Here is a 57,671-nt window from a genome sequence, read left to right as displayed (position 1 = left end):
TATATCTTTCCAAGAATTTGGCATAGTAAATATACAAGTGATTGCGGGGGTCATCTTTTGTATTTCCACGCGCTCGACCAATAATTGAATAGGCTTGGCATGGTGGCCCACCAACCACTAGATCTAGCTTACTTCCATTGAGATATTGATCGACTTTATCAAATATCGTACCCAATCTTTCAGGGCCGATAAATTCATTAATTACAGCATCAAGCACATCTTTGGGTACAGATGCCCAAAACTCTTCTCGACTAATTTTTCCTTTTAAATATTCAATATAAATTTGAAGCTTATTATTTTTCTTTAACCAATGAAAAGCTTGGCGTGTTTTTAGTGTAGCACATGCTGCCGTATCAGCTTCTACATGTGCAATTGGATCAAAACCTGCCTGTATAAACCCTTCAGAAAGCCCACCAGCCCCCGCAAACAAATCCAAGAAATTATAATTGGCCATACCACAAAACTGCTAATTTCTAACGATGGTAAAGAGTGCCAGGATAATTGTTCTTTATCAAGTAAATTCAATTAGTAAAAGCTTGAGTAGTAATCTATAGTTTAAATTCAAATGTCCATTTATATTTAGCTAAACAAACTCTTAATAAATAGCCAACCATTTACAAAATACCTTCTGATTCGATTGTAATAAATCTCAAAATATTCTTAGAGGGAATTAGCATTGGATTGTAGCAAAAAAATAAGGGAGCTTTCGCTCCCATACTTATCTACTTTGAATCTTAGCTTCAATCCATTGATGAACTTCCAAAGCGACCCAGCCGATACGAGATTCACTTAGCCGAACTGGTTTTGGAAAACTTGGATCATGGTACTTTGAATCTACATTGATCATTTCATAGATTTTTGCACGGCTAATACTTGTGAATTGAATCACTTCTTTAATATTAATAATTTGATTCATCTGAAAAGTTTGACCTGTGAACGCATTCATGATGTTGACTCCTGATCATTGATGCGAGCGGTGATTCGCTCAGATAATAGGGCAGTCCAATAAAATTTTACTGAGTCCCATCTCGTCCACCCTTGTCTAATTCATAGCCCATACATTCTGCTGTAAGCCCTGCTGAATCTCCTGTACAAAGTTTTTTGCCTGATGGAGCTTAGGCTTTACCTTGGTTTTCGACTCAGGCTGTATTTGCTCAAACTCAACAGCCTCATCTGTATAAAACTCCTCGACTAAATCCAATCCCTCTTCCGAATCAACCTCAAATCGTGCATTGCTATAGCCCTGCCGTGCTGCTTGATCAAGTGAGTTTTGATTAAATCCTGCAGCCTTGCTTTGCTGATCAATGTCTTCTGCCATTTGAATGGCTTGTTGAAGGTTGACACCATCACGTAGTGTTAAATCCACGTAATACACAGGCTGGCGGTAACTTTGGGTCGTGGATTTACCCCGAAGAGTAAGTTGCAATGGCAAGCATGAAAGTAATCCATTGGATGCAGCATGGTAGTAATTCAGCCGAGCAGCCAATGTCCTTATGCTGTTAAAACCCGTCGTTCTAAAGATGAACGTACCCAGTTCATCAGACTCATCTAAATTGACATGCAGTCGACCATAAGGCTTGCAATGTCCACCTTGCCCCATTGAACATAAATCAGGTGATGGGCATGGATGCTGTTCTACACCTTGACTAGTCAACCGCTGGCAGGTTTCACCATTGCCGACACAAACGGGGCGTCCAGTTTGACGATCAAATAAGCTGTACTCTGCTCGTAGATTAAGTTCAGGATCATTAAAGATCATACGGACTGGTATGGTTCTGAGTTTTTGATTTTGCGCTTTAGCTCGAAGTTGTTCATCTAACGGATGCTTCACCCAACCACTGTCTTTACTTTGGATTTGACTGGTAATGGTGAATTGGTCATCCTTTTCAGGCAGACGCTTTCCATTCTTTTCGACCATTCGGCCAATGCTGATTCGCCCTAAAATAGGCGGTGTGATTGCTAAACCTTTAATCATGATATTTCTCTTTTTAACAATGAAATCGGCATAAAAAATCCCATGCTGTTTGGCATGGGATCGTTATGGCCTGAAATTGATTTGCTTGTGAAGAGCGAAGATTGATTTCATCTCATTCATCATCTGGGTAAATATTGAAGCGTCTTGAACCAGATTTACTTTGTGGGAATCGATTCAAATATTCAGGGTATTGTTTAAGTAGGGCTTTGCTATCTAAGCTGATCGAGTCTTTAGCCTTTTTCCACGTGACTGAACCGGCTTTAAAGGTGGCACGCTCAGCCTCCTGCATCTTGGCCTGCAGCTGGTGCTTCAGCAGATCAAATTGCTCTTGGTGCTTTTCGATGTGATTACGTGCCTGAATCAGCTGCTCGAACTGCTGATTGGCCTGCTCATCCCCAGATAAATCTGCGGTGCTCAGCGGCAAATGTTCGGGATACAGCTGTTGCAAGGCCTTGGCTGCCGATGCGCTGGCATCTGCATCAGGCGGCGTATCTTTCTCTACGCACTCCCAGAAGTAACGTTCTGCATTCACAATATGCTCAATGACAGATTCACTGCGGGTCACTTTAAAGATGCGGGTTTCATGTCCGCAAATCAACACGCAGATATGCGCCGCCTTCTTACCAGTCACTGCCAATTGATGCTGGACTTGGCACAAGACATACAGCGGCACACCATCCCTCCACAGTTTGGCGCCATGCTCCCCTGCAGTTTTGCATTCAAGCACCTGAACGTCTTCACTGCCTACAACTGAATAATCCAAATTTGCCAGCATGAAAGACTTGTCTGGATCAGGATGCTGCAGCACAGCATTCACTCGACGGACTTTTCTGTTGGTATGCATGCTGTAGTATTCCGCCACTAAGGGTTCGAGCTGTTTGCCCCAATACAGCGGCGCATGACCTTCACTTTCATCTTCGATGGATTGTTTAATCCGTCCTGTTTTAATCATCCACAGTTCCAGCATCGACATATAAGGGTTGAGCCCACAGGCTGCAGCACAGTCACTGCTGCCAATACCTTGTCTGCGCACTTCCAGCCATTCGGCCTGACTGAGTTTTCGGGTATCGACAAAGCGTTTTGCCATAAATAGCTTCGGTATACGCTGTTGCGGCTGCGTTTTGGTTTGAGAAATGGTCATTGCTGAGTTCATGTTTATTTTCCTACTCTGATTTTGTTAAATTTCGGGCATAAAAAAAGCCGCATCTGGAGATGCGGCAAAGAGGTGTCTGAATCAAAGAGGAAGGATGGAATCATCTTGATCCCATGCTGTCATCTTAAATCTCTAATCTGAAAATAAGCTTAAGCAATCATACGCAAGGCCTGCTCCAGCCCCCGCTGCTTAAGCCCTGCTCCAGCCCCAAACCATGCAGAATCCAGACGGTGATCCTGACTCATGGCGCGGCGCTCATGGTCGCAGAACTCGGTAATTGAGCACAGCAAGCCATAAGCCGTGTCTTTAGCTGAACTCAATTCTGCCCCACGGCCATGCCCATTAAACATGGTCATGACTTTAGACATCGCGCGTCCATTCGGTTCAGTTTTGTTTTCAGCTTTGGCTGTGTGGTGGTTGGCTTGTGTAGCGACATTGCGGTAGAACTGAATAATGCCTTCATCCTGCTCGATTGGACTTAAGCTGGTGTTATTAAATACTGCATCAAAATACGCTGCTGCTTCAGTCTGTGTGACTTTACGTTGACTGAGCTGTTTCATTTCATACATATGTTCATCCCATGCACGTACTGAAATACCGAGTTGCTGTTTAATCTTTTGTGCATCGAATTTGGTACTGTGCGGCACTTTGACCACACCTGCACTGCTGTTCTGTCCTTTCAAGGCAATGGCTAAGGTGTTGTTGCACACCACGCGGATACTGGTGAATTGCGCTGTGGTCGCCAGTGTACCGTCACAAGCGGTTGCCAGCAGCATATAGCCATTGCTGACATCTTTGCCTTTGAGTGCTGCACTTTGCCCTGTTCTGGCTAAAGCCCAGAACTTTTTGCCGCCTTTCAATACCCCAGCGGTTTCCAGCTCAAAACCTGACTGCTCCGTTAAATCCCGGTAGAACTCTAAGATTTGTTTAGGTTGCACTTCCTGATAACGCTGACTGACTACCGATAAAGGTGCATGGGTATCAGAACGGTACAGTACACGCTGCTCTTCATAGGGCATGATGATGCTTTGCCCGCGTTCATTTTGTGCCATGTAGCTGACATTGGATGATTCGATACGCCAGTCCATCCCTGCCTGCTGCGCCCAGACTTCAATCGGCTGGTTTTGGGTTAGCTGGTTGCCTAAGCCATGCCAAGGGGTTTCGCCGACATAAGCCATTTGTTCAAGTTGATGCGCCATAATGTTTTCCTATTTAACAATGAATATGTTCAAGATTCGCCAATCTAAATATCCGGCATAAAAAAGGCCTGCAGGGGGCGCAGGCCAAACGGGTAACTCATGCAGCGGCAAAGCAGCATGAAGATTCATGTAAATGTTATATATCTGAAATTTATTTAAATCTTGTTCAATTCATCCCCCTGATTTTTTATTCAAATCAATCCTCAGCAATTGACCCGATCCATCTCTGCGATTATGATTTGGGTGCTGGCCTACATCGCCAGTCGGTTTTAGCAGACCGTTTACCCAAAGCACACTAAAAAGTCGATCTTTTTGGTGGGCGACCCTGCGTGTCCCCTCTGCGGCGGAACGGGAGGGGGACACCTTCGGGTGTGCTGATCTTTTTGGGTATCAGTCTGCTAACCCCTTTTCGTTTCGCCACCATTATTTAGCAGTAATGTGGTGAAGCTTCTTTATACCCAAAGGAGTCATACCCATGACTAAACATTATCTCGCCTTATTATTTTCCCTGAAGCCTTTTCGGGCCATTCCCTCGCCCTTGGCATAATTCATAGATTGTATATCCGCTTAAATTGACCTAAAGACTTCCGCCTTCATTGGAGGGCCTGCGTTCGTCTGTTCATTCAATCACGCGTATAAATCCATCTATTTAAAAATAGCCAAAACAATAAATTCAGGGGAATTAATGAAAACCTCTTTATCAATTGCTTTCATCACGCTGACTGTACTCCTGCTCACAGGCTGTGCCGGAAAATCTGAACGTCAATTTGTCAGCGGGTGCAAGGCCGGTGGCGGTGACACTGCTGCATGCACATGCATCTACAGCAAGCTTGAGAAAAAATTCGGAGCGGATGCACTGGAACACAGCCTCCATACCATTCAGCAAACCGAAGAATTTCACAGGGAAATGATCGCAAGCACCTATCAGTGTCTGAAGGAATAAGCCATGAGGGTTATTGCCGGCATTATCTGCATCATCGCAGTGATCTGCTTTTTAGGTCTGCCCTTCATTGGAATGATGATCCTGTTCGGGCTTTTCTTCTTGCTCGCTCAATACGCTTTTGGGGGAAATAAATGAATCCATCGATTAAAACCTGGATCATTCGCGGCTATTTGACCATTGGCCTGCTTTTCACGCTGTATCAATCCTTCTGGGGACAATACAGCTATAAATCATTTGCCTATCATCTCGGACAAGGCGTGATCTGGCCTGCTGTCATGTTCCCTTCAGTGGGCAAGTTCATCGGCGGCCTATTGCTGCTAGTGATTATTGGCAGCCTCGCCTTACGTTCCAAATAATGAAATGACTTTAAAATAAGGAAACATCATGAATAAACATATCATCGCTATATTACTGGCAACTTTTACAACTTCTGTTTTTGCTGCTGATCACATGATCATTAATGGAAAAACCGTCACCATGAATGACAGCCGCTCGACGCTGATTCAGAAATTTGGCAAGCCTGAATCAGGAACGGCTCAGTTCAGCAATTGGACCGTGGGCAACTTGAGCATCTATGCCAATTACAGTCCAAAGGGCTTAACGCAATTCAGCGTCAATCAGCTCAATAATGCGCCGAGTAAGCACGTGATAAATATTGAAGGAAAAACCGTTACTCTAGGCAAAGACACCATCAGAACTGCAACGGGAAAATTTAAGCACGCCTGCTTTAACTTTGATGAAGGCCGGCAAGGCTCAACCTATACAATGGCTCCGAAGACCGCTGTGAAAAATAAACTGAACATCGTTCTTGAAACCACTGCTGATGCATATGATGTCAAAACGATTTCCAGCATGCCGATCAATGGCTTTTCATTTACCCAAGATGCTGCAGCATCCAATCAAGGCTGCAAATAAAGCATCAAAAAAATAAATCGGGTGTCCTTCTTATTTCAATAAGCATTGCGCGCTTAAATTATTTAAGCGCGCAATGCCGAATCCCTATGAAACACTCCTCTTATAATAAACCTCTATATCGAGATCTACGCCATGCGCCCTTCAGTTCTGCTGACTGCCTTATTGACGCTTTCTTGCTGTGCGTTGAATATTCAAGCCAAACCGATCACACAGAAAATGTATTCCTGCAAAAGTAATAGCGATAGCATCCGCACCATTTCAACCAATTGCAAAAAACCCGCTGCCGGCTTCAGCCTAGGCTACAGTGTCGAAAAGTATGGTGATCACGGCTCATTGCTGAGAATCGAAAATCCAACGAGGCATAATATTGAGATTGATCGAATAGAATTGTTCGATGCTTTGAATCAGCCCTGTGAACTTGACAGCTGGGGACCGGAAGGTGAAACGATTTCTGCTAAAAGCCACTTCAATGTCATGATCAGTGAATGCAAGCCTGAGCACATTTTTAAATATGTGCTTATCCAAGGAAATAAACGGTATGTGTTCTAATGCGGACAAAAATTAAGCCATCATTCAAATACCGTAAAAAACCGGTCACCATGGATCGGTTTTTATCCCTATTCAACAGCGCATTCAACCCAGATGGCTAAAGCTTAAAATACTGCTGGCACTGTTCACAGTAAAACGCTATCGCGATCCCTGAATCAAAATGGCTTTGCCGAGTTTCAATCCAATACAGATAAACACTTTTGAGCAGCGCCTCAGCCAGCCCCGTGATCCAAGGTGATAAAGGCCAGCCCTTGAACAGCTGTTTTATGACCATTCCACCGAATCCCACATGAGAACTCAATAAGGATACCCTGTGCGGGCTAGATTCAGACGGTTTAGAATGTGAAACAAAGACACGATGAATGTGAGTAGACTGACAATATGGGCAATGCGTTAACATAGTTGACACCTCCAATGAAAAATAAAAAAAAGGGCCTATTTGCATAAGCCCTTCAATCTGACCACTCGACAGTGATTTTCATGTGGATGATGTATGCCTGTATTATTTTCTATTAGCCGAAAGTCCGCATGCGTTTTTTAGTTTTCACTCTCAGATGCTGCGCATCCTTCTCAGGGCGTACCAGATAAGCCACAGTATCCAGCATATTCTTCACCTCATCTGGATTGTTACGGCGAATCATCCCAATGCCTAGACGGTCTCGATCTAAGAACTGTTTAAGGTACTCTGATGTATGACAGTTAAAATGACAACCTAAGCCATCTGTAATATCAATCCAAAGCTTTCCAACTTGATCAGCAATCCAGTATGCATTGCGACGTTCACTGCCCTTATAAACCAACAGCAAATGACAGTGATAGCCCTTCTTTTCCCCCTGCTCTAATGCCCATGCATATTCAATCAAACCTTTGAAAATTGTATCTTGATCACGCAACCGAGTACGAAGTACATCCATATCATCGCTGAATTCCTGAATACCGATTTGATCTTGGTATTTAAGCGGATAAGCCAAATCAACACGCACCACCAGAATCCTTGAATATCTATCGTTGATTTTTTTCATACGCTGAACCAGTATCTTTGTATTTCTGGATTCACTTGAACGATGATCACGTAATTCTCGGTTATGTCTTCGATAATGTTTTTTAAAACTTTGCTGTATCTCAATAAAAGACAGGTCAGTTAATCGATATAACAACTGCTCTCGATCATCTAAATACTCATCCATATCTAATAGCAATTCAATGAATGCACCGATAGAATCTGAATAATAAAAATCAAATTCATAAATTTCATCAAACTGGATTAGCAGATCTATCAGATTATTGTAGAAGTTACGAGGCTGATGCATTCTCTCAGCTACATTCTCAACAAATCGTTCAATTGAGATTAATAATTTAGATTCATTTACAACAATGCTCATTTGACTTCCTTTCGATGGTTTAAATCATAAAAGGAAGATCTCTGTAATTATTTACCATTTAAACTAATAAAATAATAATATTAAAAACCTAGGAGAATTACATTTAAAAATAAAACTATACAGTAGAAAAACAAAGGATTCTTAACAAAAAAACTCAAGCAATATTTATCCAACAAATTAACTTAAAGCCAAGGTAGTTAAAATATATTAAAATCTCATCTTTGCTTGTCCAATTAAGCAATTTATCATCTAAAATCCACCACTATCAGAGCAATGAATCGACCATTCCGCCCAGATTAAAAGATACTTTTTCAGCATTAGAAAAATCAGACAACCTAATATTTAAGAACACCCACTTCATGAACTAAATCACCAACCATAAAAAACATGAAAAAAATCACCAAAAATTAGTTAAAAGCATGATTACAAATCATTTATATTTATAAAAATACTACTTAAAAAACCATTAAAATTCATATAAAATTACCACTCAAATTCTACGATAAACACTACGGATATATCTACAAATGCCTGGATTCAATACACTAGAAGATAGAATAAAAAAAAGACTGAAAAAATATCATGATGAGGATATGTTATGGATATACAAAATTATTTTAGAAACTAATTCAGGAGTTAGAAATCAAATCAAATGGTATGATATAAAAAGATTAAAAAATTTTAATCAATTAAAAGATTTGATTATCAAAGAACTACTTAAAAGTGAAAGCGAAGATAAAGTTGAGTTCGCTTTCCAAGCAATTGAAAATGCAAAAACTACTTTCATTAGAAATGAAATTTTTAACGAATTTGAAAAAGATTCAAGATTATGCTTATTTACATTATCATTTTTAAAAAAATATTCTTTAGATAAAAAAGAATCACAAATAGATCTCGATTATTTATTTAAAGACAAATCGACAAAAATTTCAACTGAAGCACTCGTTACAACAAATAAAGACTTTAAATTTATTTCTAAAAGCTACGTCTATATAAATTTTATTTTTAATATATTCTACGATAGAGTCTCTGAGAGAGAATTAATTAAAATCAAGCAAAAATATGAAAATAAAATTAAAAAAGAAATAAATAGTTCTTCTAAATTTAACGACCAAAATTTCATCAATTGGTCTTATGATTACTTAATGTCAAGAAATTCTGATTTTGAAAGGGCATCAAAATCCTGCTTCGACGATAATGATAAAAAGTTGCTTATCATTTCATATCTTGATTTTCTGAATCTTAGTAATCCTCAGGGGCATGAGAATTTAACAACAAAAATGAGTAAAGCGTGGAGTCAAAAAAAATTTAGAGACGCAGATAAAGTCAAGAAAAATTACCATATCCCCTTAACCCAAAAAGCTAAAGAGGAGCTTAGTGAACTATCCGCTTTTAAAAATACATCTGAAGCCAAAATTCTTGAAGAATTAATCCATCAAATGTTTTTAGATCAAATGTGTGATGAGAATGGAAAGTCAAAGTACTGAAACATGTGCTTAGAAGCTTTAGATTATTGGGGGTATAACTAGGGGTAAAATAAAAATTCAATTATTAAATAACATTTAATTTCTTTATCTTAAATTAAAAATATGAATCCCTCTCTCGCCATATTTTACTCTCATGATGATTCATGAGGTCTTAAAAAGCTTAAATCTAAAGGGTTTAGGCTTTTTTTGTGTCTGATAGTATCAACTTTATCTGTTGCAATCCCGATCTAGCCGCAAGTATCACTGAGGCTCTAATCCATTCCCCTCAATTACGCCCCAAAAAGAAAACCCAATCTGCTGATGAAAAAGGCATGTACTTGGAAGTCACGCCTTCTGGCGGTATGCATTGGCGGATGAAGTTTCGCTTCAATGCTAAAAAAAATATCTGCATCATGGATTCATATCCAGAAACCATACTGGTTCAAACGCCCAGCGCTGTTCTCTAAGTGATTTCAAGATGAAAAGGCTGTTCAATTTAAGGCATAAAAAAAGCCGCATCGTAGGATGCGGCTGACAAAGGTGCTCAACTTCTGCTTCTGAGGATGTCCATTAAACTGGTTCAGCTTAATGAACATCTCTAATATCAACCACCAAGATGAGGCAAATCTTAAGAAGCCTGCGCATCGCCTATTTTCAGCCGCTTTGTTTCAATGCTGCACTGTCGCTGCACACTGATCGGGCCTGGCCCTACATTTAAAAAGCACAGCACATGAAAAACAACCATAATCGTCAAAAATACAGCAGGAAAACAGTCAGTTAACTATCAATCATGTCCTTCTATAGACCGGCTTTACTGATACGTTTTCTTACAAATAGAAAATTTACCGCCTAAAGACAATTGGCAAAGTCTGTGATAAAAAGAATTAATGCAATTTTTTCAGGGTATTGCACAATAAAAAACAGTCTATTGATCTTCATTTGATGTATTTGAAAAAATTAAAACTCACATTCCACTTGATCCACACCGTATTTGAAAGCGCCATTAACCAATCAGCATAAATAACTGCTATTCGGGAGAGCTCATGAATAACAGCCTAAACTATGTCAAACAGATCAAGAATGCGAAACGCGGCGGCTACACGCCAACCATAGCCAAGGACATTAATAAGCATAAGATTCAAAAAGCCCTTAAACTCATCGAACAATGGCGGATTTTAGCCAATGAACTGAAACCCCAGCTGCAGCTGGACACCGCATTTACCCTTGAAGAGTGCGCTCAAGACTTAGACAGGATCCTTCGCAGCAAATAAAAAACATTTCCTTTCTGCAGGGCATAACAGGAATCTCCCGCTATGCCCTCATCAATTGAAACTGCCTGCTCAATCGCTCACTTTTTGGCTTGCACCTTAAAAAAAAATCTGTAGAATGCATTTAAAACGCCGGCATAGCTCAGTTGGTAGAGCAACTGACTTGTAATCAGTAGGTCCACAGTTCGAATCCGTGTGCCGGCACCATTTCTTAGCCTCGCTTCTCAGTGAGGCTTTGATGTTTCTGGATCGTGTGTTTTTAGCCTTTCTGTGCCGCAACCTGCACGTATCGGACTATCCCGTCCTCAAACAGTCTCCGGCACAGCTTGGCAGTCATTTTAATTTTAAAAGAATCCACACCTTTTGATGCTTCTGCAGCGTTTAAAACCGTTTCTGCATAATGCGCAAAGCCGGCAAAGACCTGCTCACTGATATCCTCGATTTGAATATTTTTAAATTCAGCCTGTCCCAAAGCCTGCTGCAATCCTTGCTGATTCATTAAATCATGCAGATTGACATCTGCTGCTTTCAGCAAAGCCTGATATTTCAATCTCTGCAGCGCATTTAAATTCACATATTTGTCAGACAGCATTAAATAATGAAAGCCCACACGGCCTTTTGAATTTAAAACGGATGATGCAGAGAACAGGAATGAATTTAAAGCGCTGTGATAGGCCGCATCAATGCACAGCACCACATCAAACCGCAGATCCGGAAAAACAGTGTTTAAATTTAAAAAGGATGCGCAGCGAATGTCTGCTTTTGAATTTAATTTTTTTTGAATTTTTTCGATGCATGCCGGCTGCAATTCCACAGCAGACAGCCTTTGAATTTGATAATCATGCAGCCAGTGCTGCAGGCTGGCGCCCTGGCCGCAGCCAATATCCAGCAGCTGATCATGTGAAGCCAATTTCAGCGCTTCTGCCAAATGATCGGCAAGGGCTTGGCAAGCCTGCGGATACGAGCGCGTATCCGCCTGCCAAAAGCCTAAATTGCTCCAAGCCAGTTCTGCATCATCTCCCAGCAGTTGCGCATTGATTGCGTACTTATGCGGAAACTGTTTGCGGAATGCTTGAAGCCATTTCATGTATTAATAACCGAGCTGCGGGGCAACCTCCACTTTAGGTTTTAATCCCACAAACGGCAATGGCGCGCCAAAAATTTCTGCAATATGCATCGCGGAAGTCACGGCAGATTCTAAAATCGGCAGGCCGTCACACGACCATGAACCGCAATAAAACACTTTGCGGTCTTGCGCTTTATGGCGCTGCTGCAGTTCTTTATTCAGCGCAACGGTATCAGAATCCACCACTGCCCGGGTTAATGTGACCTTAGAAATGATTTTTTTCGGGTCAATTGGCGTCACAGGGCGCCATGTTTGGAAAATAGGCGTTTTACCGACCAAGCTTGGCTCAATCGAGTTCAGCCACACGGTAAATTGCTGCTTGGTGAATTTACGGTCCATCATATAGCTGAGCACTGCCCAGTCTTTGCGTTTTGGCGGCATTACCGTCTGATCGGTATGAATCACCAAATCGCCCTGCTCAAATTTGAATTTTTTCAGCAGCGCGATATCATCCGCAAACTGCGCCTTATCTAAAAATTCTTCTATTTTTGTCGTTGGCGTCGCCACCACGGCACGGTCAAATTCAGTCACTTGACCTTGATTGTTTTCTACCAGCACTTTTTCACCCTGCTCTTTGACAGACGTGATCGCTGAACCGCTGACAATCTCAATGCCTTCGATCAGCTTATTCACCAGTGCAGGCGTGCCGCCCTGAATGCGCAGCAGCGCATCGCCATCCGTCAATTGACGCAAGAATACCAGCAGCGGTTTTGCCGGCCATTCCCCAATAGTTTTCGGGTTGCAGGTGCAGATGGTATACAGCACTGGCATGACCGCACCATGCCAGAACACTTCTTCAATTTCATTGCGGTTGATGAATTCCGCCAAAGTGATGTCTTGATCTTTGGATTTGAAAAATTTCGCAATGGCCGTTTTCAGCTGCAGCATGCCCTTCACCAAGCGCCAGCCATACTGCTGAATGCCTTTGCGGTTATTGATAATCGGGAAATTGCCGATGCGGCTGCGTGTCGTCGTCAGCCAGGTTTCGGTCTTATCTTCAAACAGCCAGCTGCAGGCCATATAGGTGCGGACAGGGAAGGTTTTAATGCCTAAGTACGCGGCTAAGCTTAGCGTATTGCTCCAAAGATGCGGATTCATCACCCGCAGCGGTGCATCAATCAGGCCGCCTTCAAATTCGGTGCTGTGACTGTCCATGCCGCGTCCAGGCAACGCTTCAAAAATTGTAATCTTATGCCCTGCGTCTTTTAGAATTCTTGCGGCAGCAAGCCCAGCCATGCCGCTGCCGATGACTGCAATATCCAATCTGCTATTCCATGTGTCAAACTTTTATAAAATTATGACCCATGCCAGTAAAAAACAGGTTATTAAAAACTACCAGAATACGGTTTTTTCAGCAGCGGATACAAAAACCCACAAAAAGCGGATTTTCCATTTTTCAGCATCTGAAAAGGCACCGCTGCATGCATCATCAAGCTAATTTCATTTATAAAATCCCAGTCAAGCGGTTGAGAAACAAAATGATTCAGTTGACCTTTTTTTCAATGGGCGTTTGACTTGAAGGCGGATAGGCGCTGCTAAAAAGCATCTCATCCTGAAATTTATGCACATCACGCTTTTGAATAAGGCGAAGCAAGAGCAGCGGCAGCGAAAAAAAAAGCCCCCGAATTACTTCAGGGGCTTTTTCATTCACTGCAGCCGATCTAAACAGCATTAAGCCGGTACTGGAATTTCGCCAAACTTACCATTATTGAAATCATTAAATGCCTGAATAATTTCATCTTTGGTGTTCATTACAAAAGGGCCATAGCCTTGAATAGGCTCATTCAGTGCTTTACCGGTCAGCAGCAGAAATTTCGCATCCTGTGCCGCTTCCAGCTGAAGGGCTGGATCGCCGTCTTGGGCAAACATCACAATCGAGCTGTCTGCAACTTTTTGCACGCCATTCAGCAGCAATTCACCTTCCAGCAGCACCAGCAGAACATTGTGGTCTACAGGTACATGCATCAGCTCTGCATGGCCTGCTTTTAAAACGCCGTCCCAAACATTCACTGGGCTGAACGTGCTGGCTGGCCCGTGCTGCCCTGCATATTTACCTGCAATCACCCGCAGATGCCCGGCTTGATCCGCAAACTCCAGCACTGGAATATCCTGTTTTAAAATCGCCTGATATTTCGGCGCGGTCATTTTGTCCTTTGCCGGCAGATTCACCCAAAGCTGAACCATTTCAAACACGCCGCCATTTTTGGCAAAGTCCGGAGAATGAAATTCTTCATGCACCACGCCAGCGCCCGCAGTCATCCACTGCACATCTCCAGACTGAATCGTGCCGCCGCCGCCCGCCGAATCTTTATGTGAAACTTCACCTTGATAGGCCAGAGTCACTGTTTCAAAACCGCGGTGCGGGTGCGAGCCGACACCATGCTGTTCAGCCGTTGGCGCAAAAGGATACGGCGCGGCATAATCGAGCAGCAGGAACGGGCTGATGGCCTGACCTAAACGGTCATAAGAAAACAGATTTTTCACTGGGAAGCCGTCACCGACCCAATGCATTTGATGATTGCGGTAGACACCGATAACTTTTTTCATCTTTTGACTCCTATCTGCAATAGGATGAATATGGGATCTATCGTAGCCTTTTACCATGCTGGCGGGTAGCCTCAAATCAGCACACACAATCCTATAAATAAAACAATCTATTTAAAAATAAGCATCCAATTGGACAGCGCTATGCTTCATCTTCAGATCATCCCGTAATTAGGATTGTTTTTCTCATTTCTACGCTGGGATTATCCTATCTTTAGCCCTATGCTTTTAAACAGCGCAAGGCTTTACATCTGCGCTTTAGACGCTGGGCTTAGAGCATTTTACATGCCGGGCATAATGCCCCGCTCTGGAATTGCATCACGCGCAATTCATATCATGCATCGAATTTCTGAGGAAAAGAAAATGGGCAAACCTTACGTACGTTTAGATAAAGATAATGCAGCCGTACTTTTAGTCGACCATCAAACTGGACTGCTTTCACTGGTTCGCGATATCGATCCGGATAAATTTAAAAACAACGTGCTGGCGCTGGCTGCAGCAGCCAAGTATTTCAACCTCCCAACCATCTTAACCACCAGTTTTGAACAGGGCCCGAATGGCCCGCTCGTACCTGAACTGAAAGCACTTTTTCCAGATGCGCCCTATATTGCCCGTCCCGGCCAAATTAATGCGTGGGACAACGAAGACTTTGTCAAAGCAGTCAAAGCGACAGGCAAAAAGCAGCTGATCATTGCCGGTGTGGTTACTGAAGTCTGTGTGGCCTTTCCAACACTGTCAGCCCTTGCAGAAGACTTTGATGTTTTTGTGATTACGGATGCTTCAGGCACGTTTAATCATTTAACCCGTGATTCTGCATGGGAGCGCATGTCGCAAGCCGGCGCACAGCTGATGACCTGGTTCGGCGCAGCCTGTGAACTGCACCGCGACTGGCGCAACGACATTGAAGGTCTGGGCGCGCTGTTCGGCAGCCATATCCCCGACTACCGCAACCTGATCAACAGCTACACGCAAAATACCGCACAGAAATAAAACCTGAAGCGGCCATTAGGCCGCTTCCCGCATATTAAGCCCCTGAAATTTCACGTATGATGCTCAAGCCCATCACGCTTGTTCAGCCCTACTGGTGACTTATGCATTCCTTTGATGATTATTATTATTTCTATCTTGTGGTGAAGCATGGCGGATTCAGCGCCGCCAGCGATGCATCCAATATCACCAAGTCCAAGCTCAGCCGGCGCATACTGGATCTGGAAGCGCAATTCAATGTGACCCTTATTCAGCGCTCCACCCGCCACTTCAAAGTGACGCCGCTGGGTCAGGAGTTTTTCCAAGAATGCGAGAAAGTTATTGATCAGGTGGAATGCGCGCACAATGTCTTGCTGAAGCAAACCAGCGAACCGCAGGGCCTGATCAAAATCAGCTGCCCCTCGGTCATGATGCGCTACCAGATCCGCAGCCTGCTGAATCAATTCTTAAAAGCCTATCCAAAAGTTCAAATTGAAATGGAACTGACCAGCCGCCGTGTGGATGTGCTGCATGATGATATTGATTTAGCGATTCGCACCAACTTTCAAGCCAATGAGGACTCCAGCATTGTGGTGCGGGATGTGATTAAAACCACGCATTGCCTGGTTGCTAGCCCCGAACTGCTGAATGGCCATACCCTACAGTTTCCAACTGAAATCAATGATTATCCCGCCATTGTTTTAGGGACACAGAAGCCGCATTATCAGTGGCTGCTCCATCATACAGGCAGTCAGGAACAGATAGAAATTCCTTTAGAGCCCCGGATCAAAAGCAATGACCTTGCAGGGGTATATTATTCCGTCATCGACGGGCTTGGCATTGCCGACTTGCCGTATTTAACTGTCAAAGAGGATATTGAGGCCGGCCGCCTGATTCACCTGCTGCCAGACTGGTGCTCCAATGTCGGCACAGTGCAGCTGGTGTATGCGTCACGCAAAGGCCAGCGGCTGGTCATGGAAAAACTGGTCGAGCATCTGGTGGAAGGGCTACGCGCCAATGCGGAAAATCATCAAGGCTATACGCTATGACAAGCAAAGGCCGTGTGAAGCGCTGAAATTGCGCCAGATGCCAGTACCGGCTTCTTGCCAGAGTATATGCAATAAAAAAACCAGCCTTTCCGGCTGGTTTTTTATGACTGAATGCTGTGCCGCTTCAGATTAGATTTTGCCGACCAAGTCGATTGATGGCGCCAGTGTTGCTTCGCCTTCTTTCCATTTTGCCGGGCATACTTCACCCGGGTGCGCATGGACATATTGCGCCGCTTTCACTTTGCGGAGCAATTCAGCAGCGTCACGGCCAATGCCGCCGGCGTTGATTTCTACAATTTGGATTTTACCTTCGGGGTCAATCACAAATGTGCCGCGGTCCGCCAAGCCATCAGCTTCGATCAGCACTTCAAAGTTTTTCGCCAAAACCCATGTTGGATCACCCACCATTGGATATTCAATTTTCTTAATTTCTTCAGAAGAATCATGCCATGCTTTATGCGTAAAGTGGGTATCGGTCGAAACTGAGTAAATTTCCACGCCCATTTTCTGGAACTCGGCATAATGGTCTGCCAAATCACCTAATTCGGTCGGGCAAACAAAAGTAAAATCAGCTGGATAGAAGAACACCACAGACCATTTGCCAATCATGTCTTTTTCAGACACTTCAATAAATTGACCGTCTTTATAGGCTGTTGCGTTAAATGGTTTTACTTCAGTATTGATCAAGCTCATTTCATATTCCTCTTCAACATTTTTGGGGGAGTGCTTATCTGTTGAAGCTAGAATACGCAAGATTTTAAAATTGGTAAAACAGTTGTTTTTTATAATAACAATCGAATTATTAGATTAATATTTTCAATTGATTTGTCGATTTTAATCGAAAGCAGTTATGTTTCGCGCCGTTTGGGCTTTAGCGGGCAAAATAGATCATTCCGCTGCGGCATTTTGCGCCTGCAGCTGTTCAAAGCCGCTCCAAGCCGCCAGAGCAAAAGCCGCTTTATAGCTTTTCGGCGCAGTTTTTACCCGCCCGGATAGCCATGCACAGCAGTAGCTTTCTGTTGAACCCACCATCAATGATAAAAACAGTTCATGCGGAACCTGCTGAATTACCGCATAATCTTGCTGCTGTTTCATCCACGCCAGCAGATGCTGATTGCGCGCTGCATTTTTCTGCTTAAGCTCTTCTTGCTGCGCGCTTTTCGAAATACTGAAATGGGCTGCATATAAAAAACGGGCAAAATCAGGATAGTCCATGACCCAATCAATATAGCTTGCAATAATGATTTGAATGCCCTGCTGCAGATTCTGTGCAGACCGCAAAGCCTGATCGCGGCGTTCGGCCTGATCTTCAATTGCGCAAACATACAGTGCGGCCACTAAACCTTCCTTATGCTTAAAATGATGGTAAATCGCCCCGACACTGGCGCCGGAACGCTCACGGATCATTTCAATGGAGGCGGTTTCAATGCCCTGTTCTAAAAAGCACTGCAGCGCTTCCGCCAAGATCTGGCGCTTTAGCGCAAATCTTTTGCCGCGGTACACCCGTTCCAGCAATTGCTGATTCTGCATAATGGCATCCGCCTGTTGTTCTGCACCCATGATAATTCATTGATGGCATTTTAAAAGCACGCATCCGTCTGCGCAGCCATATTTACAGAATATTATTCTGTTTTACACTCTGTTCAAACATCTAAGGAATAAACCAATGAGCCAAGCTCTTACAGTATGGAAAAAACTGGCGGGCGCGCCAGGCGGAAAATGGGCGTTCTCAAAATTACTTTGCCTGAAAGCGCCTTATTTCAGCAGCATCGCCCCGCTCTTTGTACAGCTGGAACCGAATTACTGTGAAATTAAAATCAAGAAGCAGCGCGCTGTGCTGAATCATATCGGCACTGTCCATGCCATAGCCATGTGCAACATGGCAGAGCTGGCAGGCGGCTCTATGACAGATGTCACTGTACCCTCTACGCACCGCTGGATTCCAAAGGGCATGACGGTCGAATATTTGAAAAAAGCCGAAACTGATTTAACAGCAGCCGCGGCACCGGCCATAGCCGATTTCACATGGGCAGACGGCAGTGATTATCCGGTAAATGTCGAAGTCAGAAACAGCCAAAATGAAGTCGTATTTAAAGCCGTCATTATGATGTGGGTATCATTAAAAACGTAAAATCAGCGCATATTTGCAATGTGAATGCCGTTTAATGATGATCTGCCGTTCTCAATAAGCATGCTTATCTCATCAAATGACCAAGGGAGGAAGCGCTATCCCTTGCCATAAAGCGTATCCGGCGGATCTTTTGAAACGCGCATAAAAAAGTATTTACAGCAGGAGGCCTTATTTTTCAATCATGGACTCATACCTTTACAGCAACCGGCCTTAAAAACGCCCATATTGCTCGATAAAATTCACCCCCAAGGCATGCGGGCTGAAATTCTTCCCAGCCCTCCATTTGGCATAAGCCCATAGATTCACTCTATGGCAGCGGCTTAAGGCGCTGCCTTGCAAATATACTGATACAGTGCATTCACTTCTGCTGAGCTTAAATCCATCGGTTCAAAATATCCCGGCATTTCAACCGCTTTTTCCATAGCTGTTCCATTGGCCTTAAAGCGCTGGCTAAGAAGGTATGCGCGCGTTTGTGCTGCGCAATTCACCACATGCACTGCCTGTACATAGCCTTTGGGTTCAATCTTTAGAGATGGCACGCCATAGGTATACACATATTTATAGCCAAATTTTTTTAATCCTGCCTGTTCCGGCAACGCCGCTGCTGCCGCAGAATGAATATCTGCCAGCGCAGTTCCATACTCATCCTGATAGACGCTGACCCAATGGCCTGTTTTTGACGCAGCATGCGCATTCACCGCTGCGCAAATCAAAAAAGCGGCGCCCCAGTATGTTTTTTTCATTTGATTTCCTTGGTTTCTTATTGATTCTCCAACTTAGGTTATCGCTTTTTGGGGCTAGAGATCAAACAAAAAACCCTTTGCAGAAGCAAAGGGTTTTTAATTTTTTCAGCAAGTTAGCAGATTAAAACGGAAGGTCATCATCCAAATCTGCTGGAGCAGCCGCTGGCGCTGCTGGAGCTTTAGGCGCAAAACCGCTCGGGTTGTTGTTGGCATAGCCGTTGCCCTGATTATTGCCGCCTTGATTGCCGTAACCGCCTTGGCTATTGCCGCCCTGATTGCCGTAACCGCCAGACTGGTTATTGTTATAACCGCCTTGCTGGCCATTGTTATTGTTAAAACGCGGCTGCTCAAAGCCTTGACCTTGCTCACCTTGCGGACGGCTGCTGTCCAGCATCTGCATCTGTTCACCGCGGATTTCTGTGGTGTAGCGCTCTTGACCGTTTTGGTCGGTCCATTGGCGGGTGCGCAAAGAACCTTCAATGTACACTTTAGAGCCTTTGCGCAGGTATTGCTGCGCAATTTCACCTAAGCGGTTGTGCAGCACAATACGGTGCCATTCGGTCTGCTCTTTACGTTCGCCTGTACTTTTATCTGTCCAAGAATCGCTGGTTGCGATCGAGAACTGAGTCAGCGAACCGCCGTTCGGGAAAGTTTTTGTTTCTGGATCTCGGCCTAATGTACCGACTAAAATAACTTTATTTACACCGCGCATCTGATGTTTACATCCTATCTATTTCTATTATTTACTTTATAAGAGTTATGCTTAAATGGCTACCTCTTTCCCGAACAAGTGCGTTAAATGTTGTCGCGCAGCATCATCTATTTGCTGCTTATCAACCTTGACATAGGCCACTTGCTGGTCAGACATCACCACGACCTCTTCAATACCACGAATCGCTAAAAGCTGAGAAGTCCATTCATCTGTTTGTTTCGCCTCAGGCAAGCGCAAAACCAGTGAAGACAAATAGCGCGGCTGCGCCAAGCCGAAACTGATCAGCAGCCAAATGACCGCAATCGCGGTTAAAATGCTCCAGCCCATTGCCGTATTGTTCAGCAGCAGCAGCTGTCCGCCGATCATACCGCCAAAAAATGCGCCCAAAAATTGCGCGCTGGCGTTTACGCCCATCGCGGTGGCTTTCGACTGGATCGGCGCAGCTTTCGACAGCCACGACGGCAGCAGCGCCTCCATGACATTAAAGGCGATAAAGAACAGGCCTAAACCCGCCAGCAGCACATATTTCGACTCATAGCCGAAAATCAGCACCGCCAGCCCCAAAATAATGCCGCCAATCGCAGTGAGGAAAATGCCGCGCATTTGGCGGTATTTTTCCGCCAGAATAATGCTCGGAAAGGCAAAAAACAGGCTGATTACCAATAAGGGCAGATACACCAGGCCATGGCTGGATAAAGGAATTTTGGCGAAATCAATCAGTTGAGACGGCACATAGATAAACATTGCCGTCAGCAGCAGATGCAGTGAAAATACCGACACATGCAGGCGGTTGAGATTGCCCATTTTCAGCACTTGCTTCAGCTGGGTCAGGTAGCCTTGCTGATAATTCCGATGATGGCGGGTGACTTTTGGCACCAGCAGCAGCATCGAAATCGCGGCCAAACCCATAATGGTTGTCACCCAGAATAAACCAGAAATCCCCACCAGACCTGTCAGCCAAGGCCCTAAGCTGAATGCCACGACAAAAGAAAGGCCAATGCTCATGCCCATAACGGCCATGGCTTTGGTGCGCTGTTCTTCACGGGTTACATCGGCCAAAAGCGCCATCACCACCGCAGAAACGGCGCCGCCGCCCGCAATGGCGCGGCCAATAATCACCCCGTAAATCGTCTCAGACATGGCCGCAATCGCGCCGCCCAATGCAAACAGCAACAGGCCGATCACCACCAAAGGCTTCCGGCTGTAGCGGTCAGCAATCAGGCTGAAAGGAATTTGTAAAATTGCCTGAGTTAAGCCGTACACGCCTACCGCCAAACCAATCAGCGCAGGTGTCGCGTATTGATAAGACTGTCCTGCCACGGAAAATACAGGAATAATCATGAACAGGCCCAACATGCGCAATGCAAAAATACTGCTTAGGGCAAAAGTTGAGCGGCGTTCTAAAGCATTCATCATATCAATAAGCGTAAATTAAAGGGTCAACAGATGAGGATATCCTACATCATTCCGGCTGCCGGTGCTGATGTATTCATGCACTCACCCTGCAATAAAAAAGGGTGCAATTTATGCACCCTTAGATTGTAGCCCGTCTTTATGAAGTGAAAATTAACGATGCTGTTCCTGGCGCTTCTTGTATTGAATAGATGCAATCACTGCCCACACAATAAATGCCACACCAATTAAGCCTGTCACCACTTCCGGCACGTGCACGCCTGTACCGCTGGCCAGCATGATGAATGCTAAAGCGCCAATCGCATAATGCGCGCCATGCTCAAGGAAAATGTATGCATCCAATGTGCCTTTTTCGACCAGATAAATGGTCATTGAGCGCACAAACATGGCGCCAATGGCAAGGCCCAGCATAATGATGACCACATCCGAAGTAATCGCAAATGCGCCAATCACGCCGTCAAAACTGAATGAAGCGTCCAGCACTTCTAAATACAGGAAACCGCCGATGCCGGCCTTGACAATGCCCGTTGTCGCACCGCTGGCATCATGCGCGACCGCATTGCCTTCTTCATCAATTTCCGGTTCACCGCCCAGCAAATGGCTCAGCACCTGTACGCCAATATAAATCACAATGCCCCATATGCCCGCCAGCGTCACCACTAAACGCTTCGCTTCTTCGACATTCGCCGCCATGATCAACAGCGCAATCAGCGCCAAGAAAGCAGACATCGCCGGCACATTGGCCAGATTGGCCAAACGCGCTTCCAGCCACTTAAACCAATGGGTATCCTTGCCTTCATCCAGGAAAAAGTTCAGGAATACCAGCATCAGGAACGCGCCGCCAAAGGCGGCAATTTCCGCATGATGCGCCATCAGCTTTTCTGAATAGTGAATCGGGTCATTCAAGGCCATTTTCACCACTTCCAGCATGCCCATATCCGCAGTGACTGCAACAATCACAATCGGGAAAATCAGGCGCATGCCGAAAACCGCAATCACAATGCCGACAGTTAAAAAGATCATTTTCCAGAAATGATCCCAGCCGCGGAGCACCGAAGCATTGACGACTGCATTATCAAACGACAGCGATACTTCCATCACCGCCAAAATTGCGGTAATGGTCAGCGCGGTAATCATGGCCTGTATGCCCGCGTTTGGCCCATGGGTGAACCCCCAATACGCGGCGATGCCCAGACACACGACCGTAAAGATGATAGAGAAACCAAAATGTTTCATCATGACAAATCGACCTATGAATTTATTGAAAGATGGGAAATTGGGTAAAACTTAAAGAAAATGTGTTTAAGATTTAATGTGCGCAATTATGACTGCTTTTATCAGCGAAGCCAAAATACTTCGTGTGATTTTCTTGCATGGATGAAGGCTCTCCCGCTTAATTGCGGAACAGCCTGATTTTTTCAAATGTTTTTTATTGCAGAAAAAAATAACAAGGCGCTTGTTGATCAGCCCTTTACGGCAAACACAAGAGATAAAGCCCAAGCGCGCCTTTCATGGCTCAGGCGCGATGCGCATGATTTATGTTCTGCGGTACCAGCCTAAATAAATCCCCATAGCCAGCACCACCAGCAGAATCATCCAGCGGGCTTCGCGAAATGAAGACCGCGCTTCCGCTTTGGCTTCTGCGGTATCAGCATGATATTGCGATTTAAACATCGGATCCAGACTGGCAAGCGCGGTCAAATCCTTGGGCTTTTCCCCCTCTCCCACCATGATATAAAGCCCCTTGACATCCATATCCTGCAAAGGCCCCAATTCAATAGAAAGGCCAGCGGCCTGGGTGTTATATTCAGGCACCCAGTCTTCCACCCTTGCATAAACATGCGCCTGATCAGCATTAAAGACGGGCGCTTCTTCAATTTTTTTACCCGTCTGGTCCTGAATTATTTCAGCCAGATCTTGAAACTGGGTCAGTGAATATTGCTTTTTTTTGGCCAGATTGATCCCTTCAAACGCATACTCATCCAGCTTTTTCGTAGGCGCGGCCTTAAATAAAATGCCCTGAGGAATAACTTTAAAGCCAAGCGCCGTATTGTCAGGCGCTTGATTGGCTTGAACCACCATATATACCGCAGACCAAACTTGCGCATTCGGCGCGACTGCAGGCGCTGCAGCTGTATACGCCTGCTTTTCAGACGGATTGATAAACTGCTCAAAGGCCAGGATTTTAGTATCTGCCGCACAGGCCGCAGCGCTCATGATTGTTCCCGCAAAAAACGGCAATATTTTATTGAACATATTCGTATGCTTATAATCTTTATAACATTTAATTTTTAAGCATTATATGCAAAAACTGCCCTCTGAAGTCTAGCTTTTATTCAATCAAATCATTGGAAAAAATATACTTTCCCTCATTCTCATCCAGTTTTTTTGATCATATGCAGAGGCGGCAGAACTCAAAATTGCTGCCAAGCGTAAATCAGCACCGCAGCGGCGGCCGCCCAGCCTAAGCCAGCCGCGCCAAGGCAGCCCCATAAAGACAGGCGCTCAGCCAGCAGATAAACCAGCAGCAGATAGATAAAGTAAGGAATTAAAGACCAGATGCCAAACAGCGCTGTTTGCCGCAGCGCCTCCGCCCCTTTCTCTTGCGCGACAATCACATGGGCAATTAAGGCAAAAGTGGGGAACAGCGGCACTAATCCAGCAATATAAAATACCCTGCTCTTTGAAAAGAAGGCTATCACCAAAACTGCAGCAGCGCCCAGCAGGCTTTTTAAAAATAAGGACAGCATTTACCCGTTCTCCAGCCGATGCAGAGCGTCCGCCTGCAGGCTGACTGTTGATTTTGACTCAGGATTTCATCGCGCAGAGCTTTGAATCCGCTTATGACTTGCATAGCCGGTTGCTTTCGAATTGCCGCTTTTGCTCAAGCGCCAGCGTTTTAAAATCCTGCTGGATTTTTTGATCCGAAGCTGTCATCAGGTGCTGATTGGCTTCAATGATGGCCAGCATGCGCGCATAGTGTTCAGGAATCTGTACGCAGCTCAGCTTTTTTTCATCCGCCTCAGAGGACGCTTGCCCCAGCCGAACAATCAAGTGGTCAATGGTTTCACTTTCCGCATTCAGCGCTTTCGTGGCCTCTGCCACAGTAGGGTATTTTTCCGCCTGTGCTTTCTGCGCATCTGGCGCTTTGCTGCATGCCGTTAATGCCAGCAGCGTTGCCGCTGCTAAAAGCGCGGTACAATTCATTCTTAAATTCATGTGCTGTCCTTAATGCAGGGCTCAACAATTCATGCTTTTTCTGCCCCGCCTGCCGAAGGCGCTTAGTTTAGCAGGCTTCTCCGCCGCTGGGCCAATACCCAGGCCAATGCATATTGAAGCAATCCTGCCTTTTTCTCATAATATGAACATGAAATTCGAGGTTTTTTACACTTGAACATTTTTCATGCGCTATCATATATAACCTTCAATTTGCAGCAAACTGAGATGTTTTTATGAGCCAAAGCCACATCCGTATTCGAGGCGCACGCACCCATAACTTAAAAAATGTGTCCCTTGATATTCCACGCGACAGGTTTGTGGTGATTACGGGGCTTTCCGGTTCAGGAAAATCATCTTTAGCCTTTGACACGCTGTACGCCGAAGGGCAGCGCCGTTATGTCGAATCCCTGTCTGCCTATGCGCGCCAGTTCTTATCGCAAATGGAAAAGCCTGAAGTTGACTCGATTGAAGGCCTCAGCCCCGCCATCGCCATCGAGCAAAAATCCACCAGCCATAACCCGCGTTCTACCGTCGGCACCATCACTGAAATTTACGATTATCTGCGCCTGCTGTACGCCCGCGTCGGTACGCCGTACTGTCCGGAACATGACCTGCCGATGGTAGCGCAAACGGTTTCAGAAATGGTGGATGCGGTAAAAAGGCTGGAAGAAGGCACGGCCCTGATGCTGCTGGCGCCCGTGGTGCGGGAACGCAAAGGCGAATACAGCGCGCTGTTTGAACAGCTGCAGAGCCAGGGTTTTGTCCGGGCGCGCGTGGATGGCGAAATTATGGAAATTGATCCACCGCCGGAACTGGACAAAAAGAAAAAACACAGCATTGAAGTTGTGGTGGACCGCTTTAAAGTCCGTGAAGATTTAGGCAACCGGATTGCCGAAAGTTTTGAAACGGCGCTGCGCCTTGGCGGCGACATTGCTATTTTGTCGTGGATGAAGGGCGAACAGGCTGACCGCGTATTTTCCGCCAAGCACTCCTGCCCTGAATGTGACCGCGCAGTGGCTGAACTGGAACCGCGCCTGTTTTCTTTCAACAATCCCTTTGGCGCCTGCCCGGTCTGTGACGGCTTGGGAACACGCAGCCATTTCAGTGCAGACAAGCTGATTCCGAATAATGCGCTGAGCATCAGTGAAGGCGCCATCCGCGGCTGGGACAGACAGCGTCCGTATTATTACAGCATGATCCAAAAAGTGGCGGATCATTACGGCTTTACCTTGGAAACGCCGTGGAATGAACTGGATGCCGAGACCAAAAAGAAATTCCTATACGGCACCGGCAAAGAAAAAATTGACCTGAGCTATATTGATGAACGCGGCCGCCGCCACAGCCGTGTGCAGCCGTTTGAAGGCATTTTGCCGCATTTGGAACGCCGCTACCGCGAGACCGAGTCCAATTATGTGCGGGAAGATTTGGCGCAATATTTATCCAATGCCGCCTGTGATGCCTGCGATGGTTCGCGCCTGAATGAAATTTCGCGCAATGTCAAAATTTTAGACAAGACCATCGCGCAAATTACCAAAATGTCGATTGGCGATGCCGAAGAATATTATCAGCATGTGCAGCTGGAAGGCGCGAAGGGCGAAATTGGCGATAAGATTTTTAAGGAAATCCGTGAACGCCTGCATTTTTTAGTATCCGTTGGCCTGAATTATTTAAGCCTGTCGCGTTCTGCTGAGACCCTGTCTGGCGGTGAAGCGCAGCGGATCCGTCTCGCTTCGCAAATTGGCGCTGGCCTGATGGGCGTAATGTATGTACTGGATGAACCGTCAATTGGCCTGCATCAGCGCGACAACGACCGCCTGCTGGAAACTTTGGTGCGCCTGCGTGACCTGGGCAATACGGTTTTGGTGGTTGAGCATGATGAAGATGCTATCCGTGCCGCCGATCATATTATTGATATTGGCCCTGGCGCAGGCATTCATGGCGGTTATGTGATTGCGGAAGGCACCTATGAAGAAATTCTAGCCAATCCGGACTCTCTGACAGGCCAATATTTATCGGGCAAATTAAAGATTGAAGTGCCGAAAAAACGTGTGCAGCCGCCAAAACCAGATGAACAAATCAAACTGATGGGCGCAGCGGGCCATAACCTGAAAAATGTTGATTTGACCATTCCTTTGGGCATTATGACTTGCGTCACTGGGGTTTCGGGTTCAGGCAAATCGACACTGATTAACCGCACGTTGCTGCCGCTGGCGGCAACCCAATTGAATGGCGCGACTACGCTAACCGCAGAAAAATTTGATTCGATTGATGGCCTGCAATTCCTTGATAAAGTCGTCGATATTGACCAAAGCCCGATTGGCCGCACCCCGCGCTCCAACCCTGCCACATATACAGGTTTATTTACTCCCATCCGTGAATTATTTGCACAGACACAGGAAGCCAAAGCCCGCGGCTACGCGGCTGGCCGTTTCTCATTTAACGTGAAAGGCGGACGCTGTGAAGCCTGTGAAGGCGACGGCATGATTAAAGTGGCCATGCATTTCCTGCCGGATATGTATGTGCCTTGCGATTCATGCCACGGCAAGCGCTATAACCGCGAAACGCTGGAAGTGAATTACAAGGGCAGAAACATTTCGGATGTGTTGGAAATGACCGTTGAAGATGCCATGCATTTCTTTGATGCCATTCCAGTGATTCACCGCCGTTTAGAAACTTTGAATCAGGTCGGCCTAGGCTATATCCGTTTGGGCCAGTCTGCCACAACCCTTTCTGGCGGTGAAGCTCAGCGCGTGAAACTGGCGCGTGAATTGGCAAAACGCGATACTGGCAAAACGCTGTATGTATTGGATGAGCCGACCACCGGCCTGCATTTCCATGATATCGCCAAACTTTTGGATATCCTGCATGAGCTGCGCAACAAGGGCAATACCATTGTGGTGATTGAGCATAATCTGGATGTGATTAAAACTGCCGATTGGGTCATTGACCTAGGCCCTGAAGGCGGCGCTGGCGGCGGGATGATTATTGCCGAAGGCACACCTGAAGAAGTGGTGAAATCGAAAGTTTCACATACAGCGAAGTTCTTGAAGCCGATGTTGAAATAGAATCTCCTCCCTTGCGGAGCAGTGCTCCTCATTTTTACCAAAGAGGGAGAAACTCCCTCCTTTAAAAAGGAGGGCTGGGGAGGATTTTAAATACTTAAATTTCATGCTAAAACGGTGATTCATTCACCGTTTTTTTTTAAATAAATATGTCCCAAAAAATTCAAGATAATGAATCAATTCAATCAATGCTAGAGCTGACTAAATTAGTAAAATTTGGATATAAGGTGCTTGATAAACTCCCTTTGATATACAAAATTAACCCTGAAATAAAAACACAAAGAGATCAGGCGGTAGAAATCCTTAATCATGCAAATATCCTCCTTTTACCTGACGAATTTAATAATCTTTTTTCTAAAGATGGATGGGTTTGCTATGGAGGGTTAAGTCAAAGAATTTTAGAAGAAGTAATATACTTAGGATCAAATAAACAATATCAAGAAGCAAAACAACTACTGATCAACTATATTGATGAAGACAAAATAGACTTTATTTTGAAAAAATGTGCTTCTCGAGAACACTTTAAAGAACGCTTAGATTTATTCAATTTATTAAAAATAGACTATTTAGAAGAACGCTATCATGCTTGTATTCCTCTTTTGCTAGCTCTTATAGATGGCCTAGCCAACGACATTTCAAAACACCTAGGGTTCTTTGCTGAAAACTCTGATCTAGAACTTTATGACAGCATAACTTCTCATGGAACAGGTTTACCTTTTCTCAAGACAATCATGAATACATCTAGAACAAAAACTATCACTGAAATAATCCATATGCCTTATAGAAATGGCATTCTGCATGGGCGTGATTTAAATTTTGCCAATAAAGAAGTAGCATCTAAGTGTTGGTGGGTTTTAGATTGCCTCATCGATTGGGCTGACGAAAAACAATTAAACAAACAACCCAAACCACCAGCGAGCTTGAGAGAAGCACTCAAACAACATCAATCAATACAAGAGCTTTCTAAAAGAATAGACTTATGGAAAAGAAGACCGACTCAAACTGAAAGTTACTGGAAAGAACAGAATATTGAAACGCTTAACCCAATATTACCTGAATACGCTTTATTTATTTTTTTGGGGGCTTGGAAAGAAAAACAATGGGGGAAAATGACGCCTATTCTTCTACATAATATTAGTAAACATTTAGGAAAGGCTGCCAGTGAAGTAAAAAATGACTACAAAAAAATTACTTTGTTAGATTTTCATATTATCAACTCAGAAGATCAGACACCTTCAAATACGCAAATTTATACATATTTAGAATTTATTAAAAATCACGTAAAACAAACATTATATCTAAATATAAGTGTCAATTATGCAAACTCACAGACTGGTGATCCCGAACTAAGAAATGAGCCCAATTGCGGATGGTACATTTTACAAGCATCTATAAGTGCCCTCTTATTTCATTAATTATTCAAATCTCATGACCCGCGACATGGATGTCGCAATGTCTTACTGGGGTACACGGCAATGTCCTCAATCAAATTAAAGAATTCTGCAGATTTTTTTCTTTCAAAAGTAAAAAGCTTCATAAACAACTCTATGACGTACCATGGGAACGTGCATATCAAAGTAGAAATCTAAGCACACAGTAAAACGAGAACATGCCAAATCAAAAAACTAATTAGAAACAGAATTCTTCCCTTTCGCCTTTGCCCGAAACAAAGCCTCATCCGCACGCGCCAGCAACGCCATCCAGCTGGCCGCCCCTACAGCAACTCCGGCACTGATAGAGACACTAACCTGCCCAAATTCTTCACTTTGAAAGAGCTCTGAAGCCAAAACGGTTCTGCGGATTTTTTCCGCAATCCTTAACGCCGTGTCTAAGCCAATATCTTCAATCAATACCAAAAACTCATCGCCGCCATAGCGCACCAGCAAATCAGAGGCCCGCATGCAGCTTTTCAAGCTTTCCGCCACAGACTGAATCACCAAATCACCAGCAATATGGCCTAGGCTATCATTTACCTGCTTAAAGTTATCAATATCAATCAGCATCAAACAGGTTTTTTTTAACTGGCTTGGCTGCTTTTCCAGCAGCTTAATATACTCATCCAATGCAAAACGGTTCGCGACGCCTGTCAGCGAATCCGAATGCGCAATATGCTTCAATTGAAATTCAAAGGCTTCTCGCTGCTGCAGCCGAGCCTGCAACCGGCTGATCGCATCAAAAATACTGGCATCTGCTTTGGCTTTTTTCTCAGAAGTACGCGCCTTATTTTCTGCATGCGCAAGATTGAACAATTGCTCCCGTGCCAGAATTAACGGCCCAAACACCCATTTTTTGGCATAAATCATGGTCAATAATACTGTCAGCAAAGAGACCAAAACCATTAAAATGGCATAAATGAATTCTTTTTGAGCATCCTGCTGCTTTGCATACGCCATACTGATGCTGGTTTCTAAAATATAATTCTGCAAATCCACAACAGTGGTATATTTGCCGACCATCGCCCGAGTCAATTCTGGACCGCTCTTGCTGAAAGGCCTGCCTTTTAAACTGTCTTCCATTAAGCTGCTGACAATCGGCAGGCCCTGATTCAAAAATTGATCTTTAACCTGCTGATAAAGCTGTTTAAATTGATCATTTTTCGCATAATCCGGCTGAATTACGCCCACCAGCTGCCACAAATATTGGGTCTGGCGCTGGGTCTGCATGGATCGCCCAAGATTTTCATCCGGTATGCGCTCATTAAACGTCACTGCAGCCATGATATTGGATGCGGAGCGCCCCGCCTGATCACGCAAGTCGGCCAGCAATAAAATTAAAATATAATAGTTGGATAAGGCATCATCTTTCGATTTTGCATTGCGGACAATATCCTGCAGCGCTTCATAACAGGGGTCCCATGCATGGAACATGGCCACAATAGCATCATCCATCTGGCGCATTTCACGCTGCGCATAAGGAATTGCAATATAGCCGTCAACGGCCTTTCGCCCCTTCATTAATGCCGGCAAAAAATTCTGCCGCAACCCTTGCGCTATGTCGTGCTGGCCGGTTTTTTCCAGCATTTGAATGGTGGATTGAATTTGGCCATCAACGTCAGCACGATATTTTCTTAATGCCTCATAATGCCGCTGCGCATCTTTTGACGAACTGGACATGACATTATTGGCGGGCGCGCGTTCTTTGGAAATTTTATTGGCAAGTTCCGCCACCATTTTTAAGCTTTGAATTTCCTGCAGCGCTTCGGCACTTTTTTGATAGCTGCGGTAGCTGCTCACAATCAGCGGCAAACCGATTAAAGACACAGACAGGACAATGACAAGCATCGCTATCCATAAACGGCTGCTGATATGTTCTGAACGCAAAGCATTTATAGCGATGTCTTAGATCTCTCACGCAATGATTTAGTGCCCTGATTGATTCAAAGCAAAGAAAATCCACTGTTAGGCGCTGCGTGCTATTTGGCTGTATTACAGTTCAAATAAAAGCAAGCCTGTCCCCCAAGTGCCCGTTACTCAGTATATTCAATTACTTTAGAAAAAGACATTTTGTACAAAATATTTTTTATTTTTAATTTCATAAAGATACAAAAAAATAGGTTATTTTTAAATCAAGGATTAATTCAATTATTTACATATGCAACAATTTGGTGCATAATGCACAGCATTAGGGCATTTTAAAATCATCCTCAGCAGTAATTTTAAATTTCCCGCACATTTTGGCGAGAAAACCCCAGTTTTGAATAGAAACTGGGGGTTTTTTTGCCCATTTCATTTTCAAGCATTCACTTTTTCTGAAATTATTGCACCATATTAGTGCGTAAACTCATAACTAAGCTTCCTATCCTGCTTTTTTAAAAATTTCTCACCAAACTAATTAGTTTTACTTAATTATCTTAAATTTCAGGCAAAAAAAAGCCCAACCTTGGGGAAAGCTGGGCGGATAAAACAAAAAATTGTGGAGAATCAGTCAGGGATCACAAAAAAAGCAATCAAGCTGATCTAATGAGCACATTATGTGACATTTCGCCAAATAAGTAAAGCCTAGGATGAACGTCGGGATTAATTCCTGCTGAAAAATTATTGAGAGATGAACGCAAGTTCATCCTATTTTCAAAATCTGCCGATTATTGATAATTTTCAAACCCTCTATTTTGTTAAATTAAATTAATAAAATTATATATTTAGAAAAACCTATTCAACTTTTTATTTTTTTCTAACATCATTGCTGCATCGACTTTTTTTAAGCTGCAAAAACACCATCAACACGCTCCATTTTGATGCTGATGCAATAACAGGCGCATTTACCCTTTCTAAAAACTCAAAAACTTGGAATTCCTTCAATCCAGCTGCTCTTGTGTATGGCAAAGCATAGACCGCTGGCTAAAAGGCTTTCCCCTATCCGGAAGCTCTGGCTTTATTGATAAGCATGGCTGCAGATTTGAATGCGGCAAGCATGTGAACAGCGCAATGCTCTGATTCTAGGCAAAGCCTTTCTGCCACAAAAAGAAGCATTTTGCGCCTGCATTGCTTTATTTCAGCTTACAAACAGCTGTGAACAGGCCTGCATTTTTCAGTAATTTTACCGATCATTAAATCAAGTTGATCGAATATAACAATTGAATTATTTTTTTAATCCGCAAAAGCACAGAAAATATTTAACATATTTCACTGTTATGACAGAATTTTTTGGGTTGACAACAGAAAGTGCAAACGTACATTTTTAATACATTATAGGTTTTAGAGCAATCAATCAAATTCATAATGTTCTTTTAGTTCATTGACTTAATGTTTTGTTACAATACAATGCTCAATGTTTAATCCATTTGCAACATAACTGGTAATTATCATGAAAAAACTCGGTTTAGCCACTGCTTTATTATTAGCCATGACCGGTGCTCAAGCGTATCAAGTAGAAGTACAAGGTCAATCTGAGTACATCGACAATACAGTAAACGATAAAAACTTTACTGGCGCTGTTCAAGGCACTTACTACTTCAAAAATGTTGACTCTTCTAAAGGTCCATTGGCTGAAGCCGCGTTTTTAAACCAAGCGTCTAACGCTTCTATCGCTTACAACTACGGCGAATATGACGTTGACGGCATCGCTGACAAAACTGTTCACACTATTGGCGCTAAAGCTGAAGCTTATGTTCCAACTAAAGTAGTTCCTGTATATGCTAGCGCGTCTTACAGCAATACAATTACTGACAATAAAGCTGCTGGCGTTGCAGACGACCATGGTGACCGCTATGCTCTAGAAGTTGGTGCGCTTGCTGCTCCTAATTTCTTGGTTGCTGTTGGTTATACCAGCGCTGCTAATCAGTTCGCTTTAGATGCTTTCAACATCATGTCTAACGGTATTGTTAAAGCTGCTGGCGAAACTCAAACTTTGGGCGAAGATCAAGACGCAATCACTGCACGCGCTAAATATGTTGGCGCGATTGACGGCACTAACATGGCTGTAGGTTTCGAATCTGGCATCGTTTACGGTGATGCAACTGCATACCAATTCAAAACTGACCTGTATTTAAACCCTAAACTAAGCACTGGCGTTTCATATGCTGCATCTAGCTTTGCAGGCACTCCAGATTCAGCTTGGGGCGCGAACGTAAACTACTTCATCACTCCAGCAGTCGCTGTTGGCGCGAACTATGTTTATGCAAATGCTGAAGGCGCTAAAAACGACACTCAAACTGTTGGCGTAAACGCTAAATTCCGTTTCTAATTCATTTTAGAATCTGAATGTAAAAAAGGGCGCTTCAAGCGTCCTTTTTTATGGCTTGAATTTTGGTTGCCAGTCCTATTCATCTTTATGCTTATTCGGCAAATGCGCTACATACTGCAGCGCAATCAGCCGTGAAACGATCATCGCCAAATACATCACGCCACAGAACATCTGAAGCATCGCCAAAACCCGTGCAGGCGCACTGACAGGCATCAAATCTGACAGCCCTGTTGCAGACTGCAGGCTAAAGCTTAAAAATAATAAATCCAGCCAAGACTGCATGCCCGGAATATCAGGATTAGAAAAACTGCCTGGATAAATCTGCTGACAAATGCTGTAAAGAAAAGCGAAGCCCCAAGCAATTAAAGTAAATACAGCCGCGGCAGCAAACATCTCGTCTTTGGTTAAATACCGGTCGGCAAACATATAGCGCAGCAACCCATAGGCAGCACTGAAATATGCCAGCGCTTCAAAACTGTGGGCAATGATTTGAATATTGGGATTTTTCACCCCCAAAATGATCAGGGTTGAAAAAATCACGGCGCCGCCGACAAAACTTAGACCTAAAATGGTAAACATGGGAGTCTGGCGGATGACTTTGGCAATCAGCAGCAGCACCAATACACCCAGCACCCACAGCACAGCGCGGTACGTCAGGCTAAAATTCGGCATTGCGGTCAAAATTAAAATCAGCAGCTGCAGCAGAAGCAGCCATGCTGACGGCAGCAAGCGGAAACCTTTCCAAAAATCAATAAATCCTTGCATGGTTCATTCCACGAAACGTTCTGATTATCGTAAATTGTTATGGATATCTGATGCTGTCCGGACAGCCGGCATCTCCATCACACTATGAAATAGTCAAGACTGAAAATACGCTTGATTCTGTTATCCTCTATTAACTTAGCATGAAGCTTTTTGCTTTCAGACAATTAATTTGCATCATCATCAGCCTAAAGCGGCTTATTGAGTATGGTATCAAGCCTTAAGACTCAAGCCTGAATCGTGTCTTGATCATTCAGCCACTGCCAGCTGAACCATGGGCATATTCATCAAGCAGGCTGCATTGCAGATTCCAGCCATAAAAAAAGCCCCTAGAGGGGCTTTTTTTATTGACGTTCAGATTAGTGATCTGATGCGCCAGAGATACCAATACCTGTTTGTGAACGTACATACTGTGCATCAAATGCTCTGCGTTCTGCTTCAGCACGCGCTGAGCTGTCAGTTACAGAGAATAACCAGCAGCAGATGAACGCTAACGGCATTGCAAAGATTGCAGGACCATTGAATGGGTTAATTGGCGTTTCAGAGATGCCTAGAGTATCTACCCAAACTGCTTTAGATAAGATAATTAGGGTTACCGCTGTAAGCAAGCCAACCAAGCCGCCAATTACCGCGCCGCGAGTAGTCAAGCCTTTCCAGAACATAGACAATACAAGCACTGGGAAGTTTGCACATGCTGCTACAGAGAATGCCAAGCCAACCATGAATGCAACGTTTTGTTTCTCGAATAGAATACCCAAGATCATTGCAAAGATTGCCAAGCCCAAAGTTGCAATTTTAGACATGCGAAGTTCAGATTCAGGCGTCGTTTGGCCCTTCTTGAATACGTTTGCATACAAGTCGTGAGAGATTGCTGAAGCGCCAGACAGTGTCAGACCCGCTACAACTGCAAGAATTGTTGCGAATGCGACCGCTGAAATGAAGCCCATGAACAAGTCACCGCCCAATGCATCAGACAAGTGAACTGCAGCCATGTTGTTACCGCCAACAAGCTCTAGCTTGCCAGTTACTGCCATTTTCGCTACATCAAGGAATTGCGGGTTGTTCGATACATAAAGGATCGCACCGAAACCAATGATGAAAGTTAATAGATAGAAGTAACCGATAAAGCCAGTTGCAACAACCACTGATTTACGCGCTTCTTTGGCATCTTTTACTGTGAAGAAACGCATCAAGATATGCGGCAGGCCCGCTGTACCAAACATCAATGCAAGGCCTAAAGAAATGGCGTCAATCGGGTTGGCCGCCAGTTTGCCTGGACCCATGATATTGCTCGCCTCTGCCAAAGTAATATCATGTACTTTTGCATAAACATCAATAGATTGAGAGAACATTTCAGCGAAGCTGAAGCCCACGCCTTTCATTACCATGAAAGCCATGAACGTTGCGCCAGACAAAAGCATAACCGCTTTAATGATCTGCACCCAAGTAGTTGCAAGCATGCCGCCGAAGATTACATAAGCCATCATGAGAAGACCCACGATCACCACTGCAATGTTGTAGTTCAAGCCGAACAGCAGTTTGATCAGCTGGCCGGCGCCTACCATCTGAGCAATCAGATAGAATGCCACTACCACCAATGAGCTCATTGCTGCCAAGGTACGCACTGGTTTTTCAGCCAAACGGAACGATACCACGTCAGATAAGTTGAACTTACCCAAGTTACGCAAACGCTCTGCCACCAAGAACAGTACAATTGGCCAGCCCACCATGAAGCCTAATGAATACAGCAAGCCGTCAAAGCCTGAACTGAATACCAGTGCAGAAATACCCAGGAACGATGCTGCTGACATATAGTCGCCGGCAATCGCCAAACCGTTTTGGAAACCTGAAATCCCACCGCCAGCTGTATAGAAGTCAGCAGTATTCGTGGTTTGTTTTGCCGCCCATTTGGTAATCAGCAGTGTAAAGCCGACAAAAATGGCGAACATGATAATCGCGTGCCAGTTTGTCGCCTGCTGCTGAGCTTCACCCAAATCTGGTCCTGCCATTGCCATGCTTGACATCAGCAGTGCTGGCGCAGCCAGCGCCTGTGCTTTCAATGAATTCCATTTCATCTTAGTGCAGTCCTTTTTCATGAGTGATTGCTTCAACTTCACGCATTGCTTCTTCGTTTAATGAGTCCAGCGTATTGTTCGCAATGTAGGAATATACACCGCATAAAACAAAAGACAGTACAATGATGCTTAAGCCCAGCGGCATACCAATCGTGGTGACGCCGCCGCTTACTGAAGACATTAAAAATTCTTTGTTGTAGCCAACCAGCAGCATGAAGCCAACATACACGACCAGCATAATAATAGTCAGTGTCCAGCTCAGTCTGCTCTTGCGGGCAACCATTTCCTTAAATTTTGGATTCTGTAGAATTTGCTCTACTTGTCTCTCATCCATAACCTTACTCCTGTAGGCACCCAGCCATGGGCGCAATTTTTTTAATTCGAATTATTTCGCCCCTAACATTAACAATCTTGCAGGGTTTTTGTAATTTAGACTTTGGTCGTTAAATTTTGATCAACTTTCAACGGGTTTGCCCAGATAAGGTATGATGAGCCTAAGATTTTAATGCTGCAGGCAGTATGAACAGCTGGCTTATTATTGGGGTTTTGGCCCTCTACATTGCACTCCTCTTTATTTGCGCATTTTTTGGCGAAAAGCACGCCAGCAGGCTCAGCACCCGGGGACGCATGCTGCTGTTCAGCCTGACGCTCGGCGTTTACTGTTCATCATGGACGTTTTACGGCGCAACTGGCGCCGCGGTGCGCGAAGGCATCATCTTTCTGCCCATTTATTTAGGGCCGCTGCTGTTTGTGGCGCTCGGTTATGATATTTGGCGCCGGCTGGGCCGTGTCCGCCAGCACCATGCCATTTCCTCCATTGCGGACTTCGTGGCCGCCCGTTACGGTAAAAGCGGCCCGCTGGCGTCACTGGTCACAATTTTAGCCGTGATTGCCATTATCCCTTATTTGGCTTTACAGCTGCGCGCCATCGCGCTCAGCGCTTCAGTCATTTTAGATTCACCGACAGGCATCAGCAGCACGACTAACGGCGTGCTGTTTCTGACCGGCATTCTTGCCATTCTCGCCATGATGTTCGGCACCCGGCAAATTGCCAACACAGAGCAGCACGGCGGCTTAATGCTGGCTGTCGCATTTGAATCCTTTGTGAAGCTGTTTGCTTTACTGGCGGTGGCTTTTTTCTTTGTTTTTGAAGCTCCGGAAAATATTCATCAAATCAGCGCAGACATCAGCTCCACCTTTCATGATGTGCAGCTGTTTGGCGTCCCTGAAAGTTTCTGGATTCAAACTTTGCTGGCCGCGCTGGCGATCATTTGCCTGCCGCGCCAGTTCCACGTGGCGGTGGTTGAGCTGCGCGATGAAAAACACATCCGCGGCGCGCGGCGCTGGTTTGCTGTCTATCTGATTTTAACCATTGTCGCCATCATCCCGATTGCCAGCTGGGCCTTGCATGCTGCGCCGGCTTATTTGGCGATTCCGGACGTTGCCGTGCTGTCTCTGCCGCTTAGCTATAATCAGGACTGGCTGACTCTGCTGGCCTTTTTAGGCGGCTTCTCTGCATCTACCGGCATGCTGCTGGTGTCTTCTGTTGCGCTGTCCATCATGCTCAGCAATGATTTGATCATGCCGGCGCTGTGGCGCACCAACCTGCTGTCACGCCATGATAAGCGCCTGCCGCTGGTGCTGAAATTCACCCGCCGCGTATGCATTCTGGCCGTCATGCTGCTGGGCTTTTTGTTTTTCCATTTCTTTAATGATATTGACCAGCTGTCTGTTTTTGGACTCTTGGCATTCAGCGCTGTAGCGCAGTTCTCTCCTGCACTGATTGGCGGCCTGTACTGGCGCGGCGGAAGCAAGCAAGGGGTCTACGCCGGTTTGTTGACCGGCTTTGCGCTATGGGCCTATACCCTGCTGCTGCCCACCGTCCTGCGCAGCCTGCCCGATCAGTTTAAAGTGTATACACAGAACTTTTTAAACCATGGCCCGCTCGGCATCAGCTGGCTGCGCCCCGAAGCGCTGCTGGGCTTTGAATCTTTTGATCCCTTAACCCATGGCGTGGTATGGGCGCTAGGCCTGAACATTATTTTATATGTCTGGGTTTCACGGATTTTCCGCCCCAGCATTGCGGAACAGATCCAGGCCGAAAGCTTTTTCTACTATGAAACCAAGCCGCTGCCGTCACACAATACTTCGAATGATATCAATTATCTGCATCACGATGTGGCGCGCTTAAAAGTCGGCGACCTGATCACGCTGGCCAAGCGCATTACCGGCGAGGGTGCAGCCACCCGCGCATTCCAGCAGTTCTGCATGCAGAATAATGTCAGCCTGAACGAAAACAGCAGCGCCAACGGCATGTGGTGGCGCTTTACCGAACAGTATCTTGCCGGCACGATCGGCGCTGCGTCCGCACGGACCCTGCTGACCACGGCCATGGTCAATAATGGTTTAGCGCTCGGCCAAGTCGCCAATATTCTGGACCAGGCCTCGCAGTGGCAGCGCTTTAACCAAAACCTGATTATGACCATGATTGACCATATGACCCAAGGGGTCAGCGTGGTGGATGAAAACATGTGCCTGGTGGCATGGAATAATCAATATTTGAAACTGTTTGATTATCCCAAAGACATTGTCTATGTCGGCTGTCCCATTGCTGATTTGATCCGCTATAACGCGGAACGCGGCGAATGCGGGCCAGGCTCGGTCGAAGAGCATGTGCGTAAACGGATTCACTGGATGCAGGTGGGCAGTTCGCATGAATTTGAACGCATCCGTAAAGATGGCCGCGTGATTCAAATGCGCGGCAACCCGATTGAAGGCGGCGGCTTCGTCACCACTTTCGCGGATATTACCGCTTTCCGTGAAAATGAAGCCTTTCTGGAAGGCCGTGTACAAGACCGCACTCAGCAGCTGGCCAATGCCCTGTCGGAACAGCAGCTGGCGCGTGAAGCCGCGGATAAAGCCAATATGTCAAAAAGCCGCTTTATTGCTGCAGCCAGCCATGACCTGCTGCAGCCAATGCATGCTGCCCGGCTGTTCAGCACCGCGCTGGAACAAAGCGTGCAAAGCCAGGAAGACCGTCAAACACTGCAGCAGCTGGACCGCGCGCTGCATGGCGCGGAAAGCATGCTCTCTGCCCTGCTGGATATCGCCCGCCTAGAAGGGGGCACGATTCAGCCGAAGCGCCAGTCTTATCCGCTGCATGACCTGCTCAGCGACTTGGAGCTGCAGTTTAAATCGATTGCCGCCCAGCGCGGCATTAAATTCAGCGTGCATGATGCCCAGTTCTGGATTGACACTGACCCGCAGTGGATCCGCCGCATCATTCAAAACTTTGTCAGCAACGCGCTGCGCTATACCGCCCGCGGGCGTGTCGTGGTCGGCGTGCTGCGCGATGCCGGCAAACCGAACCATATCCGCATCGGCGTGTGGGATACAGGCCCCGGTATTGCCGAGGAGCAGCGCATCAAGCTGTTTCAGGAATTTGAACGCTGCGGCCACACCTCGCCTTGGGGCGAACAAGGGCTGGGGCTGGGCTTAGCGATTGTGCAGCGCATGACCAGCCTGCTGGATTATCCGGTGCATGTCTATTCAGAACTGGGCAAAGGCTCCTGCTTTATGATTGATGTGCCGATTGTTGAAGCGCCAAAAGTCACCGCTGCGCCAATTCAGGCCGTGCCGCTGAAAACCAAAGCTTACAAAATTTTATGCTTAGACAATGACGAAACCATTCTGGAAGGCATGTCGACTCTGCTGACCAAATGGGGCTATCAGGTCTTTAAGGCAACCGAGCCTGAACAGGCGCTGCATATGCTGCAGCAGGAAAATATTCAGGTCTGGCTGGTCGATCAGCACTTGAACAATGACCAAGTCGGCTTAGATTTTATTTTGGATAACCGCCAGGAGAATGTTCCCGTCGCGCTGATTACCGCAGACTCTGACCCAGAACTGCCGCAGCGCTTGAAAGAGCTGAACATTGTGCTGCTGAAAAAACCGCTGAAACCGGCTTCTTTGCGCTCTTGGCTGTCTGGGCTTAAAATTTCAGGCAGCTGATGCCGCTCTAAATTTTCAACAGGCAAATTAAAGACTTAAATGCCCCATTCATTCACATGAGTGGGGCATTTTTATTTTCGGCCGGCATCATTGTTTCATCAACTGGCAATTTATTTTGCCGCATAGGCAAAATGCATTAAAAAAGCCGAAAAACCATGGTGAAAAATTAACCAAAAATATCAAATCCGCTTTGCCTATGGCAAAAGCTGATCATTACTTATATTGCACAAACGCACACTTAGTTACAATTTTCAAAGCTCCTGTTTTTAATAAAAATATTAAGATAAACAATACCATCTACAACTTTAGTCGTATTTTTATTCACTGCATTTTCGACCTACAAATAGTCCATGAACTGATCAGCTTTCTGCAGCATGCGCAATGCATACTTCATTTGAATATTAAAGCTGATCAGCCGCCCCTATCGGAGTTGAATTATGAATATTTATGAAACCGTCCCGCATGGCATTCACTGTACCCAGCAATTCCACCGCGAATATGGCGCCAATGCCCTGCTGCCCGAAATTCACTGGGAGGACCTGTTTAAATTCAGTAAACTGGATCATGCCAAGCTGCAGGCGCTGGACACCCTGTATCAAAGCGCTGTGCCTTTAGCGCTGCAAGTCTTTGATGAACTGGATTTTGACGTTTTTGCGCCATCTGCCTATGAGCCTCACGGCCTGGGCCTGTTTGACCGCCTAGCGCAGCAGGAGGAAAAACTGCTGCAGCGTTTGGAGGCTGAGTCTGAAGATCTGAATGAAGATACCCGCCACCAGATTTGGAGCATGCTGCTGCGCGGCGGCGCAGTGCTGGTGTTTAAAGCGTGGCTGGGAAAAGTGAAAACTGGCCAGGATCAGCTGGATACCACTCAGTTTGATGAACTGTCCGATCTGCTGTTTATTAAAACGTCACCTTTTGAATTGGCGGAACGCCTGGATGTTGAGGCCAATTCAGCTCTGGAGCATGCTTTTCTGATGTACGGCAATGAGGTATATCTAGACCGTTTCAACAGTTTGGAAACCGCAGCGCTGTTTGTCGATTTAGGTGTATATGATGCGGCTTTTCTGAGCCTGCGTGATGACCGCGTTGCCGAATATTTAAAAGCCAAAGGCTGCGTGACTGATGAACAGATTGATGAACTGCAATGCGCTTTAAATCCACTGTTCTGCACAGATCTGACGCCTAAGCAAAGCTATATCGCTTAAGCGCGATCACGCCCAAAAAAAAGACCTTGCAGAAGGTCTTTTTTTTACAGCTGCCATCAGCTTACATTTTCTTTTCTTCAATATTCAGCGCATTAATCGCCAGCACAGCCTGCGTACGGTTCTGCACGCCCAGCTTGCGGAAAATTGCGGTTACATGCGCTTTAATCGTTGCTTCAGAAACATCCAGTTCATAGGCAATCTGCTTATTCAGCAGGCCTTCCGCCACCATCATCAGCACGCGGAACTGCTGCGGCGTCAGGGACTGAATGCGTTCTGCCAAAGCGGTTTCATCGGCCGCGCGCGGGTCAAAGCTGACATTCGCCGGCAAATTCGGCGGCAGCCAAATTTCACCTTCCAGCACTTGGCGGATCGCTTCGCCAATATGGCTCGGATGCGCAGATTTTGGAATGTAGCCCATGGCGCCATGCGCAATGGCGCGCTGAATAATTGAAGTTTCTTCGTGTGCAGAGACAACAATAATCGGCAAAGACGGATACTGTGCACGGACATGAACTAAAGCTGAAAAGCCTGATGCGCCCGGTAAGTTTAAATCCAGAAGGACCAAATCCGGTTCAGGGCCATTTTCCAAACGTTCATAAAATTCATTTACTGCCGCCGTCTCATGGATTTGAGCTTGCGGTAAGCTGTAACGCACAGCTTGAATCAAAGCATGGCGGAACAGCGGATGATCATCAACGATTAATATATTCATAAGCAGCGTGAAAGATCTTGTGCACAGTAGCCCTATTCTAACCACACATGAGGCCTTAAGGATATGCAAGTTATAACTATTTTTTTATGAAAATGCGGTTTTACTGCACAAATTATTCGGTTTATCTGCATTTCAGGAATTCTTCAGTTCAAATCATTTTTTCTTATAAATTTTAGCTGCCGATGTAAAATCATTATCAGAATTCAATATAAAATTAAAATTCAATCAATTAGATAGAGTTTATTATTCAACATTTCACATAATTCTGCATATCTAAAAAACTGATAACTTTTGGACTTTTGCTTATTTTACAGGAATAAGCGCATTCAGGATTAATACAAGACATTCCGAGCTAACCCTATTTTCCAGGTTAAAAAAATGTCAAATTCAATTCAACAAAAACCGCTGAACATTGTTGCTGTTTCAGGCGGCCTCAATAATCCGTCAAAAACCGAAGCGCTGGTTCAAGCCATTCTTGATGAACTGGGCGAAGCAACCCCGATTAATGTGCATTTCATTAAATTCAGCGAAATTGGCCAGCTGCTGGGCGGCGCAATTTACCGCAATCAATTGCCGCAGCGCGTTCAGGATGATTTGGCTGCTGTGGAAGCAGCAGATGCCCTGATTGTCGGCACACCGGTTTACCGCGCCTCATTTACTGGCTTATTTAAGCACTTCTTTGACTTTGTTGAACAAACGGCTTTGGTTGATGTTCCTGTGCTGTTAGCGGCTTCCGGCGGCAGCGAACGCCATGCGCTGGTGCTTGAACATCAATTGCGCCCACTGTTCAGCTTTTTCCAAGCGCAGACTTTGCCCATTGGCGTATATGCAACCGACAAAGATTTCACCCCTGAATACACCATTCACAGTGAATTCCTGCTAGACCGCATTACCCTTGCCGTTGCCCGCGCATTGCCAATTTTAGAATGGGCGCCTGCCAAAGGCCAGCGTGCAGAAGCCATCAAAGAAAAATCACAGCAAGCCAACCAAAACCTGGGCATTAACAAACAAATCGAGCAGGAAGACGTACTGCCTTCTGCAGCAGTCCCGACGCTAGATGCAGCAGAAGCGCGCCTGCACCACAAGAAGCCTAAGACTCACGTTGCATAACATATAAAATTAAGAGGGTTCAGCCATGTCACAGCCGGATAGCAAGATTAAATTTGCATATTGGGTGCCGAATGTCAGCGGCGGTTTGGTGGTCAGCAATATTGAACAGCGTACAGACTGGAGCTATGACTACAATGTGCGCTTGGCGCAAGTGGCCGAGAAAAGCGGTTTTGAATATGCTTTGACACAGATCCGTTTTACAGCCGGCTATAACGCAGAAAACCAGCATGAATCAGTCAGCTTTAGTCATGGCATCTTGGCCAAAACTGAACGCCTGAAAGTCATTGCGGCCATTTTGCCTGGCCCTTGGAAACCGGCGCTGGCAGCCAAGCAGTTGGCAACTATTGACCATCTGACCAATGGCCGTATTGCCATCAATGTGGTCAGCGGCTGGTTCCGCGGCGAGTTCGATGCGATTGGTGAAGAATGGCCAGAGCATGACCAGCGCTATGCGCGCTCGGAAGAGTTCATCCGCAGCTTAAAAGGGGTATGGACACAGGATAATTTCAGTTTTGCCGGCAAGTACTATCAGTTTAAAGACTACACCTTAAGTCCTAAGCCGCTGCAAAAGCCGCATATTGAAATTTTCCAAGGCGGCAGCTCACGGGCAGCCCGCGACATGGCTTCGCGTGTCTCTGACTGGTATTTCACCAACGGTAACACGCCAGCAGAGCTGAAAAAGCAGATTGATGACATCCGCGAAAAGGCCAAGCTGAATAATCATCAAGTTAAAATTGGCGTGAATGCTTTCATTATTGCCCGCGATACCGAAGAAGAAGCGCGAGCGGTGCTGCAGGAAATCATTGATAAAGCCAATGCTGAAGCCGTAAACGCTTTTGGCGATGCCACCCGCGAAGCAGGCGCAGCCACGGCAGAAGGTGAAGGCAACTGGGCTAAATCAACTTTCGAAGATCTGGTGCAGTATAACGACGGTTTCCGCACCAACCTGATCGGCACGCCGCTGCAAATTGCTGAACGGATTGTGGAATTGAAGCGTGCCGGCGTCGACCTGATTTTGTCCGGCTTCCTGCATTTTATTGAAGAAGTGGAATACTTTGGCGAGAACGTATTGCCTTTAGTGCGTGAACTGGAAGCGCAGCAGCAGCGTGTCCCGGCTAAATCTGCCTAAAAACAGCGTTGGCTGCAAGTCACCGCACCATAATAACAACGATAAGCGGGCAATGGCTTTTCTTCCCTCCAAGGCTCGGCTTGGAGGGATTTTTTATTTACCATAGCGGCTGCAGGGGCATTCTTAAACACGGCATTAACAGCGCCATTTATTGCAAAATGCGTTATGACCCGCCTGCCATTTCACTTTAGAATATACTGTACCGCACAGAGGGGAATCAGCAGATGTATACTGGTATTGTTCAAGGCTTAGAAAAAATTTTAGAAATCCGCCAAGGTGCAGGATTCATTACACTGGTGATTTCTAATGAACATGATTTTTTCCATGATGTCTTTATTGGCGCCAGTGTCGCTGTGAATGGCACCTGCCTGACCGCAACGCAGATCGATTTAGCCGCCAGCCAAGTGCATTTTGATGTTTCAGACCTCACCCTCAGCCTGACCACGCTGGGCAGCCTGAAAACTGGCGACACGGTGAATATCGAACGCTCTGCCAAAGTTGGCGCGGAAAATGGCGGACACAACCTGTACGGCCATATTGAAGGTACAGCGCAGGTGAAGCACGTAAGCCGCAAAGGTGAAACCCTGCATATCGATTTGCTGATTCCAGATGGCAAAATCAAATATTTCTTTCTCAAAGGCTTTATTGGACTGAATGGCTGCAGCTTGACGGTCAACCGCGTCGACCGGGCCAGCAATGAAATCTCGATTGACCTGATTCCTGAAACCTTGCGCCTGACCACTTGGAAAGATGTAAAAACAGGGGATGCCGTGAATTATGAGATTGATCAAATGACCCGCACGCTGGTCGATACGCTGGAACATATTCATCAAAAGTAAAATACTTATAAACTCGGACTCATCAAAAAACCTCCTGTTTGGAGGTTTTTTTTGATGCGTAAATGCGTTCTTCGAAATTAATCCAGGGTTTGCACTCCGCCGCCATTCACAAACAAGGTTTGTCCTGAAATCCATGAAGAAATAGGGGCCGCAAAAAACAAAACTGCGCCCGCAATATCTTGCGCCTCTCCCAAACGCTGTAAAGGAGTATGCGCCAGCATGCGTTTTTCAATTTCAGGAGTCATGACTTTTTCCAGTGCGGCGGTGCGAATTGCGCCAGGCCCGACCGCATTAATGCGAATACTCGGCCCAAAATCATGCGCTAAATTTGCCCCCATATGGTTGAGTGCGGCTTTAGATGAAGCATAACCGCTCATAGCAGGACTTTTATTAATAGAGCTCATCGACGTAATATTAATAATCGAACCATATCCTGCTTGCTGCATATGCGGTGCAGCCAACTGGCATAAGCGCCATGCAGCAAAAACATTCAATTGAAAATCACGGATAAAATCATCAACGGTAATCTGATCTGGCGCTTCACGCCCGCCGCCGCCGCCGCCTGCATTATTGACCAAAATATGAAGGCTGCCAAAGGCCTGCAAGGTCATTTCAACGGCATTGACCAATTGCGCGTCATCTAAAATATTGCACATGACGCTTTTGACTTCATTTCCAGTTTGCTGGGCAATTTCCTGAGCGGTTTGCGCAGCAGCTTCGGTATTCAAGTCCGCAATCATGACACGGGCACCAGATTGCGCCAGCAAAGCAGCGCTGGCCCGGCCAATTCCTGCAGCACCGCCTGTGACTAAGGCCACTTTACCTGACAAATCCCATAAACTTTGAGGCATATTCATTGTATTCTCCAGCTTAACTGAAATGCTTAAATTATTTTTAAGTTATTAATATTTAGTTTTAGATATTAGGCACTTATTAATAGATTAAGTTCATTCAGGTAATTCATAGTACAAAAAATTTCTGCCTTAGTATTTATTGCGGCCTATTAAAAATCAATCCGGCCCTCTGCTTTTTTACAATTGGTATACCTGTACTCATTAAAACAATATAAAGGATCTGAAAATACGGCCTTGTATTTTTTCATCTGGCTATTGAGCCTAAAATATTCGTGATTTAGGAATAAAAACTCGGATCCGGCACTTTGCCGGTCAGCACCCATTCGCCGATTTCCTGATATTTATAATCAATCGGATCATGCAGCGTTTGCGTGCGCACATTGCGCCAGAAGCGGTCCAAATTCAGTTGCGCCGTGGTTGCCCGTGCGCCCATCACCTGAAAAATATTTTGTGTAATATTCAAAGATGCGTTGGTGGCTGCAACTTTCGCTGTGGCAACCGCAATCGAAACTGCACCACGCTGCACTGCTGTTAAGCTTTCACCGACATTCCACGCAGCCTGCAAAGTCTCAATAGCCTTGCCCGCCAGCAGCCGCACACTTTCCAGCTGTACATAAAAATCAGCAAAATGCTTTTGCGTAAAGGGATCATTCACAGCATTTTCCGCCAAAGACTTCGACCATGCCTTTTGGGTTTTAACGGTATCAATAGCCGTCTGATACGCCCCTTCCGCCACACCCAAAAACAGATGCACAAAAATCAGCTGGGCAATCAGCGGGCGCAGGCTGGAATAAGGGGTACTGAGCGGACCGGGATTCAGCAGCAATTCATCTTTATGTATTTTGACCTGCTCAAAATGACTGGTGCCGCTGTCGGTTTGGCGCTGTCCCATATTGTTCCAGTCGCCTAAAAAACTCACACCGTCACGCGCCGTTGGAATCACCCCAATCAGCAGTTTTCCAGCATCATTAAATCCTGAGCACAGTAAAATGTCAGAGTCGATAGACCCTGAACAAAAGCTTTTGTCGCCATGAAAAATAAATTCATGTTCAGATATCTGTTGGGCTGTTGTTCGTTTATCTAACGGGTTTAAGGTATTGCCCCAAAATAAGCTGTCTTTTGCCGTCTGTTCAAACCAAGGCGCATACTGCTCAGGCTGCGCAAACAGCTGTACAGTGGCAATCAATAAATGATGAAAACCGTACACATGCGCCAGAGAACTGTCTGCCTGCGCAATCTGTTGAATAGTTTTAAAAATGGTATTCCATGATGCTCCCTGCCCGCCATACTGCTGCGGTATAGACAGCCCGAGCAAACCGCTTTGGCGGATCAAATCACGCTCATGTTTTGGATTGCCGCCCTGCCTGTCGCGTTCGGCTGCCGTCAGTGCAAAAGTGTCCGCCAGCTGCTGGGCGGTATCAAGCGGATCTGCAGTCCATGAAGTTGGCGCATTCATAATATGATCTGATTTTATTTCTATGTTTTGAGCTTAGCAGAGCCTGTTGTTAAGGCATATCTGAATGCCTGCTGTGCTTATTCCAGAAATAAAAAAGCTGCCTGAATTTCACAGACAGCATTCATCAGCCCTGACTGACTATTTTGGATAAACCGTCGCAATTAAATATTCAACCACCTGCGGTTCTGCCAGTGTAGAGGTATCGCCTAAAGTATCCAGCTCATTGGCGGCAATTTTACGCAGAATCCGGCGCATAATTTTGCCTGAGCGGGTTTTAGGCAAAGCTGGCGCCCAATGCAGCGCATCCGGTGTTGCAACAGGGCCCAAAATTTTGCGCACCCATGCCACCAGTTCCTGACGCAATTCTTCGGACTCCGGCGTACCCGCCTGCAAGGTCACAAACGCGCAAATGCCTTGCCCTTTAATATCGTGCGGCATGCCGACGACAGCCGACTCCGCCACCAGCTCATGCGCCACCAGCGCGCTTTCAATTTCTGCTGTGCCTAAACGGTGGCCGGAGACATTCAGCACATCATCAACCCGGCCGGTAATCCAGTAATAGCCGTCCGCATCCCGGCGCACACCGTCCCCAGTAAAATACGTGCCTGGATACGTTGAAAAATACGCTTCGATAAAGCGCTCAGGATCGCCCCAAATGGTGCGCATTTGCCCGGGCCAAGAATCTTTAATCACCAAATTGCCTTCGGCGGCGCCTTCCAGCTCTTTCCCGTCCGTATCCACCACTGCCGGCTGTACGCCAAAAAATGGACGCGCTGCAGAACCCGGTTTCAAGGCCATCGCGCCCGGCAGCGGGGTAATCATGTGGCCGCCTGTTTCAGTCTGCCACCACGTGTCTACAATCGGGCAGCGGCTTTCGCCCACAACGGTATAGTACCAATTCCATGCTTCAGGGTTAATCGGCTCACCGACTGAACCCAGCAGGCGCAGGCTGCTGCGGTCGCTTTCGCGGACAAAAGAATCGCCTTCACGCATCATGGCGCGGATGGCCGTTGGCGCGGTATACAGAATGGTGACGTTGTGCTTATCGACAATATGCCCTGTACGCGCCCATGTCGGATACTGCGGCACGCCTTCAAACATTACCGTCGTGGCGCCATTCGACAAGGGCCCATACAGCACATAGGAATGCCCCGTGATCCAGCCGACATCTGCGGTACACCAGAACACATCATCCTGCTTTAAATCAAAAACTTCGCGGAAGGTGCAGTTGACATAAGTCAGATAGCCGCCGGTCGTATGCAGTACGCCTTTCGGCTTGCCTGTAGAGCCGGAAGTGTACAAAATAAATAAAGGATCTTCCGCATTCATCGGCTCTGGCGGGCAAATATCATTCACGGACATGATTTCCATGTGATACCACAGATCCCGTTCCGGCTTCATCTCAATCGGGTTGCCGGTACGGTGCACGACCATCACATGCTGCACAGATGCCGTGCCTGGAATCTGCAATGCAATATCCACATTTTCTTTCAGCGGAATCGGCTTTCCGCCGCGCATGCCGCAATCTGCTGTAATCACCATCTTGGCTTGGCTGTCATCAATTCTGCTGGCCAGTGAATCTGGTGAAAAACCGCCAAAGACCACACAATGCACGGCGCCAATCCGGGCGCAGGCCAGCATGGCAATCGCCGCTTCCGGCACCATCGGCATATACAGCACCACGCGGTCTCCCTTGCCCACGCCATGCTTTTTCAGCACATTGGCAAAACGGCAAGTCTCATCATGCAGTTCTTCAAATGATATGATTTTATGGCGTGAAGGATGATCGCCTTCCCAGATAATCGCCGGCTTATACGGATGCTCTTTCAGATGGCGGTCGAGGCAATTGGCGCTGACATTCAGCTGGCCATCGGCAAACCATTCAATTTTAAAATCATCTTGCTTGAAACTGGTATTTTTCACTTGTGTAAAAGGCTTGATCCAATCCAGTTTACGCGCCTGTTCCGCCCAAAATTCATCCGGCTGTTCGATAGATTTTTGATAGCGTTCGAAGTACTCCGACTCCAAGATACGGGCGGTTTTTTTGAAACTTTCAGGGACAGGATAGATTTCATTCATAATTGTACTTCCTTGATTTTTTTCATCTCATCACGAGATGCATGCCACATTTTTGATTTTATATTTCTGCATCGCGCCAGTATGGCGTTTATTTTTTAAGCAGATCAACCCTGCTTTGGTCGTATTTTGTTCATTCTATTTAAAACATAGGCTTGAGATCAAATTCAAGCCTTTCCTGTCTCATTTGCGTATCTGAACATTTCTTTTGCATTTTATATTTTAGTTTTATAATCATGCTGAAAATCCATACAGCATCTCTCTTTAATATAACTTAGTTATCAGCTGGCTTAGCCCATGAATTCAAAAGACTCCTCTCCCTTTTTTTCCCGCAATCCAGCCCCTGAAACGGATCACCCGCTGTCTATCAGAGGCCGCTTTGGGCGTTTAAGCTTTATTGGCTGGTACGCGTTTTTAAATGTGCTCAGCTTCTTTGCTTCTATTGCATTCAGCTTGGCGGTTGGCATTTTTAATTTCAGCACCATGACCCTGAATAATCAGTTTGTTGATCTGCTGACCGGCATGGCGGGATTGGGCTATCTCGCGCTGCTGGTATTCTATCTCTATTTTTATATCGTCATTACCGCGCGCCGCCTGCATGATTTAGACAAATCCAGCTGGATGATGCTGCTGATGCTGCTGCCGGTCATCAATGTATTTTTTATCCTGTATCTGCTGCTGGCATCCGGCACAGCTGGCCTAAACCGCTATGGCGCTCCGCGCCCAGCTGTATTTTGGGAAAAACTGCTGGCATGGCTGATGATCATTATTGCTGTTCTGAGCATTTTTTCAGCCGGCAGCATGGTGTCTTACATGATAGGCAGCGGTGAGCTGGAACCCCCGCAGGAAATGATGCAGAAAGGCACTGCATACTTTTAATGCATTTATGCTAAATTGCATAAAACATATAATTTCACTGTATTTTGTTGCTTAATTTTCCGTAAAAGTTCAGGCAAAATAGCGCAAAATCAATTTTATTATTCGGAGCCTCCGTGGCTGAAAAAGACAATGCCTTGAGTGACGTCACTCAAGGCACCACCCAGCTTTTGCAGGAAGCGACTGAAAAGACAGCGCAAACTGTAATTGAACATACAGCAAAATATAACGATGCTTACAGCACCATCGATAAATTTATGGAGGGCTTTTGGGAGCGTCTGCCTTACATATGCATTGCATTGTTTGTATTCGCGATTTTTTACATGCTGTCCAAACTGTTTAAATTATTTGTACGCAAGGCGCTGGCGGAAAAATCGTATACCAAACAAAATCTGGTTTTAGTTTTAAACCGTGTCGGCAGTTCCGCCATTATCTTTATTGGCTTCCTCATCGCGATGGTCGTTGCCATCCCCGGCTTTACCCCAGGCCAGCTCATGAGCGCGCTGGGGATTGGTTCGGTTGCCATCGGTTTTGCATTCAAAGATATCTTCCAAAACCTGCTGTCCGGCATTTTAATTTTGCTGGGTGAACCCTTCAAAATTGGCGATGACATTATTGTTTCAGGCATGGAAGGCACCGTGGAAGACATTCAGATCCGCGCCACTTTCCTGCGTTCTCCGGACGGCCGCCGCATTGTCATTCCCAACGCGACTGTTTATACCAGCGCAGTAACAGTCAATACGGCTTATCCGCGCCGCCGCTGTGAATTTGTGGTTGGCATTGGCTATGAAGATGATGTGCAGAAAGCCAAAGATATCGTGCTGAAAATTCTGGACCGCGATACCACCATTTTGAGCCAGCCGGGCTTTACCGTCAACGTCAGCGCGCTGGCAGATTTCTCCATCAATTTAACTGTCCGCTGGTGGGTGAATACATCTGAAACCACGACCGCCAACTCGATCAGTGAGGTGCAGGAACGCGTCATTCATGCCTTCAATGAACACGGCGTATCTATTCCTTATCCAGTACAGGAAGTAAAGGTGTACCGCGGTGACGCTGCAGCAGCGGAATCAGCGGCTAAATAAGCGCCCAAGCACATAAGGAATCACCGTTTCAGTACGGATAATCCGGCTGCCTAAGCTGACTGCTTGGCAGCCGTTTTTTATGAGCAAATCAATTTCATAAGGGATGAAGCCGCCCTCTGGGCCAATCATAATCGTGCACGGATGCGCAATACCGGATGGCATAGCATGTTCTGTATACGGATGCGCGGCATAGGCTGGGCGCTCCGCTGAAATCATAGTAGGCAGCACATCTTCCACAAACGGCTTAAAGCGCTTGTGCAATTCAATTTTAGGCGCAATGGTATCACCCGCCTGCTCTAAGCCTAAGTCCACATAATGCGGCAGCTGCTGCAAAAAAGGGGTTTGCCAATAGCTTTTATCGACGCGGTAACTGTGCAGCAAAATGATTTTTTCCACGCCCAGCGTCACACTGTCCATAATTAAGCGGCGCAGCACTTTGGGCCGCGGCATCGCTACAACCAGGGTCACAGGCAATTTTTCAGGCACCGCCTCTTCACGGATCGGCTTCAGCTGCATCTGCTGCTCAGAGACCGAAATCACTTCAGTTAGATAGCGCTTGCCTTCGCGGATGCCTATTTTCAGGGTATCGCCGGCCTGCACATTAACATGGGTACGCAAATGCTCCAGCTGGCGCTTGGCGCTGATGGCCCAAAGCTCAGATTCAGTTTGACGCGGGTCAAGAAGGACGATGTTCATAAATTTTCTCTATTGCCTCCTGTGGAATACGCGTAAGCGTCATCCACAACTGTTCGAGGCAAGACTGCATGTGATATATAAAGTTTATGCTAAATCTTTGAAAAAAATCGCTATCTGACGAGTTTTGTGGATGACAGATGGTTTTGTTACTTTTGCCAAAACAAAAGTAAAATCAGAGCTCTGAGTGATTAATCTATAATAACAAGACGCCGCCGTTCCCATTCATTACAGAAAATGCATTTTTACAAGGTCTTATAGATACTGATCAATCACCTGAATATGCTTTTGCAGTGAACCCGTATTTTTTTGCATAATCTGCTGTGCAGCGGCATTTAAAGCCTGCGCTTTCTGCGGATTTTCCGCCAGCTCAACCAATACTTGCGCAGCCTGTTCCGCATCCTCAACAACTTCAACACCTTGCACGGCAGCAAACTCATCGACAATGGTTTGAAAATTAAAATAATTTTTGCCCAGTACAGTTGGCACCTGCAATGCAATCGGCTCTAAAATATTATGTCCGCCGCCCGGCTCATTCAATGAACCGCCCACAAAGCAGGCTTGGCTTAAAGCCAGCCACTGCCAAAGCTCACCCATGCTGTCCGCCAAGTACACTTGCGTATCAAACAAAATGCTTTGCTCTAAACTCCGGCGCTGGGTACGCAAAGCCAATTTCTGAGCTTCAGAAAAAACCTCATCAAAGCGTTCGGGATGGCGCGGTACGACAATACACAGCAGTTCAGGATGCTGCTGCAAATAAGGCTTTAACGCGCTTAAAATTTTCTGTTCTTCAGGCGCATGCGTGCTGGCAATAGTCACAATTTTCCGGCCAGCCAAAGACCAGTCTATTTTCAGCTGCGCGGCCAGTTCAACCGCATGCTGCGGCGCATGAATATCAAATTTAATGCTGCCCACCACCTGACTCGCTTGAGGCTGAGCGCCTAAAGCAATGAAGCGGTCTAAAGTCGCCTGATCCTGCGCCAGCAATTGATTCAGCCCCTGCAGCATCGGACGGCTCAGACTCGGCACTTTGCCGTAGCCCTTCGCCGATTTTTCTGACAGGCGCGCATTAATCAGCAGGCATGGCACTTGCAGCTGCTTAGCCTGATCAATCAGATTCGGCCAAAGCTCTGTTTCCACTAAAGCCAGCAGTTTAGGCTGATATTTTTCGATGAAGTGCCGTACCAGATGCTTTTGATCGGCAGGTAGATACACGGCTTGAAACAGCGCTTCATAGGGCACTTTTAAGAATAAAGATTTGGCGCGGGCTTGCCCCGTTTTAGTGGTATTCGTGACTAAAACTGGATGCCCTTTTTTAAGATAATGTTCGATCAGCGGCTGCGCGGCATTGGTTTCACCGACAGATACCACATGAAACCAAATGGCGTTCAGATTCTTGACCGGCTGAAATGGGCCAAAACGCTCGAGGCATTCCTGCTGATACTGCGCGTCATTGTCCGCGCGCTTTTTGATGCGCGACCGATACAAAGGCTTAATGATGAAAAGCGCTACGTTATACCAGAAAGGAGTAGTCAAATAGTTTGCCCTGATGCCGATTGTCTCGGCAGAATATATCAGAGCATTATCCACATGTTAATGGATAATGCATCTTTGCTGTGGGATTAATGCTGTGCTTGTCCTGCGCCAAATGTCTCATTCAGGCTTGGATAATCGGTGTAGCCTTCTGCAGTCTGTACGCCGATCATATTGTCAAAGACCAATTCATTCAGCGGCGCGTCCTGCACCAAGCGTTCGAATAAATCGGGATTGGCAATATACGCTTTGCCGAAGGATACCGCATCCGCCTTGCCTGAATTCAATAATTCAATCGCATCTGCACGGCTCAGCTTCATATTGGCAATATAAGGCACACCGGCAGAACGCGCTTTCAGATATTCACTGATGCTGTCATCGGCCAAATATTCACGGGTAAAGAAGAAGGCTATTTTACGTTTGCCCAATTCTTGCAGCGCATAGCCGAATGTTTCACGTGGATCATCATCGCCCATGTCGTGCTCATCACCGCGCGGCGCCAAATGCACACCAACACGGCCTGCGCCCCAGACCTCAATTAAAGCATCAACCACCTCTAACAACAGACGCGTGCGGTTTTCTACCGAACCGCCGTATGCATCTTCACGGTGATTGGTTGAACTCTGTAAAAACTGATCAATCAGATAGCCATTGGCGCCGTGCAATTCCACACCGTCAAAACCGGCGTCTTTAGCGCGAATGGCCGCCTGTTTAAACTGCTCAACAATCTCTTTAATTTCAGCGATTTCTAAAGCGCGAGGCGCCACATAATCACGTTTTGGACGCAATAGGCTGACCTGCCCCGCCTGCTGAACAGTGCTGGCAGAAACAGGAGTCTCTCCCTGCAATAAATCAGGATGCGATACCCGGCCCACATGCCACAGCTGCGCGACAATCAAACCATCTTTGGCATGTACCGCACCAGTTACCGCTTTCCAGCCTTCAACTTGCGCATCCGTAAATAACCCTGGGGTATTTAAATAGCCATTGGCTTCTTCAGAAATTACGGTCGCCTCAGAAATGATTAAGCCGGCACTGGCGCGCTGCGCATAATGCTCTGCCATCATCGGCGTAGGCACACGGTCATCGGTTGCGCGGCTGCGGGTTAATGGCGCCATCACCACACGGTTTTTCAGGTGCAAATCGCCAAGAATTAAAGGGGAATTCAGTTCAGCCATATTCGTCTCATCCCTCACCCCTTTTTACTTAGAGTGAGTTTTTCAAGTAATCAATATATTGCTGAATAAGCGCTTCGTTGCGGGAAAAATAAGACCATTGGCCGTATTTTTCCGCTTGAATCAGACCCGCCTGCTGCAGCACAGACAAATGATTCGACATGGTGGATTGCGAGACATTGCCGAGTTTCTCAATATTCCCTGCGCACACACCGCGATTAAAGCCGCCGCATTGCTCTTCTGACAAAAATTGATTGGGGTTTTTAAGCCACTCCAAAATCTGCCGCCGAGTCGGATTTGCCAACGCTTTAAAAATTAAATCAATATCCATAATTCAGACGAGTTTAATTAAAAAATGAAAAAAACAGCGCAAAGCTCTATTCAGCATCTGAGCATAATATATCGCATTTTTACGATTTTAATATCGAATTTTATAGATATATTGTAAAATACCTTCAAGAGCTTTGTTTTTTAGATAAATTTAATTAAAGTCCCTGCTTTAAGCTGGCTTCAATAAATTTATCTAAGTCGCCATCCAAAACTGCGCCGGTATTTGAGCTTTCAACACCAGTACGCAAATCCTTAATGCGTGAATCATCTAGAACATAAGAGCGGATCTGACTGCCCCAGCCAATATCCGACTTGGTGTCTTCTAATGCTTTTGCGGCGTCATTGCGAATCTGCATTTCACGTTCATAGAGTTTTGCACGCAATTGCTTCCACGCATGGTCACGGTTGGCATGCTGAGAACGCTGGTTTTGACACGCCACCACAATGCCGGTTGGCGCATGCGTTAAACGCACTGCAGAATCGGTTTTGTTAATGTGCTGACCGCCCGCGCCGGATGCACGGTAAGTATCGGTGCGGACATCCGCTGGATTAATGTCAATTTCAATATTGTCATCCACTTCCGGCGATACAAACACCGCAGAGAATGAAGTATGGCGGCGGTTGCCTGAGTCAAACGGCGACTTGCGCACTAAACGGTGCACGCCGGATTCTGTGCGCAGCCAGCCATAGGCATACTCGCCTTCCACACGGATCGTTGCCGATTTAATGCCTGCAACATCGCCATCTGATTCTTCCATGACTTCTGCTTTGAAGCCATGACGCTCGATCCAGCGCAAATACATGCGCAGCAGCATCGACGCCCAGTCCTGCGCTTCTGTACCGCCAGAACCCGCTTGAATTTCTACATAGCAAGGATTCGGATCCATCGGGTTGCTGAACATGCGGCGGAATTCAAGTTTGGCCAATTCAGCTTCAGCTGTATCCAATTCTGCCTGCACATCAGCCAATAAGCTTTCATCATCGGCTTCTAATGCTAAATCCAGTAAAGCCTGCGCATCTTCCAGCTGAGCCGACAAGCCTTCAAGGACGTTCAGTACATTTTCAAGCTCGCCTTTTTCTTTGGCCATCGCCTGCGCGCGCGCTTGGTCATTCCAAATCGCAGGGTCTTCTAGTTCACGCAGAACCTCTTCTAAACGCTCTTTTTTCAGATCGTAGTCAAAGATACCCCCGTAATGTTTGACCACGGTCGTTTAAGTCTTTTAGCTGTAATAGATAAGGATTAATTTCCACGTGAAATTCTCTCAAACAAAAATTTTGGCTTAAATAGCCCGCAATTATATCACAGACCGTTTGCGCAAATTCAGCCCCTTTACGGCGCTACAGCAATTGACACAAGTACATGCTTTATGAAAAATACGCCCACTCACAATAAATATTACATTTTCTTTACAATAACAGCAGGTTAAACCCATGAAATTATCTTTTCTTACATTCGGCCTTCTGGCCGTTTCAGCATCAAGTTTTGCTTATAATGGTCAAGTCGATGCCGGATTTACCAACTTTGATCATGACAGCGATATCATTGACTCTAACGGCCAAGTCAATTTGCATGGCACTTATTATTTTAATCCTGTCGCCATTAAAGGCCCGTTAAATGAAGCCGCGTTTTTAGGCCATAACAGCAATGTATATGCTGATTACAATTATAATTATGCAGACAGAAAAGATATCTCCATTCCTGCTGGAACAGTCTCGCGCGATGTCACATCACATCATTTCAGTGGCGGTATCGAATATTACGTAGAAAAATTTTATCTCAATGCTGGATTCGGTTTCGGCCAGCTTGAAATCGAAGATAAGCTTGCAACACCGGTTGGCACGTTAAGCAACACTGAGAAAGAAGATACATATACCTATCGCGCAGTGGCGGGCTATATGCCCATTTCTAACCTATTGCTGGCTGCAGGAACTGTCGGCTACCAAAGCAGCAATGAAGATCACGACGATAATCGCCTGCTCTTAAAAGCCAAGTATGTTGCGCCTATCGGAGCAGGCCAACACCTCAACTTAGAAGCAGACGCCTTGCTCGGCAATAACGATAATTTAGCGATTGCTGCCGATTATTATTTTAATCCGGCATTCAGTGCAGGCCTTGCTTATGAAATTGCAGACAATGGTCAAGAGGATACCGATTATTTCACTTTGCGCACAAAATACTTCATTCAGTCCAATCTTGCGATTGGCGCTTCAGCAGGATTTGGCGATGATATGACTGTGCTGAATATTAATGGC

General features: G+C 45.8%; 53 protein-coding genes, 1 tRNA gene and 1 pseudogene (2 of these 55 running past the window's edge). 23 read left to right on the top strand and 32 right to left on the bottom strand.

The annotated features are described in order from the left end of the window. From OKC24_RS04920 to OKC24_RS04900, 5 genes are all read right to left on the bottom strand, one after another. A protein-coding gene (locus tag OKC24_RS04920) for a DNA cytosine methyltransferase (RefSeq protein WP_265464858.1) crosses the window boundary here: on the bottom strand, positions 1 to 454 show its 5' end (the start). 800 nt of this gene lie to the left of the window's left edge; the window shows 454 of its 1,254 coding nt (coding positions 1-454); it begins with the start codon at positions 452 to 454; the stop codon falls past the left edge of the window. 264 nt (positions 455 to 718) lie between these two features. Then, positions 719 to 946: a helix-turn-helix transcriptional regulator gene (locus OKC24_RS04915; RefSeq protein ID WP_265464857.1), complete on the bottom strand. Its 228-nt coding sequence runs from the start codon at positions 944 to 946 to the stop codon at positions 719 to 721. Positions 947 to 1,042: 96 nt separating this feature from the next. After that, entirely contained in the window at positions 1,043 to 1,975 is a 933-nt protein-coding gene (locus OKC24_RS04910) for a recombination directionality factor (protein ID WP_265464856.1), read from the bottom strand. Positions 1,976 to 2,087: 112 nt separating this feature from the next. After that, a complete protein-coding gene (locus OKC24_RS04905; protein WP_265464855.1) occupies positions 2,088 to 3,128 on the bottom strand; it encodes a YqaJ viral recombinase family nuclease in 1,041 nt (346 codons plus the stop codon). 149 nt (positions 3,129 to 3,277) lie between these two features. Beyond that, a complete protein-coding gene (locus OKC24_RS04900; protein ID WP_265464854.1) occupies positions 3,278 to 4,327 on the bottom strand; it encodes a DUF932 domain-containing protein in 1,050 nt (349 codons plus the stop codon). Between the two features lie 685 nt (positions 4,328 to 5,012). On the opposite strand from OKC24_RS04900, the gene OKC24_RS04895 reads away from it, so the two are divergent. The 5 genes from OKC24_RS04895 (at position 5,013) to OKC24_RS04875 (ending at position 6,734) form a co-directional block, all read left to right on the top strand. Then, positions 5,013 to 5,270: a hypothetical protein gene (locus OKC24_RS04895; RefSeq protein WP_265464853.1), complete on the top strand. Its 258-nt coding sequence runs from the start codon at positions 5,013 to 5,015 to the stop codon at positions 5,268 to 5,270. 3 nt (positions 5,271 to 5,273) lie between these two features. Continuing rightward, complete coding sequence (locus OKC24_RS04890; protein ID WP_264753353.1) at positions 5,274 to 5,405, top strand: hypothetical protein; 132 nt, start codon at positions 5,274 to 5,276, stop codon at positions 5,403 to 5,405. Further along, complete coding sequence (locus OKC24_RS04885) at positions 5,402 to 5,626, top strand: hypothetical protein (RefSeq protein WP_005012505.1); 225 nt, start codon at positions 5,402 to 5,404, stop codon at positions 5,624 to 5,626. Before OKC24_RS04890 ends, OKC24_RS04885 begins: the two co-directional genes overlap by 4 nt. Before the next feature lie 28 nt (positions 5,627 to 5,654). Then, on the top strand, positions 5,655 to 6,185 hold the full coding sequence (locus OKC24_RS04880; protein ID WP_265464852.1) for a hypothetical protein: 531 nt from the start codon (positions 5,655 to 5,657) through the stop codon (positions 6,183 to 6,185). A gap of 132 nt (positions 6,186 to 6,317) precedes the next feature. Continuing rightward, positions 6,318 to 6,734, top strand: a complete 417-nt coding sequence (locus tag OKC24_RS04875) for a hypothetical protein (RefSeq protein WP_265464851.1) — start codon at positions 6,318 to 6,320, stop codon at positions 6,732 to 6,734. 512 nt (positions 6,735 to 7,246) lie between these two features. Here OKC24_RS04875 and OKC24_RS04870 read toward each other — a convergent pair. Then, entirely contained in the window at positions 7,247 to 8,116 is an 870-nt protein-coding gene (locus OKC24_RS04870; protein WP_265464850.1) for a YagK/YfjJ domain-containing protein, read from the bottom strand. 527 nt (positions 8,117 to 8,643) lie between these two features. Here OKC24_RS04870 and OKC24_RS04865 point away from each other — a divergent pair. The 4 genes and pseudogenes from OKC24_RS04865 (at position 8,644) to OKC24_RS04850 (ending at position 11,057) form a co-directional block, all read left to right on the top strand. Continuing rightward, entirely contained in the window at positions 8,644 to 9,603 is a 960-nt protein-coding gene (locus OKC24_RS04865; protein WP_265464849.1) for a hypothetical protein, read from the top strand. A 239-nt stretch (positions 9,604 to 9,842) separates the two neighbouring features. After that, positions 9,843 to 10,028: pseudogene (locus tag OKC24_RS04860) on the top strand (Arm DNA-binding domain-containing protein); the annotation flags it as partial. A gap of 597 nt (positions 10,029 to 10,625) precedes the next feature. Then, entirely contained in the window at positions 10,626 to 10,853 is a 228-nt protein-coding gene (locus tag OKC24_RS04855) for a hypothetical protein (protein ID WP_005006850.1), read from the top strand. A gap of 128 nt (positions 10,854 to 10,981) precedes the next feature. After that, positions 10,982 to 11,057, top strand: a tRNA-Thr gene (locus OKC24_RS04850). Between the two features lie 52 nt (positions 11,058 to 11,109). On the opposite strand, the gene OKC24_RS04845 is transcribed toward OKC24_RS04850, so the two are convergent. The 4 genes from OKC24_RS04845 to OKC24_RS04830 all read right to left on the bottom strand — a co-directional run bounded on the left by OKC24_RS04845 (position 11,110) and on the right by OKC24_RS04830 (position 14,523). Beyond that, a complete protein-coding gene (locus OKC24_RS04845; protein ID WP_131277433.1) occupies positions 11,110 to 11,937 on the bottom strand; it encodes an SAM-dependent methyltransferase in 828 nt (275 codons plus the stop codon). 3 nt (positions 11,938 to 11,940) lie between these two features. Next, positions 11,941 to 13,239: an FAD-dependent oxidoreductase gene (locus OKC24_RS04840; protein WP_130144401.1), complete on the bottom strand. Its 1,299-nt coding sequence runs from the start codon at positions 13,237 to 13,239 to the stop codon at positions 11,941 to 11,943. Positions 13,240 to 13,459: 220 nt separating this feature from the next. Continuing rightward, a complete protein-coding gene (locus OKC24_RS04835) occupies positions 13,460 to 13,627 on the bottom strand; it encodes a hypothetical protein (RefSeq protein WP_165499143.1) in 168 nt (55 codons plus the stop codon). A gap of 20 nt (positions 13,628 to 13,647) precedes the next feature. Further along, positions 13,648 to 14,523 carry a pirin family protein gene (locus OKC24_RS04830; RefSeq protein WP_131277436.1) on the bottom strand — a complete coding sequence of 292 codons (876 nt, stop codon included), beginning with the start codon at positions 14,521 to 14,523 and terminating at the stop codon, positions 13,648 to 13,650. A 360-nt stretch (positions 14,524 to 14,883) separates the two neighbouring features. On the opposite strand from OKC24_RS04830, the gene ycaC reads away from it, so the two are divergent. Next, a complete protein-coding gene (ycaC, locus tag OKC24_RS04825) occupies positions 14,884 to 15,510 on the top strand; it encodes an isochorismate family cysteine hydrolase YcaC (protein WP_131277439.1) in 627 nt (208 codons plus the stop codon). Between the two features lie 101 nt (positions 15,511 to 15,611). Next, positions 15,612 to 16,535: a LysR substrate-binding domain-containing protein gene (locus tag OKC24_RS04820; protein ID WP_130144398.1), complete on the top strand. Its 924-nt coding sequence runs from the start codon at positions 15,612 to 15,614 to the stop codon at positions 16,533 to 16,535. Positions 16,536 to 16,664: 129 nt separating this feature from the next. On the opposite strand, the gene ahpC is transcribed toward OKC24_RS04820, so the two are convergent. After that, entirely contained in the window at positions 16,665 to 17,228 is a 564-nt protein-coding gene (ahpC, locus tag OKC24_RS04815) for an alkyl hydroperoxide reductase subunit C (protein ID WP_130144397.1), read from the bottom strand. Between the two features lie 195 nt (positions 17,229 to 17,423). Continuing rightward, entirely contained in the window at positions 17,424 to 18,095 is a 672-nt protein-coding gene (locus tag OKC24_RS04810; RefSeq protein WP_131277444.1) for a TetR/AcrR family transcriptional regulator, read from the bottom strand. Between the two features lie 106 nt (positions 18,096 to 18,201). Between OKC24_RS04810 and OKC24_RS04805 the strand changes: the two genes are divergently transcribed. Next, a complete protein-coding gene (locus OKC24_RS04805; protein ID WP_130144395.1) occupies positions 18,202 to 18,666 on the top strand; it encodes a hotdog fold domain-containing protein in 465 nt (154 codons plus the stop codon). A gap of 320 nt (positions 18,667 to 18,986) precedes the next feature. Here the strand turns inward: OKC24_RS04805 and OKC24_RS04800 are convergent, their stop codons facing one another. The 7 genes from OKC24_RS04800 to OKC24_RS04770 form a co-directional block, all read right to left on the bottom strand. Next, a complete protein-coding gene (locus tag OKC24_RS04800) occupies positions 18,987 to 19,409 on the bottom strand; it encodes a hypothetical protein (RefSeq protein ID WP_130144394.1) in 423 nt (140 codons plus the stop codon). Between the two features lie 121 nt (positions 19,410 to 19,530). Then, positions 19,531 to 20,121: a single-stranded DNA-binding protein gene (gene ssb / locus OKC24_RS04795; RefSeq protein WP_130144393.1), complete on the bottom strand. Its 591-nt coding sequence runs from the start codon at positions 20,119 to 20,121 to the stop codon at positions 19,531 to 19,533. A gap of 51 nt (positions 20,122 to 20,172) precedes the next feature. Continuing rightward, entirely contained in the window at positions 20,173 to 21,537 is a 1,365-nt protein-coding gene (locus OKC24_RS04790) for an MFS transporter (protein ID WP_265464848.1), read from the bottom strand. A gap of 150 nt (positions 21,538 to 21,687) precedes the next feature. Continuing rightward, a complete protein-coding gene (locus tag OKC24_RS04785) occupies positions 21,688 to 22,773 on the bottom strand; it encodes a DUF475 domain-containing protein (RefSeq protein WP_130144391.1) in 1,086 nt (361 codons plus the stop codon). A 297-nt stretch (positions 22,774 to 23,070) separates the two neighbouring features. Further along, positions 23,071 to 23,751 (bottom strand): hypothetical protein, encoded by a 681-nt coding sequence (locus tag OKC24_RS04780; RefSeq protein WP_228257556.1) that lies wholly within the window; start codon positions 23,749 to 23,751, stop codon positions 23,071 to 23,073. A gap of 197 nt (positions 23,752 to 23,948) precedes the next feature. After that, positions 23,949 to 24,284 carry a GlpM family protein gene (locus OKC24_RS04775; RefSeq protein ID WP_005006822.1) on the bottom strand — a complete coding sequence of 112 codons (336 nt, stop codon included), beginning with the start codon at positions 24,282 to 24,284 and terminating at the stop codon, positions 23,949 to 23,951. A gap of 91 nt (positions 24,285 to 24,375) precedes the next feature. Next, entirely contained in the window at positions 24,376 to 24,753 is a 378-nt protein-coding gene (locus tag OKC24_RS04770) for a hypothetical protein (protein ID WP_131277539.1), read from the bottom strand. Between the two features lie 233 nt (positions 24,754 to 24,986). Between OKC24_RS04770 and uvrA the strand changes: the two genes are divergently transcribed. Beyond that, positions 24,987 to 27,818, top strand: a complete 2,832-nt coding sequence (uvrA, locus tag OKC24_RS04765; RefSeq protein ID WP_265464847.1) for an excinuclease ABC subunit UvrA — start codon at positions 24,987 to 24,989, stop codon at positions 27,816 to 27,818. A 146-nt stretch (positions 27,819 to 27,964) separates the two neighbouring features. Then, positions 27,965 to 29,230, top strand: coding sequence for a hypothetical protein (locus tag OKC24_RS04760; RefSeq protein WP_131277541.1), 1,266 nt, complete (start codon positions 27,965 to 27,967; stop codon positions 29,228 to 29,230). A 210-nt stretch (positions 29,231 to 29,440) separates the two neighbouring features. Here OKC24_RS04760 and OKC24_RS04755 read toward each other — a convergent pair whose 3' ends face one another. After that, positions 29,441 to 31,144, bottom strand: coding sequence for a GGDEF domain-containing protein (locus tag OKC24_RS04755; protein WP_213073349.1), 1,704 nt, complete (start codon positions 31,142 to 31,144; stop codon positions 29,441 to 29,443). Between the two features lie 1,474 nt (positions 31,145 to 32,618). On the opposite strand from OKC24_RS04755, the gene omp33-36 reads away from it, so the two are divergent. Then, a complete protein-coding gene (gene omp33-36, locus OKC24_RS04750; protein ID WP_130144385.1) occupies positions 32,619 to 33,497 on the top strand; it encodes a porin Omp33-36 in 879 nt (292 codons plus the stop codon). Between the two features lie 75 nt (positions 33,498 to 33,572). Here omp33-36 and OKC24_RS04745 read toward each other — a convergent pair whose 3' ends face one another. The 3 genes from OKC24_RS04745 to OKC24_RS04735 form a co-directional block, all read right to left on the bottom strand. Next, positions 33,573 to 34,262: an ion channel gene (locus tag OKC24_RS04745; protein ID WP_005006811.1), complete on the bottom strand. Its 690-nt coding sequence runs from the start codon at positions 34,260 to 34,262 to the stop codon at positions 33,573 to 33,575. Positions 34,263 to 34,618: 356 nt separating this feature from the next. Continuing rightward, entirely contained in the window at positions 34,619 to 36,334 is a 1,716-nt protein-coding gene (locus OKC24_RS04740; protein ID WP_130144384.1) for a cation acetate symporter, read from the bottom strand. 1 nt (position 36,335) lies between these two features. Next, positions 36,336 to 36,668, bottom strand: coding sequence for a DUF485 domain-containing protein (locus OKC24_RS04735; RefSeq protein WP_005006805.1), 333 nt, complete (start codon positions 36,666 to 36,668; stop codon positions 36,336 to 36,338). A gap of 185 nt (positions 36,669 to 36,853) precedes the next feature. Between OKC24_RS04735 and OKC24_RS04730 the strand changes: the two genes are divergently transcribed. Together OKC24_RS04730 and OKC24_RS04725 are read left to right on the top strand one after the other, a co-directional pair. Next, the gene (locus tag OKC24_RS04730) at positions 36,854 to 40,345 is read left to right on the top strand and encodes a PAS domain-containing hybrid sensor histidine kinase/response regulator (RefSeq protein ID WP_131277543.1); all 3,492 of its coding nucleotides are present in this window, start codon (positions 36,854 to 36,856) and stop codon (positions 40,343 to 40,345) included. A gap of 437 nt (positions 40,346 to 40,782) precedes the next feature. Further along, the gene (locus OKC24_RS04725) at positions 40,783 to 41,550 is read left to right on the top strand and encodes a hypothetical protein (RefSeq protein WP_131277544.1); all 768 of its coding nucleotides are present in this window, start codon (positions 40,783 to 40,785) and stop codon (positions 41,548 to 41,550) included. A 61-nt stretch (positions 41,551 to 41,611) separates the two neighbouring features. Here the strand turns inward: OKC24_RS04725 and OKC24_RS04720 are convergent, their stop codons facing one another. Next, complete coding sequence (locus OKC24_RS04720) at positions 41,612 to 42,262, bottom strand: response regulator (protein WP_005006791.1); 651 nt, start codon at positions 42,260 to 42,262, stop codon at positions 41,612 to 41,614. Between the two features lie 378 nt (positions 42,263 to 42,640). Between OKC24_RS04720 and msuE the strand changes: the two genes are divergently transcribed. The 3 genes from msuE (at position 42,641) to OKC24_RS04705 (ending at position 45,340) form a co-directional block, all read left to right on the top strand. Beyond that, positions 42,641 to 43,372 carry an FMN reductase gene (gene msuE / locus OKC24_RS04715; protein WP_131277545.1) on the top strand — a complete coding sequence of 244 codons (732 nt, stop codon included), beginning with the start codon at positions 42,641 to 42,643 and terminating at the stop codon, positions 43,370 to 43,372. A 25-nt stretch (positions 43,373 to 43,397) separates the two neighbouring features. Continuing rightward, positions 43,398 to 44,501 carry a dimethylsulfone monooxygenase SfnG gene (gene sfnG, locus OKC24_RS04710; RefSeq protein WP_131277546.1) on the top strand — a complete coding sequence of 368 codons (1,104 nt, stop codon included), beginning with the start codon at positions 43,398 to 43,400 and terminating at the stop codon, positions 44,499 to 44,501. Between the two features lie 224 nt (positions 44,502 to 44,725). Next, positions 44,726 to 45,340 (top strand): riboflavin synthase subunit alpha, encoded by a 615-nt coding sequence (locus OKC24_RS04705; protein WP_131277547.1) that lies wholly within the window; start codon positions 44,726 to 44,728, stop codon positions 45,338 to 45,340. Between the two features lie 77 nt (positions 45,341 to 45,417). On the opposite strand, the gene OKC24_RS04700 is transcribed toward OKC24_RS04705, so the two are convergent. From OKC24_RS04700 to acs, 3 genes are all read right to left on the bottom strand, one after another. Further along, positions 45,418 to 46,191, bottom strand: coding sequence for a glucose 1-dehydrogenase (locus OKC24_RS04700; RefSeq protein ID WP_026253445.1), 774 nt, complete (start codon positions 46,189 to 46,191; stop codon positions 45,418 to 45,420). 280 nt (positions 46,192 to 46,471) lie between these two features. Then, the gene (locus OKC24_RS04695; RefSeq protein ID WP_131277548.1) at positions 46,472 to 47,650 is read right to left on the bottom strand and encodes an acyl-CoA dehydrogenase family protein; all 1,179 of its coding nucleotides are present in this window, start codon (positions 47,648 to 47,650) and stop codon (positions 46,472 to 46,474) included. A gap of 138 nt (positions 47,651 to 47,788) precedes the next feature. Next, positions 47,789 to 49,729 carry an acetate--CoA ligase gene (gene acs, locus OKC24_RS04690; protein ID WP_265464846.1) on the bottom strand — a complete coding sequence of 647 codons (1,941 nt, stop codon included), beginning with the start codon at positions 49,727 to 49,729 and terminating at the stop codon, positions 47,789 to 47,791. A 294-nt stretch (positions 49,730 to 50,023) separates the two neighbouring features. Here acs and OKC24_RS04685 point away from each other — a divergent pair, with 294 nt between their 5' ends. Further along, on the top strand, positions 50,024 to 50,605 hold the full coding sequence (locus OKC24_RS04685; protein ID WP_131277552.1) for a DUF805 domain-containing protein: 582 nt from the start codon (positions 50,024 to 50,026) through the stop codon (positions 50,603 to 50,605). A gap of 113 nt (positions 50,606 to 50,718) precedes the next feature. Continuing rightward, the gene (locus OKC24_RS04680) at positions 50,719 to 51,687 is read left to right on the top strand and encodes a mechanosensitive ion channel family protein (protein ID WP_130144376.1); all 969 of its coding nucleotides are present in this window, start codon (positions 50,719 to 50,721) and stop codon (positions 51,685 to 51,687) included. Here the strand turns inward: OKC24_RS04680 and OKC24_RS04675 are convergent. The 5 genes from OKC24_RS04675 to prfB all read right to left on the bottom strand — a co-directional run bounded on the left by OKC24_RS04675 (position 51,673) and on the right by prfB (position 56,669). Then, on the bottom strand, positions 51,673 to 52,383 hold the full coding sequence (locus tag OKC24_RS04675; RefSeq protein ID WP_265464845.1) for a 16S rRNA (uracil(1498)-N(3))-methyltransferase: 711 nt from the start codon (positions 52,381 to 52,383) through the stop codon (positions 51,673 to 51,675). The genes OKC24_RS04680 and OKC24_RS04675 overlap by 15 nt on opposite strands. Positions 52,384 to 52,635: 252 nt before the next feature. Further along, entirely contained in the window at positions 52,636 to 53,916 is a 1,281-nt protein-coding gene (locus tag OKC24_RS04670) for a 3-deoxy-D-manno-octulosonic acid transferase (protein WP_130144374.1), read from the bottom strand. Positions 53,917 to 54,002: 86 nt separating this feature from the next. After that, positions 54,003 to 55,091 (bottom strand): alkene reductase, encoded by a 1,089-nt coding sequence (locus tag OKC24_RS04665; protein WP_130144373.1) that lies wholly within the window; start codon positions 55,089 to 55,091, stop codon positions 54,003 to 54,005. Between the two features lie 28 nt (positions 55,092 to 55,119). Beyond that, the gene (locus OKC24_RS04660; RefSeq protein WP_005006767.1) at positions 55,120 to 55,419 is read right to left on the bottom strand and encodes an ArsR/SmtB family transcription factor; all 300 of its coding nucleotides are present in this window, start codon (positions 55,417 to 55,419) and stop codon (positions 55,120 to 55,122) included. A gap of 154 nt (positions 55,420 to 55,573) precedes the next feature. Beyond that, positions 55,574 to 56,669 (bottom strand): peptide chain release factor 2 gene (gene prfB, locus OKC24_RS04655; protein ID WP_130144372.1). Its coding sequence is split into 2 segments (ribosomal slippage): positions 55,574 to 56,596 and positions 56,598 to 56,669, totalling 1,095 coding nucleotides; the frame shifts between segments, so codons are not numbered across the junction. 180 nt (positions 56,670 to 56,849) lie between these two features. On the opposite strand from prfB, the gene OKC24_RS04650 reads away from it, so the two are divergent. Further along, on the top strand, positions 56,850 to 57,671 hold the 5' portion of the coding sequence (locus tag OKC24_RS04650; protein ID WP_265464844.1) for a putative porin. Its footprint extends 15 nt past the window's final position; 822 of the gene's 837 nt are visible here — the first part of the coding sequence; its start codon is at positions 56,850 to 56,852; its stop codon lies off the right edge, out of view.

This window comes from Acinetobacter entericus (assembly GCF_026168575.1).
GTDB lineage: Bacteria > Pseudomonadota > Gammaproteobacteria > Pseudomonadales > Moraxellaceae > Acinetobacter > Acinetobacter bouvetii.
The sequence above is the reverse complement of the archived record's forward strand: the minus strand, read 5'-3'. Positions and strand labels throughout refer to the sequence as shown.

Coding starts and splice junctions, on each gene's coding strand:
- OKC24_RS04775 (WP_005006822.1), bottom strand. CDS start 24,284: ATGCTGTCCTTATTTTTAAAAAGCCTGCTGGGCGCTGCTGCAGTTTTG.
- OKC24_RS04875 (WP_265464851.1), top strand. CDS start 6,318: ATGCGCCCTTCAGTTCTGCTGACTGCCTTATTGACGCTTTCTTGCTGT.
- OKC24_RS04785 (WP_130144391.1), bottom strand. CDS start 22,773: ATGATGAAACATTTTGGTTTCTCTATCATCTTTACGGTCGTGTGTCTG.
- OKC24_RS04790 (WP_265464848.1), bottom strand. CDS start 21,537: ATGATGAATGCTTTAGAACGCCGCTCAACTTTTGCCCTAAGCAGTATT.
- acs (WP_265464846.1), bottom strand. CDS start 49,729: ATGAATGAAATCTATCCTGTCCCTGAAAGTTTCAAAAAAACCGCCCGT.
- ssb (WP_130144393.1), bottom strand. CDS start 20,121: ATGCGCGGTGTAAATAAAGTTATTTTAGTCGGTACATTAGGCCGAGAT.
- OKC24_RS04830 (WP_131277436.1), bottom strand. CDS start 14,523: ATGAAAAAAGTTATCGGTGTCTACCGCAATCATCAAATGCATTGGGTC.
- OKC24_RS04725 (WP_131277544.1), top strand. CDS start 40,783: ATGAATATTTATGAAACCGTCCCGCATGGCATTCACTGTACCCAGCAA.
- OKC24_RS04910 (WP_265464856.1), bottom strand. CDS start 1,975: ATGATTAAAGGTTTAGCAATCACACCGCCTATTTTAGGGCGAATCAGC.
- OKC24_RS04870 (WP_265464850.1), bottom strand. CDS start 8,116: ATGAGCATTGTTGTAAATGAATCTAAATTATTAATCTCAATTGAACGA.
- OKC24_RS04760 (WP_131277541.1), top strand. CDS start 27,965: ATGTCCCAAAAAATTCAAGATAATGAATCAATTCAATCAATGCTAGAG.
- OKC24_RS04720 (WP_005006791.1), bottom strand. CDS start 42,262: ATGAATATATTAATCGTTGATGATCATCCGCTGTTCCGCCATGCTTTG.
- OKC24_RS04685 (WP_131277552.1), top strand. CDS start 50,024: ATGAATTCAAAAGACTCCTCTCCCTTTTTTTCCCGCAATCCAGCCCCT.
- OKC24_RS04660 (WP_005006767.1), bottom strand. CDS start 55,419: ATGGATATTGATTTAATTTTTAAAGCGTTGGCAAATCCGACTCGGCGG.
- OKC24_RS04890 (WP_264753353.1), top strand. CDS start 5,274: ATGAGGGTTATTGCCGGCATTATCTGCATCATCGCAGTGATCTGCTTT.
- OKC24_RS04895 (WP_265464853.1), top strand. CDS start 5,013: ATGAAAACCTCTTTATCAATTGCTTTCATCACGCTGACTGTACTCCTG.
- OKC24_RS04885 (WP_005012505.1), top strand. CDS start 5,402: ATGAATCCATCGATTAAAACCTGGATCATTCGCGGCTATTTGACCATT.
- OKC24_RS04865 (WP_265464849.1), top strand. CDS start 8,644: ATGCCTGGATTCAATACACTAGAAGATAGAATAAAAAAAAGACTGAAA.
- ycaC (WP_131277439.1), top strand. CDS start 14,884: ATGGGCAAACCTTACGTACGTTTAGATAAAGATAATGCAGCCGTACTT.
- OKC24_RS04705 (WP_131277547.1), top strand. CDS start 44,726: ATGTATACTGGTATTGTTCAAGGCTTAGAAAAAATTTTAGAAATCCGC.
- ahpC (WP_130144397.1), bottom strand. CDS start 17,228: ATGAGCTTGATCAATACTGAAGTAAAACCATTTAACGCAACAGCCTAT.
- OKC24_RS04740 (WP_130144384.1), bottom strand. CDS start 36,334: ATGAAATGGAATTCATTGAAAGCACAGGCGCTGGCTGCGCCAGCACTG.
- uvrA (WP_265464847.1), top strand. CDS start 24,987: ATGAGCCAAAGCCACATCCGTATTCGAGGCGCACGCACCCATAACTTA.
- OKC24_RS04900 (WP_265464854.1), bottom strand. CDS start 4,327: ATGGCGCATCAACTTGAACAAATGGCTTATGTCGGCGAAACCCCTTGG.
- OKC24_RS04745 (WP_005006811.1), bottom strand. CDS start 34,262: ATGCAAGGATTTATTGATTTTTGGAAAGGTTTCCGCTTGCTGCCGTCA.
- OKC24_RS04800 (WP_130144394.1), bottom strand. CDS start 19,409: ATGAAAAAAACATACTGGGGCGCCGCTTTTTTGATTTGCGCAGCGGTG.
- OKC24_RS04820 (WP_130144398.1), top strand. CDS start 15,612: ATGCATTCCTTTGATGATTATTATTATTTCTATCTTGTGGTGAAGCAT.
- OKC24_RS04805 (WP_130144395.1), top strand. CDS start 18,202: ATGAGCCAAGCTCTTACAGTATGGAAAAAACTGGCGGGCGCGCCAGGC.
- msuE (WP_131277545.1), top strand. CDS start 42,641: ATGTCAAATTCAATTCAACAAAAACCGCTGAACATTGTTGCTGTTTCA.
- OKC24_RS04780 (WP_228257556.1), bottom strand. CDS start 23,751: ATGAGCGCTGCGGCCTGTGCGGCAGATACTAAAATCCTGGCCTTTGAG.
- OKC24_RS04855 (WP_005006850.1), top strand. CDS start 10,626: ATGAATAACAGCCTAAACTATGTCAAACAGATCAAGAATGCGAAACGC.
- OKC24_RS04915 (WP_265464857.1), bottom strand. CDS start 946: ATGAATGCGTTCACAGGTCAAACTTTTCAGATGAATCAAATTATTAAT.
- OKC24_RS04700 (WP_026253445.1), bottom strand. CDS start 46,191: ATGCCTCAAAGTTTATGGGATTTGTCAGGTAAAGTGGCCTTAGTCACA.
- OKC24_RS04845 (WP_131277433.1), bottom strand. CDS start 11,937: ATGAAATGGCTTCAAGCATTCCGCAAACAGTTTCCGCATAAGTACGCA.
- OKC24_RS04880 (WP_265464852.1), top strand. CDS start 5,655: ATGAATAAACATATCATCGCTATATTACTGGCAACTTTTACAACTTCT.
- sfnG (WP_131277546.1), top strand. CDS start 43,398: ATGTCACAGCCGGATAGCAAGATTAAATTTGCATATTGGGTGCCGAAT.
- OKC24_RS04770 (WP_131277539.1), bottom strand. CDS start 24,753: ATGAATTTAAGAATGAATTGTACCGCGCTTTTAGCAGCGGCAACGCTG.
- OKC24_RS04905 (WP_265464855.1), bottom strand. CDS start 3,128: ATGAACTCAGCAATGACCATTTCTCAAACCAAAACGCAGCCGCAACAG.
- OKC24_RS04665 (WP_130144373.1), bottom strand. CDS start 55,091: ATGGCTGAACTGAATTCCCCTTTAATTCTTGGCGATTTGCACCTGAAA.
- OKC24_RS04675 (WP_265464845.1), bottom strand. CDS start 52,383: ATGAACATCGTCCTTCTTGACCCGCGTCAAACTGAATCTGAGCTTTGG.
- OKC24_RS04695 (WP_131277548.1), bottom strand. CDS start 47,650: ATGAATGCGCCAACTTCATGGACTGCAGATCCGCTTGATACCGCCCAG.
- OKC24_RS04810 (WP_131277444.1), bottom strand. CDS start 18,095: ATGGGTGCAGAACAACAGGCGGATGCCATTATGCAGAATCAGCAATTG.
- OKC24_RS04730 (WP_131277543.1), top strand. CDS start 36,854: ATGAACAGCTGGCTTATTATTGGGGTTTTGGCCCTCTACATTGCACTC.
- omp33-36 (WP_130144385.1), top strand. CDS start 32,619: ATGAAAAAACTCGGTTTAGCCACTGCTTTATTATTAGCCATGACCGGT.
- OKC24_RS04735 (WP_005006805.1), bottom strand. CDS start 36,668: ATGGATGAGAGACAAGTAGAGCAAATTCTACAGAATCCAAAATTTAAG.